Annotated in this window: 61 protein-coding genes and 1 riboswitch (2 of these 62 cut by a window edge); of the genes, 29 read left to right on the top strand and 32 right to left on the bottom strand. The window is 69.0% G+C overall.

Annotated elements, in window-relative coordinates; all coding sequences use genetic code 11:
- The 8 genes from ACZ6O0_RS08480 to ACZ6O0_RS08445 all read right to left on the bottom strand — a co-directional run.
- On the bottom strand, positions 1–306 hold the 5' portion of the coding sequence (locus ACZ6O0_RS08480) for a hypothetical protein (protein WP_465764195.1). Its footprint begins 144 nt before the window's first position; only the first 306 of its 450 coding nucleotides appear in the window; its start codon is at positions 304–306; its stop codon lies off the left edge, out of view.
- 138 nt (positions 307–444) lie between these two features.
- On the bottom strand, positions 445–873 hold the full coding sequence (locus tag ACZ6O0_RS08475) for a hypothetical protein (RefSeq protein ID WP_465764194.1): 429 nt from the start codon (positions 871–873) through the stop codon (positions 445–447).
- Positions 874–1145: 272 nt separating this feature from the next.
- The gene (locus ACZ6O0_RS08470; RefSeq protein ID WP_465764193.1) at positions 1146–1583 is read right to left on the bottom strand and encodes a hypothetical protein; all 438 of its coding nucleotides are present in this window, start codon (positions 1581–1583) and stop codon (positions 1146–1148) included.
- A gap of 10 nt (positions 1584–1593) precedes the next feature.
- Positions 1594–2001, bottom strand: a complete 408-nt coding sequence (locus tag ACZ6O0_RS08465) for an arsenate reductase ArsC (RefSeq protein ID WP_465764192.1) — start codon at positions 1999–2001, stop codon at positions 1594–1596.
- Complete coding sequence (locus tag ACZ6O0_RS08460; RefSeq protein ID WP_465764191.1) at positions 1998–2744, bottom strand: MIP/aquaporin family protein; 747 nt, start codon at positions 2742–2744, stop codon at positions 1998–2000. Before ACZ6O0_RS08460 ends, ACZ6O0_RS08465 begins: the two co-directional genes overlap by 4 nt.
- On the bottom strand, positions 2741–3412 hold the full coding sequence (locus ACZ6O0_RS08455; protein ID WP_465764190.1) for an arsenate reductase ArsC: 672 nt from the start codon (positions 3410–3412) through the stop codon (positions 2741–2743). Before ACZ6O0_RS08455 ends, ACZ6O0_RS08460 begins: the two co-directional genes overlap by 4 nt.
- Complete coding sequence (locus ACZ6O0_RS08450) at positions 3409–4110, bottom strand: arsenate reductase/protein-tyrosine-phosphatase family protein (protein WP_465764189.1); 702 nt, start codon at positions 4108–4110, stop codon at positions 3409–3411. Before ACZ6O0_RS08450 ends, ACZ6O0_RS08455 begins: the two co-directional genes overlap by 4 nt.
- 39 nt (positions 4111–4149) lie before the next feature.
- Complete coding sequence (locus tag ACZ6O0_RS08445) at positions 4150–4503, bottom strand: metalloregulator ArsR/SmtB family transcription factor (protein ID WP_465764188.1); 354 nt, start codon at positions 4501–4503, stop codon at positions 4150–4152.
- An 80-nt stretch (positions 4504–4583) separates the two neighbouring features.
- On the opposite strand from ACZ6O0_RS08445, the gene ACZ6O0_RS08440 reads away from it, so the two are divergent.
- Positions 4584–5978, top strand: a complete 1395-nt coding sequence (locus tag ACZ6O0_RS08440; RefSeq protein WP_465764187.1) for an FAD-dependent oxidoreductase — start codon at positions 4584–4586, stop codon at positions 5976–5978.
- Positions 5979–6062: 84 nt separating this feature from the next.
- Here ACZ6O0_RS08440 and ACZ6O0_RS08435 read toward each other — a convergent pair whose 3' ends face one another.
- Together ACZ6O0_RS08435 and ACZ6O0_RS08430 are read right to left on the bottom strand one after the other, a co-directional pair.
- A complete protein-coding gene (locus ACZ6O0_RS08435; RefSeq protein ID WP_465764186.1) occupies positions 6063–6530 on the bottom strand; it encodes a DUF5655 domain-containing protein in 468 nt (155 codons plus the stop codon).
- A gap of 99 nt (positions 6531–6629) precedes the next feature.
- Positions 6630–7655, bottom strand: coding sequence for a DUF6236 family protein (locus ACZ6O0_RS08430; RefSeq protein ID WP_465764185.1), 1026 nt, complete (start codon positions 7653–7655; stop codon positions 6630–6632).
- Positions 7656–8003: 348 nt separating this feature from the next.
- On the opposite strand from ACZ6O0_RS08430, the gene ACZ6O0_RS08425 reads away from it, so the two are divergent.
- Positions 8004–8759 (top strand): DinB family protein, encoded by a 756-nt coding sequence (locus ACZ6O0_RS08425; RefSeq protein WP_465764184.1) that lies wholly within the window; start codon positions 8004–8006, stop codon positions 8757–8759.
- 193 nt (positions 8760–8952) lie between these two features.
- Here the strand turns inward: ACZ6O0_RS08425 and ACZ6O0_RS08420 are convergent, their stop codons facing one another.
- A complete protein-coding gene (locus tag ACZ6O0_RS08420; protein ID WP_465764183.1) occupies positions 8953–9588 on the bottom strand; it encodes a TetR/AcrR family transcriptional regulator in 636 nt (211 codons plus the stop codon).
- Positions 9589–9689: 101 nt separating this feature from the next.
- Between ACZ6O0_RS08420 and ACZ6O0_RS08415 the strand changes: the two genes are divergently transcribed.
- The 9 genes from ACZ6O0_RS08415 to ACZ6O0_RS08375 all read left to right on the top strand — a co-directional run bounded on the left by ACZ6O0_RS08415 (position 9690) and on the right by ACZ6O0_RS08375 (position 20334).
- The gene (locus ACZ6O0_RS08415) at positions 9690–11129 is read left to right on the top strand and encodes a DHA2 family efflux MFS transporter permease subunit (protein WP_465764182.1); all 1440 of its coding nucleotides are present in this window, start codon (positions 9690–9692) and stop codon (positions 11127–11129) included.
- A complete protein-coding gene (locus tag ACZ6O0_RS08410; RefSeq protein WP_465764181.1) occupies positions 11114–12598 on the top strand; it encodes an FAD-dependent monooxygenase in 1485 nt (494 codons plus the stop codon). The genes ACZ6O0_RS08415 and ACZ6O0_RS08410 overlap by 16 nt, the downstream gene beginning before the upstream one ends.
- 88 nt (positions 12599–12686) lie before the next feature.
- Positions 12687–13292: a dihydrofolate reductase family protein gene (locus ACZ6O0_RS08405; protein WP_465764180.1), complete on the top strand. Its 606-nt coding sequence runs from the start codon at positions 12687–12689 to the stop codon at positions 13290–13292.
- Positions 13289–14209: an NAD-dependent epimerase/dehydratase family protein gene (locus ACZ6O0_RS08400; RefSeq protein WP_465764179.1), complete on the top strand. Its 921-nt coding sequence runs from the start codon at positions 13289–13291 to the stop codon at positions 14207–14209. Before ACZ6O0_RS08405 ends, ACZ6O0_RS08400 begins: the two co-directional genes overlap by 4 nt.
- A gap of 23 nt (positions 14210–14232) precedes the next feature.
- Positions 14233–14616 (top strand): TIGR03618 family F420-dependent PPOX class oxidoreductase, encoded by a 384-nt coding sequence (locus ACZ6O0_RS08395; RefSeq protein ID WP_465764178.1) that lies wholly within the window; start codon positions 14233–14235, stop codon positions 14614–14616.
- A gap of 73 nt (positions 14617–14689) precedes the next feature.
- A riboswitch (SAM riboswitch) is annotated at positions 14690–14802 on the top strand.
- A gap of 12 nt (positions 14803–14814) precedes the next feature.
- Complete coding sequence (locus ACZ6O0_RS08390; RefSeq protein ID WP_465764177.1) at positions 14815–15366, top strand: GNAT family N-acetyltransferase; 552 nt, start codon at positions 14815–14817, stop codon at positions 15364–15366.
- A 6-nt stretch (positions 15367–15372) separates the two neighbouring features.
- Positions 15373–15627, top strand: a complete 255-nt coding sequence (locus tag ACZ6O0_RS08385) for a dihydrofolate reductase family protein (protein ID WP_465765570.1) — start codon at positions 15373–15375, stop codon at positions 15625–15627.
- Between the two features lie 56 nt (positions 15628–15683).
- Complete coding sequence (locus ACZ6O0_RS08380; RefSeq protein WP_465764176.1) at positions 15684–18842, top strand: BTAD domain-containing putative transcriptional regulator; 3159 nt, start codon at positions 15684–15686, stop codon at positions 18840–18842.
- An 85-nt stretch (positions 18843–18927) separates the two neighbouring features.
- On the top strand, positions 18928–20334 hold the full coding sequence (locus ACZ6O0_RS08375; protein ID WP_465764175.1) for an FAD-binding oxidoreductase: 1407 nt from the start codon (positions 18928–18930) through the stop codon (positions 20332–20334).
- A gap of 3 nt (positions 20335–20337) precedes the next feature.
- On the opposite strand, the gene ACZ6O0_RS08370 is transcribed toward ACZ6O0_RS08375, so the two are convergent.
- The 3 genes from ACZ6O0_RS08370 to ACZ6O0_RS08360 form a co-directional block, all read right to left on the bottom strand.
- Positions 20338–21540 (bottom strand): alpha/beta fold hydrolase, encoded by a 1203-nt coding sequence (locus ACZ6O0_RS08370; protein ID WP_465764174.1) that lies wholly within the window; start codon positions 21538–21540, stop codon positions 20338–20340.
- Positions 21541–21632: 92 nt separating this feature from the next.
- Positions 21633–21869 carry a hypothetical protein gene (locus ACZ6O0_RS08365; RefSeq protein ID WP_465764173.1) on the bottom strand — a complete coding sequence of 79 codons (237 nt, stop codon included), beginning with the start codon at positions 21867–21869 and terminating at the stop codon, positions 21633–21635.
- Positions 21870–22066: 197 nt separating this feature from the next.
- The gene (locus ACZ6O0_RS08360; protein WP_465764172.1) at positions 22067–22933 is read right to left on the bottom strand and encodes an HIRAN domain-containing protein; all 867 of its coding nucleotides are present in this window, start codon (positions 22931–22933) and stop codon (positions 22067–22069) included.
- 230 nt (positions 22934–23163) lie between these two features.
- Between ACZ6O0_RS08360 and ilvA the strand changes: the two genes are divergently transcribed.
- Complete coding sequence (gene ilvA, locus ACZ6O0_RS08355; RefSeq protein WP_465764171.1) at positions 23164–24456, top strand: threonine ammonia-lyase IlvA; 1293 nt, start codon at positions 23164–23166, stop codon at positions 24454–24456.
- 22 nt (positions 24457–24478) lie between these two features.
- Here the strand turns inward: ilvA and ACZ6O0_RS08350 are convergent, their stop codons facing one another.
- From ACZ6O0_RS08350 to ACZ6O0_RS08320, 7 genes are all read right to left on the bottom strand, one after another.
- Positions 24479–24871, bottom strand: a complete 393-nt coding sequence (locus ACZ6O0_RS08350; protein ID WP_465764170.1) for a hypothetical protein — start codon at positions 24869–24871, stop codon at positions 24479–24481.
- A 111-nt stretch (positions 24872–24982) separates the two neighbouring features.
- On the bottom strand, positions 24983–25225 hold the full coding sequence (locus tag ACZ6O0_RS08345) for a helix-turn-helix domain-containing protein (protein WP_360369602.1): 243 nt from the start codon (positions 25223–25225) through the stop codon (positions 24983–24985).
- Positions 25226–25230: 5 nt separating this feature from the next.
- Positions 25231–26691 carry a rhamnulokinase gene (locus ACZ6O0_RS08340; protein ID WP_465764169.1) on the bottom strand — a complete coding sequence of 487 codons (1461 nt, stop codon included), beginning with the start codon at positions 26689–26691 and terminating at the stop codon, positions 25231–25233.
- Positions 26688–28112 carry an arabinose isomerase gene (locus ACZ6O0_RS08335; protein WP_465764168.1) on the bottom strand — a complete coding sequence of 475 codons (1425 nt, stop codon included), beginning with the start codon at positions 28110–28112 and terminating at the stop codon, positions 26688–26690. Before ACZ6O0_RS08335 ends, ACZ6O0_RS08340 begins: the two co-directional genes overlap by 4 nt.
- A gap of 7 nt (positions 28113–28119) precedes the next feature.
- Complete coding sequence (locus tag ACZ6O0_RS08330) at positions 28120–30189, bottom strand: bifunctional aldolase/short-chain dehydrogenase (RefSeq protein ID WP_465764167.1); 2070 nt, start codon at positions 30187–30189, stop codon at positions 28120–28122.
- A gap of 6 nt (positions 30190–30195) precedes the next feature.
- Entirely contained in the window at positions 30196–31359 is a 1164-nt protein-coding gene (gene rhaI / locus ACZ6O0_RS08325; protein WP_465764166.1) for an L-rhamnose isomerase, read from the bottom strand.
- Positions 31360–31361: 2 nt separating this feature from the next.
- Positions 31362–31703, bottom strand: a complete 342-nt coding sequence (locus ACZ6O0_RS08320; RefSeq protein WP_465764165.1) for an L-rhamnose mutarotase — start codon at positions 31701–31703, stop codon at positions 31362–31364.
- 354 nt (positions 31704–32057) lie between these two features.
- Here ACZ6O0_RS08320 and ACZ6O0_RS08315 point away from each other — a divergent pair, with 354 nt between their 5' ends.
- Together ACZ6O0_RS08315 and ACZ6O0_RS08310 are read left to right on the top strand one after the other, a co-directional pair.
- On the top strand, positions 32058–33152 hold the full coding sequence (locus tag ACZ6O0_RS08315; protein WP_465764164.1) for a LacI family DNA-binding transcriptional regulator: 1095 nt from the start codon (positions 32058–32060) through the stop codon (positions 33150–33152).
- Between the two features lie 51 nt (positions 33153–33203).
- The gene (locus ACZ6O0_RS08310) at positions 33204–34286 is read left to right on the top strand and encodes a lysylphosphatidylglycerol synthase transmembrane domain-containing protein (RefSeq protein ID WP_465764163.1); all 1083 of its coding nucleotides are present in this window, start codon (positions 33204–33206) and stop codon (positions 34284–34286) included.
- A 3-nt stretch (positions 34287–34289) separates the two neighbouring features.
- Here ACZ6O0_RS08310 and ACZ6O0_RS08305 read toward each other — a convergent pair whose 3' ends face one another.
- A complete protein-coding gene (locus ACZ6O0_RS08305) occupies positions 34290–34988 on the bottom strand; it encodes a TetR/AcrR family transcriptional regulator (RefSeq protein WP_465764162.1) in 699 nt (232 codons plus the stop codon).
- Positions 34989–35066: 78 nt separating this feature from the next.
- On the opposite strand from ACZ6O0_RS08305, the gene ACZ6O0_RS08300 reads away from it, so the two are divergent.
- Genes ACZ6O0_RS08300 through ACZ6O0_RS08285 form a run of 4 tightly spaced genes read left to right on the top strand, consistent with a single transcriptional unit; the run spans position 35067 to position 37784 of the window.
- Positions 35067–35870 (top strand): alpha/beta fold hydrolase, encoded by an 804-nt coding sequence (locus tag ACZ6O0_RS08300; RefSeq protein WP_465764161.1) that lies wholly within the window; start codon positions 35067–35069, stop codon positions 35868–35870.
- Positions 35871–35874: 4 nt separating this feature from the next.
- Entirely contained in the window at positions 35875–36204 is a 330-nt protein-coding gene (locus tag ACZ6O0_RS08295; RefSeq protein WP_465764160.1) for a dihydrofolate reductase family protein, read from the top strand.
- Positions 36205–36233: 29 nt separating this feature from the next.
- Positions 36234–37178, top strand: coding sequence for an aldo/keto reductase (locus tag ACZ6O0_RS08290; protein WP_465764159.1), 945 nt, complete (start codon positions 36234–36236; stop codon positions 37176–37178).
- Between the two features lie 54 nt (positions 37179–37232).
- Complete coding sequence (locus ACZ6O0_RS08285) at positions 37233–37784, top strand: DUF4240 domain-containing protein (RefSeq protein ID WP_465764158.1); 552 nt, start codon at positions 37233–37235, stop codon at positions 37782–37784.
- Here the strand turns inward: ACZ6O0_RS08285 and ACZ6O0_RS08280 are convergent.
- Genes ACZ6O0_RS08280 through ACZ6O0_RS08270 form a run of 3 tightly spaced genes read right to left on the bottom strand, consistent with a single transcriptional unit; the run spans position 37781 to position 40080 of the window.
- On the bottom strand, positions 37781–38455 hold the full coding sequence (locus ACZ6O0_RS08280; RefSeq protein ID WP_465764157.1) for a hypothetical protein: 675 nt from the start codon (positions 38453–38455) through the stop codon (positions 37781–37783). The genes ACZ6O0_RS08285 and ACZ6O0_RS08280 overlap by 4 nt on opposite strands.
- A gap of 27 nt (positions 38456–38482) precedes the next feature.
- A complete protein-coding gene (locus ACZ6O0_RS08275; protein ID WP_465764156.1) occupies positions 38483–39730 on the bottom strand; it encodes an RNA polymerase sigma factor in 1248 nt (415 codons plus the stop codon).
- Positions 39727–40080: a YciI family protein gene (locus ACZ6O0_RS08270; RefSeq protein ID WP_465765569.1), complete on the bottom strand. Its 354-nt coding sequence runs from the start codon at positions 40078–40080 to the stop codon at positions 39727–39729. The genes ACZ6O0_RS08275 and ACZ6O0_RS08270 overlap by 4 nt, the downstream gene beginning before the upstream one ends.
- 179 nt (positions 40081–40259) lie before the next feature.
- On the opposite strand from ACZ6O0_RS08270, the gene ACZ6O0_RS08265 reads away from it, so the two are divergent.
- The 3 genes from ACZ6O0_RS08265 (at position 40260) to ACZ6O0_RS08255 (ending at position 42333) form a co-directional block, all read left to right on the top strand.
- A complete protein-coding gene (locus ACZ6O0_RS08265; RefSeq protein ID WP_465764155.1) occupies positions 40260–41660 on the top strand; it encodes an MFS transporter in 1401 nt (466 codons plus the stop codon).
- Between the two features lie 99 nt (positions 41661–41759).
- Positions 41760–41915, top strand: coding sequence for a DUF6131 family protein (locus ACZ6O0_RS08260; RefSeq protein WP_465681055.1), 156 nt, complete (start codon positions 41760–41762; stop codon positions 41913–41915).
- Positions 41916–41991: 76 nt separating this feature from the next.
- Positions 41992–42333, top strand: a complete 342-nt coding sequence (locus tag ACZ6O0_RS08255; protein ID WP_465764154.1) for a YciI family protein — start codon at positions 41992–41994, stop codon at positions 42331–42333.
- Here the strand turns inward: ACZ6O0_RS08255 and ACZ6O0_RS08250 are convergent.
- Both ACZ6O0_RS08250 and ACZ6O0_RS08245 read right to left on the bottom strand, forming a co-directional pair.
- Positions 42325–43101: an enoyl-CoA hydratase/isomerase family protein gene (locus tag ACZ6O0_RS08250; protein WP_465764153.1), complete on the bottom strand. Its 777-nt coding sequence runs from the start codon at positions 43099–43101 to the stop codon at positions 42325–42327. The genes ACZ6O0_RS08255 and ACZ6O0_RS08250 overlap by 9 nt on opposite strands.
- 57 nt (positions 43102–43158) lie before the next feature.
- The gene (locus ACZ6O0_RS08245; protein WP_465764152.1) at positions 43159–43680 is read right to left on the bottom strand and encodes an ester cyclase; all 522 of its coding nucleotides are present in this window, start codon (positions 43678–43680) and stop codon (positions 43159–43161) included.
- A 56-nt stretch (positions 43681–43736) separates the two neighbouring features.
- Between ACZ6O0_RS08245 and ACZ6O0_RS08240 the strand changes: the two genes are divergently transcribed.
- Positions 43737–44384 carry a TetR/AcrR family transcriptional regulator gene (locus ACZ6O0_RS08240; RefSeq protein ID WP_465764151.1) on the top strand — a complete coding sequence of 216 codons (648 nt, stop codon included), beginning with the start codon at positions 43737–43739 and terminating at the stop codon, positions 44382–44384.
- Between the two features lie 232 nt (positions 44385–44616).
- A complete protein-coding gene (locus ACZ6O0_RS08235) occupies positions 44617–45510 on the top strand; it encodes a VldE C-terminal domain-containing protein (protein ID WP_465764150.1) in 894 nt (297 codons plus the stop codon).
- Positions 45511–45571: 61 nt separating this feature from the next.
- Here ACZ6O0_RS08235 and ACZ6O0_RS08230 read toward each other — a convergent pair whose 3' ends face one another.
- On the bottom strand, positions 45572–46852 hold the full coding sequence (locus ACZ6O0_RS08230) for an FAD-binding oxidoreductase (protein ID WP_465764149.1): 1281 nt from the start codon (positions 46850–46852) through the stop codon (positions 45572–45574).
- Between the two features lie 86 nt (positions 46853–46938).
- Between ACZ6O0_RS08230 and ACZ6O0_RS08225 the strand changes: the two genes are divergently transcribed.
- Positions 46939–47700 (top strand): phosphotransferase family protein, encoded by a 762-nt coding sequence (locus tag ACZ6O0_RS08225; protein WP_465764148.1) that lies wholly within the window; start codon positions 46939–46941, stop codon positions 47698–47700.
- Here ACZ6O0_RS08225 and sigJ read toward each other — a convergent pair.
- The gene (gene sigJ, locus ACZ6O0_RS08220; RefSeq protein WP_465764147.1) at positions 47675–48565 is read right to left on the bottom strand and encodes an RNA polymerase sigma factor SigJ; all 891 of its coding nucleotides are present in this window, start codon (positions 48563–48565) and stop codon (positions 47675–47677) included. The genes ACZ6O0_RS08225 and sigJ overlap by 26 nt on opposite strands.
- 76 nt (positions 48566–48641) lie before the next feature.
- On the opposite strand from sigJ, the gene ACZ6O0_RS08215 reads away from it, so the two are divergent.
- From ACZ6O0_RS08215 to ACZ6O0_RS08195, 5 genes are all read left to right on the top strand, one after another.
- A complete protein-coding gene (locus ACZ6O0_RS08215) occupies positions 48642–49427 on the top strand; it encodes a glycoside hydrolase family 16 protein (protein ID WP_465764146.1) in 786 nt (261 codons plus the stop codon).
- A 148-nt stretch (positions 49428–49575) separates the two neighbouring features.
- Positions 49576–50622 (top strand): anthranilate phosphoribosyltransferase, encoded by a 1047-nt coding sequence (gene trpD, locus ACZ6O0_RS08210; protein WP_465764145.1) that lies wholly within the window; start codon positions 49576–49578, stop codon positions 50620–50622.
- A complete protein-coding gene (locus tag ACZ6O0_RS08205; RefSeq protein WP_465764144.1) occupies positions 50622–51407 on the top strand; it encodes an RNA polymerase subunit sigma-70 in 786 nt (261 codons plus the stop codon). The genes trpD and ACZ6O0_RS08205 overlap by 1 nt, the downstream gene beginning before the upstream one ends.
- Positions 51408–51465: 58 nt before the next feature.
- Positions 51466–51867: a YybH family protein gene (locus ACZ6O0_RS08200; protein WP_465764143.1), complete on the top strand. Its 402-nt coding sequence runs from the start codon at positions 51466–51468 to the stop codon at positions 51865–51867.
- A 24-nt stretch (positions 51868–51891) separates the two neighbouring features.
- Positions 51892–52419 carry a GNAT family N-acetyltransferase gene (locus ACZ6O0_RS08195; RefSeq protein ID WP_465764142.1) on the top strand — a complete coding sequence of 176 codons (528 nt, stop codon included), beginning with the start codon at positions 51892–51894 and terminating at the stop codon, positions 52417–52419.
- On the opposite strand, the gene ACZ6O0_RS08190 is transcribed toward ACZ6O0_RS08195, so the two are convergent.
- The 3 genes from ACZ6O0_RS08190 to ACZ6O0_RS08180 form a co-directional block, all read right to left on the bottom strand.
- On the bottom strand, positions 52367–53146 hold the full coding sequence (locus ACZ6O0_RS08190; protein WP_465764141.1) for an alpha/beta fold hydrolase: 780 nt from the start codon (positions 53144–53146) through the stop codon (positions 52367–52369). The genes ACZ6O0_RS08195 and ACZ6O0_RS08190 overlap by 53 nt on opposite strands.
- Positions 53147–53234: 88 nt before the next feature.
- Positions 53235–53996: a class I SAM-dependent methyltransferase gene (locus ACZ6O0_RS08185; protein WP_465764140.1), complete on the bottom strand. Its 762-nt coding sequence runs from the start codon at positions 53994–53996 to the stop codon at positions 53235–53237.
- 188 nt (positions 53997–54184) lie between these two features.
- On the bottom strand, positions 54185–54384 hold the end of the coding sequence (locus tag ACZ6O0_RS08180; protein WP_465764139.1) for a dihydrofolate reductase family protein. 364 nt of this gene lie beyond the right edge of the window; the window shows 200 of its 564 coding nt (coding positions 365–564); its start codon lies beyond the right edge, outside the window — the gene reads right to left on this strand; it ends in the stop codon at positions 54185–54187.

The raw sequence follows: 54384 nt of genomic DNA, 5'->3' as shown, positions 1-54384 counted from the left end.
GGCGGCCACCAGCTCGGCCCTGCTGTAGATCGCCTCGCGGATGGCCACCGGCACCGGCTGACTCGCCACGACTTGCTGCAGCTCAGCCGGCGGATCACCTTTCCAATAGACCACGACGGTCTTGTGGTCATCGAGAATCCGAACGCGGCCCGCGTTGGTGTCGGGGTTCTCGGTGAGCCACCGCATCACTGCATCAGCCGCATCCTCTTCGGCCGTTGGCTGAACTTCCCCCGGGACCAGGCCTTCAGGATCCCTCGGAACCTTGCCACCCGCCTCCGGGTGCGAGCTGGCATCGCTATCACTCATCGACGGCTCCTCCCGGAACGGACGGTTCACAGCCTCCCGCTGGTCCCACTATTGCTGAACCTGGCTCTGATGGATCCCCTGGGTTTGGCAGCTATCAGGGGACGAGCAGGTGCGGAGGTCGTGCCGGATGACCTGCTGCTAGGCGCAGTCCAGCAGAAAGATGACCCTCGAGACGAGATCTGGGGTGTCGGCGTCGACCCAGATCTGAAGTGGGTAGTTCCCCTCCGGGAGTACGAGTTCGGTCATGTCATTGGCCTGCTCGTTACCAACCAGGACTCCATGGATGCCGATGCTCAGAACGGTTTCGTGGATGCATCGCAACCCGTCCGGAGTGCCCCCAGACCACACCTCCACCCGTACCTGGCGCGGCCCATCGGCGCCGATGTCGCCTCGGGTGGCCACTGCGATTCCCGGATAGGGAGGGTGGTCGGGGTCGATCAGTGATTCCGCGCGGAACGCGACCCACTCCTGTCCGTCGTCCCACTCCGGATAGTCCTGCCAAGTGGCATCGAGGATGGCGACCTGTGCGTAGAGAGGGGTCACGTCGATCCGGAGCGGCACGTCCACCGCCCGACCGTACCCGGGGGAGGCATGACATGCCCTAGGCGATGGGCGTTGGCGGTCACTCGCGGGGTCCAGTGGGGAGCGTCCCGAAGCGTGAAAGCCCCGTCCTCACGGCCGATCGGCAGCACTTCCAAACTGGCTACGCGCCAACAGGCTTGCCAACAGCGGATCTGGGCGGGCCCGGACGCCGGTGGATTGATGGGGCCGTCTCGCGAAACCAACATCGGGACTCTCGGGGAATCAGCTGAGGGCCGCCGATGGTTCGTGCGCCGGGGTCATCGGGTGATGTCGCCGGGGAGGAAGGCCCTCCACCATGGTGTTGCCAGCCAGCGTTCGTAGCGCGCTGACTGGTCGGCTACGGTGCCGACTCGGTGTGCGGGGGCGTAGTCCAGCATGAGGGCTCGATGGTGGATTCCGAGGAGGGTTCGTCGGGTCAGGAGGTAGACGATGTCGTTGCTCCACGCCCGGCCCTTGCGCATGTGGGCGTCGGTCCTCGCACCCGCGCAGCACAGTTTGTAGCCGAGTCGATCGGTCTGGCGGCGGAGGTCGACGAACGCGTTCCACAGGCCCTCCGCGGCACCGGTCCAGGTCGCACCATCGGGGGCCGTCAGGACCAGGGTCCAATGCGCGTCCTGAACCATGCGCTGCTCCAGGGAGCACACCGTTTCGATTCCGTCGATCGACACGGTGATCTGCTCTACGACGCGATACACGATCGTGGTGCTACTGCTGCGTGGGCTGGAGTTCGGTGATGAGTTTCTCGATTCGGGTGCGGATGTCGTCGCGGACCTCTCGGACGATCTCGATGGGTTGGCCCGCGGGGTCGGTGAGTTGCCAGTCTTCGTAGCGTTTGCCGGGGAAGATCGGGCAGGCGTCGCCGCAGCCCATGGTGATGACGACGTCGCTGTCCTTGACGGTCTCGGTGGCGAGCAGTTGCGGAGTGGCGCCGGTGATGTCGATGCCGACCTCGCGCATCGCCTCGACGGCGACGGGGTTGATCTGGTTGGCGGGTTCGGATCCGGCGGACCGGACCTCGACGGTGTCGCCGGCGAGATGGCGTAGCCAGCCGGCGGCCATCTGGGATCGGCCGGCGTTGTGGACGCAGACGAACAAGACGGTGGGCTTACTCACGAGGGCGCTCCGGTGGTGTCGGTGTGTGGGGTGACGATGTCGTCGGCGGTGCGGCCCGCGTCGGAGTACAGCAAGGCCACGAGCCCCGCTCCGACAACGCCGCCGAACAGCTGGAAGATGATGAACGCCGGAACCGAGCTCGGCGCGATACCGGCGAAGGTGTCGCTGAACGCGCGGCCGATAGTGACAGCCGGGTTGGCGAACGAAGTCGACGAGGTGAACCAGTACGCCGACCCGATGTACGCGCCGACTGCGGCCGGCGCGAGGTTGGCACGGCCGGTCCACGCGAGCGCGAAGATCAGCAGGATCAGACCCGCGGTCGCCACGATTTCGGCCAGCCACAGGTGACCGGCCGAGCGATGGGTCGTCGACCAGGTCGCGGCCGGCTCGCCGTACATGAGGTTCGCGAGTACGGCGCCCGCGATCGCCCCGCCGATCTGCGCGGGAAGGTACGCCGCGAGATCGCGGGACGTGAGCCCCGAGCCCGTGGCACGTCCCAGCCACCAGTCGACCAGGGACACGACGGGGTTGAAATGTGCGCCCGAGACCGGGCCGATGGCCAGGATCAGTACGGCGAGGCCGAGCGCGGTGGCGAAGGCGTTCTCCAGCAACTGCAAGCCGACATCACCGCGAGACAGCGACGCTGCCGCGATACCGGAGCCAACCACGACCGCGACCAGGAGTCCGGTGCCGAGTGCTTCGGCCGTCGCGCGTCGCCACAGCGGAGCTACTGGGCCACTCACGCGCGCTCCGAGGCAGCGGGTACGGCGAGTTCGTCGAGCAGCCCGCGGACGCGGCGTTCGATCTCGTCGCGGATCGGCCGGATCGCGGTGACTTCGAGGCCATCGGGATCGTCGAGATCCCAGTTCTCGTAGCGAGTGCCGGGGAAGATCGGGCACGCGTCACCGCAGCCCATGGTGATCACGACATCAGCGGCGCGCACGACCTCATCGGTCCACGGCTTCGGATACTCGCCGGAGATGTCGATCCCGCGTTCGGCCATCGCCCCGACGGCGGCCGCGTTCACCTCGATGCCTGGCTCGGAACCGCCGGACCACGCGACGGCGTTGTCGCCGGCGAGATGCTGGAAGAATCCCAGCGCCATCTGGGACCGGCCGGCGTTGTGGACGCACAAGAACAGGACGACCGGGCGGCCGTCGTCGTGGTGACCTTCGACCCGCGCGAGCGCGGTCAGGCGCTGCCGGGCGAACCGTTCGGCCAGCAGGGGCAGGAAGTTCGGGATGGTGCTGCCGGTGGCGAACTGGTCGTAGCTGGAGTGCAGGAAACGCTCGATCGTCTCAGGCCCGTAGATTCCTGCGAACTCGTCGCGGAGCCGGGCGGTGGCGGTGTGGAGCGCGAGGTTCTGGTCGATGGAGAGATTCTCGCGGTGGTAGCCGGTGAGCTCGGTCATGGTCGGCTCCTGGTGGGCTTGGTCGGTTCGTTCGTGAGGGCGGGTGCGAGACGGTCGATGCGACCGGCGATCTCGTGGTAGGCGGCTTCGAAGGCTGTGTCCGTACCGGCGGATGCGGGGTCCGGGACGGACCAGTGCAGCCGCGGTCGTACGTCGGGATGCAGGTGCTCGTACGCGTTGTCACACACCGCGATGACCAGGTCATCGGGCTGGACGACGTCCTCCACACGCGCCGTACGCCAGGTGTCCGGGTTCAGTCCGTGTTTGCGTGCGACGCGGACGGCGCGAGGGTGGACCCGCGCGGCAGGCTCGGTGCCGGCGGACAGCGCGGGGACGTGGCTGCGCCGCGACCAGACCGCCGCGGCCAGCTGCGAGCGGGCCGAGTTCTGCGTGCACACGAACACCACTCGCGGCGCCGAGAGCGCGGGCGCGGCGATCGTCGTCAAGGCATCGGGGACGAGTCGCACGTACGTACGGCGTCGGTCGCCCTCGGATCGAGTTCGCACCACTACGCCGGCGTCCTCGAGGACTTTCAGGTGGTGGGCGACCAGGTTGGTCGGCATCTCGAGCATGGCCCCGAGCTCGCCCGGTGCCACGTCACCGGCGATCAGAGTGTCGACGATCGCCAGGCGCGCCGGGTCGCCGAGCGCGGCGTGGATCCGGGCTCGCTCAGCCAGTGTAGATCGCTCAGCGTTCATTGACTCAATGATCACTGAGCTAATTCAGGAAGTCAAAGGCTAGGTCGCCGCGGGCACCGCCAGGAGGTTCGAGATCCACTGCATGCGCTCGCGGATCGGCCAGTAGTAGACCCAGGTCCCGCGCCGCTCACAGTCGACCAGACCCGCCTCCCGCAGCACCTTCAGGTGATGCGAGATCGTCGGACCGGACACGTCGAACTGCGGCGTGATGTCGCAGACGCACATCTCGTCGCCGGCCGAGGCGATGATCGACAGCAGTCGCAGCCGCACCGGGTCGGCGAGCGCCTTGAACGCGGCCGCACCCTCGGTCGCCTGCTCAGCGTCGAGCGCCGCGGACGAGATCGGCGCGCAGCAACCGCCCGAGGTGATGAGCTCGATCTGCTGTTTAGACATGGATCTATCTTGACTTCTATCTAATCAAGAGGCAAGCTGGGCGCTGATTAGATGAACTTCTAGATAGTGGGGATGAGGACATGACCGAAGCTCCGGTGGTGGTGATCGGCGCCGGCCCGATCGGCTTGGCGGCGGCTGCGCATCTGGCCGAGCGCGGGATCGAGTTCACGGTCCTGGAGGCCGGGCCGGGCGTGGCGGCGGCGATCGACGAGTGGCGGCACGTGAAGCTGTTCAGCCCGTGGCGCTACGACATCGACTCCGCGGCACGACGGCTGCTGGACCGCGCCGGCGGCTGGACCGAACCCGAGCCGGGCACGCTGCCCACCGGCGGCGACCTGATCGACGACTACCTCGAACCACTCACCAAGACCACCGAGCTGTCCGGCCGGATCCAGTACGACGCCGAGGTCGTCGCGGTCACCCGGGTCGGGTTCGACCGGATCCGCACCGCGGGCCGCGAAGCCGCGCCGTTCCTGGTCCGGCTGGCCGACGGGTCCGAGTTGCTGGCGTCGTCGGTGATCGACGCGGCCGGCACCTGGCGGCGTCCGAATGTTCTCGGCGGCTCGGGCATCCCGGCCCGTGGCGAGGCTGTCGCAGCCGACCACATCGCGGACGCGCTGCCCGACGTACTCGGCCGGGACCGTGACCGCTTCGCGGGCCGCCGTACGGCGGTTGTCGGCGCCGGCCACTCCGCTTCGACCACCTTGCTGGAACTGGGCGAACTCGCCGAAGAGGTCCCCGGTACCGAGGTGTTGTGGGTCGTTCGAGGCACCGACCAGGCGCGCACGTACGGCGGCGGTGACGCCGACGAACTGCCCGCACGCGGGGCACTCGGCATGCGGTTGAAGAAGCTGGTTCAGTCCGGCCGGGTGGAACTGGTGAGTGGGTTCCGGACCGAGGAACTGGCGCCGACCGCGGACGGCCGGGTAGAGCTGGTGGCCGGTGAACGGCGCGTGGTTGTCGACACGGTCGTCAACTCGACCGGGTTCCGCCCGGACCACGACATGGTCGGCGAGCTGCGCCTCGACCTGGACCCGATCCTCGGATCGACGCGCGCACTCGCGCCACTGATCGACCCGAACAAGCACTCGTGCGGCACGGTTCCGCCGCACGGCGTCGACGAGCTCGCGCACCCCGAGCCCGGGTACTACGCGGTCGGGGCGAAGTCCTACGGTCGCGCGCCGACGTTCTTGCTGGCGACCGGTTACGAACAGGCCCGATCCGTCGTGGCGGCGCTGGCCGGCGATTGGGAAGCCGCGCGTGACGTCCAGCTGGACCTGCCGGAGACCGGCGTGTGTTCGTCGAACCTGGCGTACGGCGACAGCGCCGAGGAGTCCGGCGGTTGCTGCGGTCCCGCGCCGCAAGCCGTCGAGATCTCCGCACCGGCCGGGCGCGGCCTGGCGACCGGGATCAGCGGTGGCCTGCTGACCGTCATCGACGACACGCCGACCAAGCAGTCAGGCTGCTGCAGCTGATGACCCTCTGCGGCCGGCACTTCACCTGCCGGCCGCAGAGGTCATTCCCGCCGCGAGGACGCTTGCCAGCCGGTCCGCGCAGGGTTACCGCCGGGGTGTGGATTGTTGGCCTGTCTGCAATCCCACGGTGTCGTGCGCCTCTCTTAGCCAGGCCCTGAGTTCGTCGTCCAGGTCGGACTGTGAGCGGACGAGGACGGAGTGAGCGCGCCATCTTGGGCCGTAGTCGGTCCTCTTGAGGATTCGCGGGCTGTCGAGCCATCGGTGTAAGGAGAAGGTGGCGAGGAAGCCGTCCTTGCGTGGCGACAGACCGGCGAAGCGGACCCTCGCGACGCAGACGAGTCGGGTCTTCTGGGGGATGACTTGGACGTCGCCCAGCGACTGCAGCATGGACACGTATGTTCTCGCCAGCTCGAGCACAGACGGCTCGGCCGTCGCGAACAGCGCTTCGAGCGTGAACTGCCCGCAGGAGTGCCAGAGGTTCCTGCTGACCAACCTGGCGCCGCACTCCGGGCAAATCCAGAGCGGCCGCTGCCCTCCTGCGGATTGCTCCACTGCCCTGCACCTCCAAGCAGGTGCGACCCAACACCTCCGATTATCCGACCGAACCGCCGACCCGGAACGGGCGCGCTCTCAATCCCTCTGCTACCGCGATCAACTAGGAAGTGCTTGCCGCAGCGCGGCTTCTGCGCCGAGTTCGCGTTCGGCGGCGATCAGGAAAGCGAGCGGGGAGTCTTCCTGCTCACGGCGCGCCTGCCGATAGCCCGATAGCAACGGCGCGGCACTCAACGCGACCGCGACTGGCGCCAACGCCACCGCGGCCGGCAGACCGACTGCCGTCGCCACCGCACCTGCCGCTAGTCCCGGCAGAGTTGCACCTGCGCCGGCCAGGTCCAACTTCAGCGTCAACGCGCGCAAGGCGGTGCGGATGCCGGACCGCTTCATCGCAGTGCGGAGGCTGTCGACGTGCTCGCGAGTACGCGTTTCGTACACGTCCTGCAGGTGACGCGCGAGCTCGCGCTCGTCCACGATGCTCGTCATTCCCGCCAGCTGCCGCTCGATCGAAGACAAGTGGTCGCGAAACGCGAGGATCTCGCGCCGGTGTTGCCGGCGGAAGTCCAGCAGCGTCTCGATCGGCAGTTGGTCCAAGTTGACCGGGCGGAGGCCTGCCTGCAGCGCGATGTGCAGATAGCGCGCCTCTACATGTTGCACGGTAGGTGCGACCCCTGGCCGAGCCTTCCTGCCGGACAACACCTGGTCGATCTGGTCGAGATCCAGCGCACCGGCGGCTCGATGGGCGGCGATGTCGTCGGTGCACGCGACGTACCCGCACGTTCGCGCGATCTCGCCGGTCAGAGCCGTGAGGTACACCGACGCGAGCTGCGGGTGCATCCCGAGCCATCTCTCAGGTCCGCCGTTCTGTGTCTCGACAGCGAGCCCTTGCCGCAGGAGCAGCTCAGCCATCCCATAGGTCATCTTGCTGTCGCATGCGCCGGCGTAGATCCAGGTCAGGCGCGCATCCGCAGACGCGGGTGCGGCCTGCGGCGTCGATCGTGCGGGTGCGACGAGGCGGTCGCGAGCGTCGGGACCGTAGCGACGCCGCAGCTGTTCCATCGATTCCTGGTCGAGCCATGAGATCGCGTCGTACACCCTCATGAGCGATTCGTCGTCGGGGGTCACGGGGTCGACGAAGTCTTCCTGCTGGTTCGCGAGGATGGCTCGTTCGACCGGACCGGCCGCAGCGACGGACGCCTCTACCCCTCTGGGTCGGATCAGTGCGACCCGATCCCACGACAGGAGTGATTCCTTGAGCCATCGTTCGTCTCCGAACGTGGCATAGGGGTAGTACAGAGCTGAATATGGGAGGCGCGGCTGTCCGATCATGGTTCCCCCTTGTGCTTTGCTCGCACATCGTCGCGCACACCAGAAGCGCCCACCAAGAGGCTGCGGCGCGCATCTGCGGGTGGGCCGTTTCTGTCGGAGGGGGGTGTTAGCTTGCGGGAACTGGGTGGGCGACGAGGAGAGGTCATGGCAACTTTTGGGCGGTCTGACGAGCTGCGGGGTGCGAAGTTCGTTGATGTGGATCTGCGGGGTTCCCGGTTTGTCGAGAGTGATCTGTCCGAGGTTGTGATGCGTGGGGTCGAGGTGCGGGCGGCGGATATCGACGCGCCTTGGCTCTCTGACGGGGAGACGTTCTTCCGGATCAACGGTGTCGACGTGATTCCGTTTGTGGAGGCTGAGCTCGATCGTCGTTTTCCTGGGCGGTCCGAGCGGCGGGCGGGGGACCCGGAGGGGCTGCGGGCGGCTTGGGGTGCGCTCGAACGCACTTGGGCTGCCACGCTCGAACGCGTTGCTGGGATGCCGGATGGCACGGTTGATGTGTCGGTGGATGGCGAGTGGACGTTCGCGCAGACGTTGCGGCACCTGGTGCACGCCACGGACGTGTGGCTGGGCAAGGCGGTTCTGGAGAACGAGGAGCCGTTCCATCCGCTCGGTCAGGCGGACCGCAGCGCCGAGGACGATGCCGATGTGCCGGACGTCGCGCCGGTCAAACCGTCGTACGCCGAGGTGCTCGAGGTGCGCGCGGGTCGGGTCGGGATGGTGCGCGACTTCCTCGCCACGGTCACACCTGAGGTGCTGGCCGAGGAGCGCCGCAATCCCCACAACCCCGAGTATCCGGAGACCGTTCTCTCCTGCCTGCACGTGATCCTCGAGGAGGAGTGGGAGCACCACCGGTACGCCGTACGCGACCTCGCCACCATCGAGGCAAAACCCGACGCCTGAGCCGGCTGCCCGAGCCGGGTGCCAGCACCGGGCGGGAGTCGGAGCGCGCGCGAGAGTGGGGCCGGCGCGAGATGAGGGGCCTGGCGCGAGGGAGTCGGCCCGGGCGAGAGCAGGACTCGGGCGTCGACGTGAGTCGGTGCGCCCCGGGCAACCGGCAGTGACCTGGTGGGCCTTCCCAGCCCAGGCCTTCGCGTCAGCGGGTGGCGTAGTGGGATAGGGCGGGTTCTAGGTGTTTGAAGGCTTGGTGGGCCTTGGCGGCTAGTTCGGTTGTTGTGGCGGGGCGGGATTTGCCTTCTAGGGTCATGTGTAGGGCTTGGCGGAAGAGGACTCGGTGGACTGCGGCTAGTTGGGCTGCGGCGAGGGCCACGGTGATGTCGTCGGCGGGGGTGCCGGTTTCGGTGGCGAGGGTGTCGGCGATGGCGGCCTCGCGTTGTTCGTCGATCTCGCGGAGCCGGGCCATCAGAGCCGGACTGCCGGTGATCATTCTGACGAAACCTTCACCGGCCAGGCCGACTGATGCGTCCCGGCGTTCGAGTGCCTCGAAGTACGCGCGGTGCAGGGCGGCCAGCGCTGATTCGCCGGTCGCGCGGGTGGCGATCGCTTCGGCGGCGTGGGAGACGAGCTCGGCGTGGTGGTCGAAGACCAGGTCTTCCTTGCGCGGGAAGTAGTTGGTGACGGTCATCTTGGCCACGCCGGCCGCCGTCGCGACCTCGGCGATCGTCACCTCGTCGAACCCGCGCTCCAGAAACAACCGCGTCGCCATGTCCGAGATCTGCTGCCTGGCCAGCTGTTTCTTCCGCTCCCGCAGTCCGGACCCACGCACGTTCATGGTCCACAGCCTAGCGTATTTATGTCCAACCCATATTTGGGTTTGACATAAAATTAGGTTGAACCTATGGTTCTCAGCGGACCTAGGAACGGAGGTGCGGCATGTCAGTGGACACAGGCCAACGGGCGCTGACGCGGGGCGGACTGGTTCCGCTCGACCCGGCACTGCTGCGGTTGGGCGGGGTCCTCAGCCTGGCCGCAGTACTGGCCGGGCTGGACGCGACGATCGTGAGCGTCGGCCTCAACTCGATCGCGAATGATCTCGGTGGACCGTTGTCCACACTGCAGTGGGTCGCCACCGGGTACCTGCTGGCGATCTCGACCGTCATGCCGCTCTCGGGGTGGCTGGCCGATCGGTTCGGCGGCCGCCTGATGTGGATGGCGTCGGTCGCGGTGTTCGTGGCCGGATCGGTTCTGTGCGGCTTCGCCTGGTCGGTGCCCGCGTTGATCGCGTTCCGGCTGGTCCAGGGCATCGGCGGCGGGATGATGCAGCCGATCGGGCAAGGGATCCTGGCGCAGGCGGCCGGTCCCGATCAGCTCGGCAGGATCGTCGGCGTACTGGTTATCCCGGTGCTCTTCGCGCCGGTCGTGGGTCCGGTCGTCGGTGGAGTGATCGTGCAGGACTTCGACTGGCGCTGGATGTTCTTCGTGAACGTGCCGGTCGGGCTCCTCACTCTGCTGATGGCCGTGCGGGTGGTCCCGAAGGATCGGCCGCGAGCGGCGAGTCCCGAGCGGCTCGACTGGCTCGGGCTGAGCCTGCTGTCACCGGGTCTGGCCGCGGTGATCTTCGGCCTGTCCGCGGTCGGCGATCACGGGGCCGTGTCTCTGCGGGCGATCGTGCCGCTGATCGCGAGCGTCGTACTGCTCGTCGCGTACGGCGTGCACGCGCTGGGCACGAAGAAGACGCCACTGATCGACCTGCGGCTGTTCGCCCGTCGTGGGTTCGCCGCTGCCACCACGAATTCGTTCCTTCTAGGCGCCACGGTTTATGGCTCCATGCTCGTGTTGCCGCTCTACTTCCAGCAGGTCGAGCACCGGAGCGCCATCGAGGCCGGCTTCTCCGTCGCACCGCAGGCTTTGGGCGCGGCGGCCATCTCGTACGTCGCCGGCCGGCTGACCGATCGCATCAGCGCGCGTGGGGTGATCCTCGTCGGCATAGCCCTCAGCCTGATCGGCACCGTACCGCTGGTGTTCCTCGGCTCCGGTCTCCCGAGCTCGATCATGCTGGTCGCGTTGGCCGTCCGGGGTGCCGGGATCGGCGCGACGATGGCGCCGGGCATGGCGACGGCGTACGGCAGCGTCGAGCGGCACCAGGTTCCCCGGGCCGCGAGCGCCTTCAACGTGATGAACCGGGTCGGCGGCTCGATCGGTACCGCCGTACTCATCCTCGTCCTGCAGGGCCAACTGGCCCACCACACCAGCAATCCGGCCACGGCGTACGGCGCCACCTTCGCGTGGGCGCTGGGGCTGTCGGCCTTGCCACTCGTGCCCGCACTGGCGTTTCCCGCCAAGAACAAGGAGATCCCATGTCCTACGAAGTAATCGTGGTCGGCGCCGGCCCGGTCGGGCTGACGCTCGCGATCGAGCTCAAGCTCGCCGGCCTCCAGCCCGTCGTGCTGGAACGTCTGGCAGAACCCGCTCCCCAACGGAAGTCCCGAGGCGTCGGTCCGCTGGCGTTCGAGGCGCTCCAACGCCGCGGACTCGGGCCGGCCCTGGAGGCCTGCCAGCCGGAGCGGCGGGACGAGAAGAAGCGGGACCACGGCAGTGCGAAGAACCACTTCGCGTGGATCCACAAGATCGATCCGGAGCGGCAGGAGGAACCTGATCGTACCGGGCGGCTGATCTGGCAGCCGGATCTCGAGCGCATCCTCGCCGACCATGTTGTTGCTCTCGGCATCGACGTACGGCGGGAGTGCACGGTGACCGGCCTCGATCAGACTGACGGGGGTGTCTCGATCACGGTCGAGACACCTGGTGGCGAGCGGCGGCTCGAAGCGGCGTACGTCGTGGGGTGCGACGGGGGCCATAGTGCGGTCCGCAGGTTGGCCGGGTTCGACTTCCCGGGGACGCCGCCGATCATGACGGCGCGGCAGGCCCAGGTGCAGATCGTTGACCCGGGCAAACTTCCGCCGTCCGGCCGGCTCGATGGCGGGATGCTGATCCATGGGCCGGGCGTGCTGGGGACCTTCGATTTCGTGGAGGGACCCGACGTACCGCGAGGGCCGGTCACGACTGAGGAGCTGGAGGCGAGCGTACGGCGGGTTGCCGGCGTCGACGTGGAGATCACCGAGGTCAGCGACGCGCTCCGCTTCACCGACAACGCTCGTCAGGTCACGACGTACCGGCTCGGTCGGATCTTCCTTGCGGGGGACGCCGCGCATGTGCACTCGCCCAATGGTGGGCAGGGGCTGAATCTCGGGCTGGCCGATGCGGTCAATCTCGGGTGGAAGTTGGCGGCGGACGTACGAGGCGTGGCTCCGGAGGGGCTCCTGGACAGCTACAGCGAGGAGCGGCATCCGGCCGGGGTCGCCGTACTGGAGAACACGCGTGCTCAGTCGGCGCTCATGCTTCCTGGGCCGCACACCGATGCGTTGCGGGACATCGTGTCGGAGCTGATGGACATTCGCGAGGTCAATCAGTACTTCGGGCGGCTGTTGGGAGGTCTTGGGACCCGCTATGCGTTCTCGTATGCCAAGCCTGATGATCACCAGCTGATCGGGTGCTACTGCCCTGATCTCGCCTTTGTCACTGCGGATGGCGTCTCGCGACTCAGCCAGTTCACGACGGGCGGTCGCGCCGTACTGGTCGGTGATCCTGCAGTCGGGGAGGCGGCGGCTGGTTGGCGGGATCGGGTCGAGATCGTCGCTGTCGATTCCATCGAGGACGAGCGGTTGTCGGCAGTGCTCGTCCGTCCCGACGGCGTCATCGCGTGGGCCTGCTACCCGGGTGAAGTCCCAGACACTGCGCTACTGCAGACAGCCCTCGCCACCTGGCTGGGTGCCCCTGCCTGACCACGGGGGATCTGCTCGATTCGTTCAAGACGTGGGGGTGGGGGGCTCATAGATTCGGGGTGGTGAGGGGTCGTGAGCGAGGAGAGATATGACCAAGGTGTTCAGTGCGCACGCTGTGTCGGTTGATGGATTTATCAGTGGTCGCACGCCTGAGGGTGTCGAGGAGTTCGGGCGTGGGCTGGGTGACGCGGGGATGTTGTTCGACTGGTACTTCGACGGGGACACGCCGAGCCGGGTGTTCGATGGGTTCACGTTGAGCGAGCCGAGTGCGAGGTTCTTCGACATCATCGCGGCGCGGGTGGGGGCGACCGTTTCGGGGCGTACGACGTACGAGCACTCCGGGCACTGGGGCGGCGGTGGTCCGCATCCGACGGCGCCGCTGTTCGTACTCAGTCACCGGCCCGCGCCGGAGATCGGCGAGCGGCAGACGCTCGTCACCACCGGCATCGAGGACGCGGTCGCGGCGGCTCGCGCGGTTGCCGGTGACAAGGATGTTGCGCTGATGGGCGGCGGCGTACTGACGTCCGCACTCGAAGCGGATCTCGTCGACGAGGTGATCCTGCACCAGGTGCCGGTGCTGCTCGGCGGCGGTCGGAGCTTCTTCCAGGACCTCCCGAAGCACGTGCGGCTCCGGCTGGCGGAGGCCATCCCCGCGCCCGGCGTGACTCACCTGCACTACGAGGTCGTCCGATGATCCTGGTGACCGGCGGGCTGGGGATGATCGGCGCCCACACCGCCCGCGCGCTCGTCGACCTGGGACATGAGGTCGTCGTGACCACGCACCGCCGTACCGATGTTCCGTCGTTCCTCGCCGGCCGGGTCACCGTGGAATCCCTCGACGTCACCGACCGGGACGCGTTCCTCGCGTTCGCCGATCGACACGAGATCAGCGACATCGTCCATCTCGCCGGCTCCATTCCCGACGAGGATCCCGTCCGCTTCTTCCGCACGGACCTGACCGGTCTGCTCAATGCGCTCGACGCCGCGCGCACCTGGGGCGTGCGAAGGTTCGCCGCCGCCAGCAGCCTCGGTGCGTACGTCGGGCGCACCGAGATCCCGTGGCACGAGGAGCTCGCGCTGCCGACCGCGGAGCTGCCGCACCTGATCATCGCGTTCAAGAAGGCCGTCGAGCCGCTCACCACGCACAGCCTCCAGGGCAGTGGTGTCCAACCGGTGGTGCTCCGGATCGGGACCATCTGGGGACCGCTCGTCGATCCGGAGACGCCGTTCTTCCACATCCCGCCGTACATCAGCGCCGTACTCCGCGGCGAGAAGCCGGAGCCGCTGTACGCCGACGACGGCGGCGACTCCTGCTACGCACCGGACGCCGGACGCGCGATCGCGCTCCTCACGACCACGGAGACCCTGCGGCACGACACCTACAACGTGTCCAGCGGACGGCCGTACACGAACCGCGAGTTCGCCGAGGCGCTGCAGGCGATCACGCCCGGTCTGCAGCTCGACCTGCTGCCCGGGCGAGAGGCCGGGCCTGGCGCCGATCCCTATCTCGACATCACCCGGCTGACCCGAGACACCGGCTTCGAGCCGGACTTCGACGTCGCCAAGGCGGTCGCCGACTATGTCGCGTGGCGCGCCGGTAACCCCCGCTGACCGCTTCCCGGAAGGAGCACCACATGCTCGACCCCGCCGTACGCCGCGTCCTCGACAGCACCTCGATCGCCCACCTCGCCACCGTCCTCCCCGACGGTTCACCCCACACCACGCCCGTGTACGTCGGCGCCCGCGGCGACCAGGTCGTCTTCTTCACCGGACCCGGCATGCGCAAAGCCCGCAACCTCCGCCGCGACCCACGACTCGCACTGTCCATCGCCCCCGTCGACAACCCCTTCGAACCCGTCGTCATCCGCGGCCGAGTCGTCGAATGGCTCGAGGGCGACGAGGCCTGGGAGATCGTCGACCAACTAGCCACCAAGTACACCGGCGTCCCCTACCCCCGAGACCACGAACGCGTAGTAGCCGTCATCGACCCCACCCACCAATCAGTCGGCGTCGGCTGAGACCTCAGTCCTCGTGGTGGCGGTGGTGAGAAATGATCTTGGTGGCGCCGGCCGGCTGCTACGGTTTCGGCGTGGTCATGAGTGCCAGCGGATAGCCCCGGCTTGCTGGTCGGCAACCCTCCTCGTGGGTGGGGTGCCCCGGGTGAGGACCTGGTTCGGCACAGGAGTGCCGGGCAAGCCGCGAGTGGGAGGTTCGGGATGGAGTTTCGTTCGGCCACCGCACAGGACGCCGAGAAGGTCGCGTTGCTGCACGCCGACAGCTGGCGCCGGCACTACCGGGGTGCGTACGCGGACTCGTTCCTGGATGGGGACATCGACACCGACCGACGCGCGGTCTGGTCAGCGCGGTTGGCAGCGCCGAGCAACGCCGCCACCATCCTCGCCGAGGACGACGGCCTGCTGGCGGGCTTCGTCCACGCCGAGTTCGACAAGGACCCGCGATGGGGCAGCCTTGTCGACAATCTGCATGTCGACTATCGCCAGCGTCGTACCGGTATCGGCACTCAGCTTCTGGCGCGGGCCGCCCGAGCCGTCATCGACCAGGCGACCAGCAACGCGATGTACCTGTGGGTGCTGCAGCAGAACACCGACGGGCAGCACTTCTACCGAGCGGCCGGAGGCACCCGGGTGGAAACGGCCACCGTGCCGCCACCCGGCGGAGACCCGACCCGCCTCAACGGCACGCCCAAGTGCCTGCGCATGTCCTGGCCCGACGCGTCCCAACTGGCCGGCTCAGTGAAAGCGGATTGAAGCCGACTGGACGAGCACATTCGCCGGTTGAAGGAGTCCACCGGCGGCGGCCTGGTGGTGTTCGGCGGAGTACAGACCGTACGCGCGCTCGTCACCGCGGATCTCGTCGACGAGTACTGGCTCAAGCTCAACCCCGCGGTCGTCGGCCGTGGCGGATCGAAGTTCTCCGACGTGGTCGATCGCAGGACGCTGACCCTGCGCAGTGCGAGGTCCTTCCCCTCCGGGACCGTCGCCTTGGTCTACTCGGCGCACGCCGGCTGAACCAGGAAGGTGGTTGCGACGTAGGGAACTGTGTCTACGCTCGTCGGGGGAGGGCGATGGTGCGGATCCGGCTGCTCGGGGGTTTCGGGGTCGATCGAGGGGGACAACCCGTCGATGGCCAGGTCTGGCGTCTGCGGAAGGCGCGGACGCTGGTCAAGATGCTGGCGTTGACGCGGGATCAGCGGCTGCATCGCGACGTACTGCTCGAGGAACTGTGGCCCGACCGGCCGCCGATGTCCGCGGTCAACAATCTCCATCAGGCACTGCACGTCGCCCGTCGCGCGCTCGCGGGCGAGGCGCCGAGCAACGGTCTGCTCGAACTGCGCGACGACTTCGTGGTTCTGCTCGCGGACGGTCTCGTCGAGGTCGACGTACGGACGTTCGAACGGCTGGCCGCGACGGCGCGGACCAGCGGTGACCTGGGCGACCTCCGGACCGCGGTAGCGGCGTACGGCGGAGACCTGCTCCCCGAGGACCGCTTCGAGGACTGGGCCGACCGTCCACGCTCGGAACTGCGAGCGACCTTCTGCGACCTCCTCGTGGACCTCGCGGAGGCGACCGAGAACGACGTCGAGGCGCTCGATGCGCTCCAACGGGCGCTCGCCATCGACTCGCTCCACGAGCGTGCCGTCCGCGACCTGATGCGGCGTCACGCGGCGATGGGCCGATCATCGGAGGCGTTGGCGCAGTACGAACGCCTCCGCACGGACCTGCGTACGACGTACGGCACCGACCCGGACCCGGAGACGCAACGCGTCTACCGCGACCTCCTGACCGGAGAGGCACCGATCCGGCCCCGCCACAACCTCGCCCCGGTGCTGACGAGCTTCGTCGGACGCGAGCGCGAGATCGCCGACGTACACCGCCTCCTGGAGCGCGGCCGGCTGGTGACGCTCACCGGGGTCGGCGGCGCGGGCAAGACGCGGCTGGCGGAGGAGGCCGCTCGGCGGCTGCTCGACTCGTACGCCGATGGCATCTGGATCGCCGACCTGGTCCCGGTGGCGGATCCGCGGCTCGTCCCCGACACGGTCGCGGCCGCACTGGGACTGGACCCGGCAGCGGGCTCGGATTCGTTGCGCACACTGATCACCCGCCTGGCGCCCCGAAAACTCCTCCTTGTACTGGACAGCTGCGAACACCTGCTCGCGGCCTGTGCCGGCCTCGCGAGCGCAGTACTGCGAAACTGCCCCGGCGTCACCGTGCTCGCGACGAGCCGCGAGCCGCTGCACACGCCGGGCGAGGTGACCTTCCGGGTGCCCTCACTCGAGCTTCCGGAGCCGGAGGATGCCAGTGACCTGAGCCGGCTCGGGACGCTGGCTTCGGTACGGCTCTTCGTCGACCGGGCCCAGGACGTCCGGCCCGGCTTCGTGCTCGATGCGGACAACGCGGCGCCGGTGGTGGAGATCTGTCGTCGTCTCGACGGCATTCCCCTCGCCCTGGAACTGGCCGCCGCCCGCGCATCGCACCTCGAGCCGGCGGAGATCGCGGAGCGGTTGAGCCAGGCGCTTCCGCTGCTCGGCCGGCACGGTGAGATCACTCGGCATGCGACGTTGCGGGCCGCGCTCGAGTGGAGCCACGCCTTGCTGTCGGACGACGAGCAGATCCTGCTGCGGCGGCTCGCCGTCTTCGCCGGGAGCTTCTCGTTGCCATCGGCCGAGGAGGTGTGCGCGGACGATCGGATACCCGCCGCGGACGTGCTGGACGGCCTCGGTCGCCTGGTCGACAAGTCCTTGTTGCTGGTCGACCACGACGGTCCTCGTTCCCGCTATCGCCTGCTGGAGACCATCCGGCAGTTCGCGCGCGAGCGACTCGTCGCCGCGCATGAGGTCGAACCGCTGGAGACAGCGCACTTCGAGCACTTCCTGGACCTGGCCTGCGCCCAGGATCCGGAACGCGCCAGCGTCGTCGTCGAACGCCCGCAGTCGCTCGACCTCGACCACGACAACCTCCGCGCCGCCCTCGCGTGGGCGGTGCGTCACGATCACCAGCGGGCATTGCTGCTGGGGGTGAACCTCTCGCAGTACTGGCTGGCGCGGGGTCATTTCGCCGAAGGCGCCGGCTGGCTCGAACGCATTCTCGACGTGGCCGTCGTACCGTCCCGGGATCGGGTGCGGGCGATCTTCGCACTGGCGGTCCTGGACGCGCGGAGTGGTCTGAGCGATCGGCTCCCAGGTCTTGGAGACCAAGGTGTCGCGGTCGCCGAGCAGTCAGATGATCCGACCGACATCGTGTCCGCCCGGGTCCTGCGCGGCACTCTTCTCCTCGGGAGCGGGGATCTCAACGAGATCGAGCAGACCGCAACGGAAGCGCTCGCGCAGGCCGATTCGCTGGGAGCCGCACCCGTCGCCGCTGCCGCCCAGCAATTGGCCGCGATGGCCGCGTTGTTCCGGGAAGACGTGGAACCCGCACAGCAACGATTCGCCGAGTGCCTCGAGCGGCTGAGCGTGATCGACTCGACCGTCGGCCCGTTCTTCCCCGCCGTGACGGTGTGTCTGCCGCTCGCTCCCGTCGACGGCTCGATGGTGCCGGTGTTCGAGGAGACCTTCCTGCTCGGCCGTCGGGTCGGCGCCGTCCTCGGCCGTGGCTATGCCTTGTCGGCCTTCGCCGACGCCCACCGACTGGCGGGCGATCTGGCCGGAGCGCTGGACGCCGTACGGCGATCTGTCGAGGTGTTCGCCGGTGTCGATGACGCGGCGGGTCTCGGCCACGCCCTCAACCACCTGGGATGCATCGAGCGCGACCAGGGACTGTTCGGGCCGGCCGAGGAACATCTCCGCGAGGCGCTGCGGATCCGGGAGCAACTCGGCGATCGCCGTGGCGAGAACCTGACGCTGGCCAACCTCGGGCTGCTGTCCGCGGCGGCCGGCGACCCCGCGGACGGCCGGCGGCTCACCCGCATCGCCCTCGACCGCGGCGAGGCGGTCGACGATGTGCCCGGCGCGGCGGGCGCACTGCTGAACCTCGTCGTCGTCGAACTTTTCGCCGGTCAACGGCAGCCCGCCCGGAGGCTGGCCGAACAGGCGGTGGAGGCCTTCCGGCCACAGGGTTATCTGCGCCTGGAGGCGTGGGCCCGGCTCCTCGCCGCCGAACTCGCGCGGGACGACGGTGACACCGAGACACTGTCCCGGCACGGCCGGGTGGCGGCCGAGATCTTCGCCCGGCTGGGCTGCCGGATCGGTACGGCGCGGGTCGCCGCCCTGCCGACAGCACGCTAAGTCACGCTAAGCCATTGCGAAGGCAGTCTTCCTAATGTCGTTCGTGTCCAGGGAGACCCCTGGGTACGACGACTCGGGAGTAGAGATGACAACGACGCAAGCGCGGCAGGACACGCTCGGGGAGGCCACGCTCGGTGAGCTCGCCGAGGGACTTCGTGGCGAGCTGGTCCGCCCGGCCGACCCTTCGTACGACGAAGCGCGGTCGATCTGGAACGCCGCGCATGACAAGAGGCCCGCGCTCATCGTGCGATGCCGCGGGGTGGCCGACGTCATCCGGGCGGTGGAGTTCGCCCGGAGCGAGGGGTTGACGCTGGCTGTGCGGGGCGGCGGTCACAGCATCCCCGGTTTCTCGACGACGGACGGCGGCCTGGTGATCGACCTGTCGCCGATGAACGCGGTGCGGATCGACCCCGACAGGCGCCGCATCGTGGCGCAGGGCGGCTGCACCTGGGGAGATGTCGACGCCGAAGCGCAGGCGTTCGGGCTGGCGGTCACCGGCGGACTGGTGTCCACGACCGGCGTCGCGGGCTTCACGCTCGGCGGCGGGATCGGCTGGCTCGTCCGCAAGGCCGGACTCGCGTGCGACAACCTCATCGGTGCCGACATCGTCACCGCGGACGGCCGGTACCTGCACACGAGTGAGGACGAGAACCCGGAGCTGCTCTGGGCGCTGCGGGGTGGCGGCGGCAACTTCGGTGTCGTCACGTCGTTCGAGTTCAAGGCCCACGAGGTCGGGCCGACGGTGTTCGCCGGACTCGTCTTCTACCCGGGCGACCGGGCGGCCGACGTACTCCGCGGCTTCGGTACGGCGGCAGCCGGCGCGCCGGACGAGTTGTCGCTGGCGATCAACCTGACGACCGCGCCACCGTTGCCGTTCCTGCCGGAGGAGGTGCACGGCAAGCCCATCGTCGCCGTACTCGGCATGTGGTCCGGGCGGCACGAGGAGGGCGACGCGGCGACCAAGCCGTTCCGCGAGCTCGCGCCGGTGGTGGCCGACCTGTTCGGCCCGATGCCGTACACCGCGATGCAGACGCTGCTCGATCCGCTGTTCCCGCGCGGCATGCGGAACTACTTCCGCTCGGCGTTCTTCAGCGACCTCGGGCAGTCGACCGTCGACGCGCTCGTCTCGGCGCACGCGCAGGTACCCAACGGCGTGTCCGAGCTCCACGTCCACCACCTCGGTGGCGCGATGGGCCGCGTCCCGGCCGACGCCACCGCGTTCGGCACCCGCGACCACGAGTTCATCCTGAACGTGGTCGCCCGTACCCCGGACGCGGAAGGCTACGACGAGGCAGTCCAGTGGGCCCGCACCTCCGGCGCCGCACTGGGCCCGAACGCCGCGTCCTACGTGAACTTCACCGGCGAGACGAACGAGGACATCGTCCGGGCGTCGTACCCGACGGCGACCTACGACCGCCTCGTCGCGGTGAAGAACACGTACGACCCCACCAACCTGTTCCACCTCAACCAGAACATCCCACCCACCAAGTAGCAGTCAGCAGGTTGTGGTGATGGGTTGGTTGGTGAAGCGGGACCTGGTCCAGGTGAGGATGTCGGGCATGGCGCCGTCGTCGATGCCTTGGATCCAGGGGTAGGTGTCGTGCTCCAGACCGGGGTAGGTCCGGTAGTCCAGCCGGGTGCCTAGGTGGCAGAGGGAGGCCGCGACCTGGTTGGTGACGGTCACGGGGACGACGGTGTCCGCTTCGCCTTGGAGGAGCAGGACCGGGCCGCCGAGGGGTCGGTGTCCGGTGGAGTTCGTCCGCAGGTACTGGGTGAAGGCGGGATCGGTCGAGTACGCCGGTCTGACCAATTGCGATCCGGTCAGATCGGCGTACGCCGCGGATGCCGCGCCGAGGCAACCGATCGCGGTGATGCCGATCCGGGAGTACGCCGTGGACGTGAGGAGCCGGTCGGGCCGGATCCGGGGATCGCTGTTGTGGGCACCCTGCGCCAGCAACGCCGCGAAGGCACCGTAGCCAGGAGTGTTCGCCACATGATCGGCGAGCGCGGTCAGGTCAGCGGCCGGGGACGTGACGACAGTGCCGAGGTACCCGGGTTGCGGTACGACGCGCTGCCGCTCGGCCACCGCCAGCGCAGCCCCACCACCTTGCGAGTGACCCCACAGGACCCACCGGGGCGAGAGATCGTGCCGCACGAGACGAGCCGCGCGCTGCGCGAAGATCACGTCGTTGGACTCGGCCGTCTTGTTCACGATCTCCGGCCGTCCGTCCGTACCAAGACCCGCATAGTCCGGCGCCACCACGGCGAACCCCTGGTCGACGAACCGCATCATCTGGTTCCCGTGATACAGATCGCGCATCAACGACGGCGCGCAGTCCCGCCCGATCCCACTCGCGCCATGAGCGTCCACCACGACAGGCCATCCACCAACCGGCGCCTTCCCCGCTGGTACGACGACAACGGCCGACGCGGCCACATCCCGACCATCCGACGTCCGTGAGTGATACAGCATCCGGGTCGCCGCGATCGTGTAGTCGCTCGTCGCCTCCTGCCGGATCACAGCCCCAGCAGGTGCCCAAGGCAACGGAGTTGGCGGGTCGTAGAAGGAAGTCCGCGGTACGGCGTTCTGCCGTTGCAGATCCAGTTGGCACTGCACGTCGCAGTCGGCCGCCTGGGCGGGTAAGGCCAGGCCGGCAACGGCTGTAGCCGCCGCGACCAGGGTGATGAGATACCGCACGTCGATTCTCCAGAGTGCTCAGCCCGCCCCCAACGGGCGGTCCACGCACCCAGGACACGCAGCACCCGCGCCGCTGTGACGTGACCTACCTCTCAGGCGCGCAGGGCCGCCTCGATCGAGTCGACCAGCAGCTGCTCGTCACCCGCCCGCCACTGATGCGCGGCCGGGCAGCACCACTGCGGGGGCTCCTGCGGTACGACGCATCCCGCGAGCACGACACGACCGGCCGCGGCCGCCTCCTGGGCCTGCGCTGTGGGCAGCCCGTAGAGGATCGGCACTCCAGGACCCCCACAGGTCGGACACGTCGGTGCGACGACTTCAGTTGCCATGCAGCCAACGTACGTCAATCCACCAGCGCCGTCGCGGCCTCATGGGTCCGCGCGGTCCAGACCCCGGAGGACGCGGTCGGCCTCCGGAGCCTTCGAGGAACCGGCGTGTGTCAGCAGGTGACCTGCAGGGTGGTCAAGTAGCTCCGCAGTGCCCACCCAGGGGGCCGTGATGTCCCCGGTGAGTACTGCGCAGCCGCCTAGTTGGCCTCTTTCGTGGCCCAGTAATGCCATTGGGGGGACGCGACCGGGGAGCGGGTCAGGCCGTCCGGCCAGGTGGCCGGGAGGTCGTGACTTCGCGCCGCGTACAGGATCACCTCCGATGCGATGCGGTCGCCGCGGACGGCGACGCGTGCGGCGGTCTCGGCACGCATGTCGGTCAGGTAGTGGATGGCGGGCAGGAACTCCGCACTCAGCCGTGGGCTGAGCCGGCCGACCGGTTCGTCGTCCAGCCGGATCTCGACCACGATCCGGTGCCGGTCCTGGATGCCGTCCTCCTCCTCGATCGCATGCATGGTGGCGTACGCCCAGCACTCGCCTTCCGCCCGGAAGAACGGCGCCAGGACGTCGGGATGGACCTCACTGCCCGGTACGACGATGCCGCTGCCGGGCGGTAGCAGGTGATAGCTGCCGGGTGGTGGCAGGTTCACCGGGACGAGCATGTGCGGCTGGCCGAGGGCCACCGCCACGCTGGCGTGGAACTCGGTGCCCTGGTCGCCCTTGCCGTCCCAGTCGGCCGGCTCCCACTCACTCACCCACAGGTGGCACGGCACCTGCGGTTGCAGGCCTTGCGCCACCAGCTCTGACAGCACCGGGTGGTACCGGTGCGCGTCGTCCCTCGGCAGATAGCCGACAACCTTCCCCTGCACCCGTACGGCGATCGATCGGGGGTCGAAACGGTTGTGCGGTTCCGGGACCAGGTCCGCGTCGGTGTCCAGGTCTGCACCGCGCGCCGGGATGGGGTCGGGGAACAGGCTTCGGATCGCCTGCTCGTGCGGAGCCTCCCGCACGACTTCCTGACCGCACCACAAGGCGTCGCCCCACAGACTGAACGGAATCAGTTCCATCCTGCCCTCCAGTCCTTCTGACCGGCTTTACTCGGCTCATCCCGTCCAGACCCCTGGCCGTTACACCGAGTGAGCGTATGAAAACTAGAATCCCCATCGAAGAGCCGTTTCACGCATAGTGCAAGAGGCTGATGCGCAAAGGTCGCCCGCCCGTCCGTACTGTGGACGCGAATTGTCTTGTGCAGCGAGCGAATCGGCGAAGATCGTGCAAATGCACGGGAAGGAAGCTCATGCAGGGCAGTAGTTCAGTCGCTCGATCGACCACCAGCACAGGCCGTCCGGCCGTTGACGCGGAAGCGATCGAGGCCGCGGTCAAGCGACTCGACAGCGTCGCCGTGCGGACACCGTTGCAGCGCAACCTCCGCCTCTCCGAGCGCACCGGAGCGCAGGTCTGGCTGAAGCGCGAGGACCTGCAGATCGGCCGTTCGTACAAGCTGCGCGGGGCGTACAACCTGATCGCGCAGCTCGACGACGCGGCGAAGGCGGCCGGGGTCGTGTGCGCGAGTGCCGGCAACCACGGTCAGGGCCTGGCGTATTCGTGCCACATTCTCGGTGTCCAGGGCAAGGTGTACGTCCCGCGTACGACGCCACGCCAGAAGCGGGACCGGATCGCGGCGCTCGGCGGCAAGCAGATCCAGGTGATCGTCACCGGCGACACGTACGACGACGCGGCCGCGGCGGCCCACGCGGAAGGCGCGGCGACCGGGGCCACGATGGTTCCGGCGTTCGACGACCCGAGAACCGTTGCAGGCCAAGGGACTGTGGCCGTCGAGCTCGTCGAGCAACTCGGTCAGGCCCCCGACGTACTGGTGGTTCCGGTGGGTGGTGGTGGGCTGGTCGCGGGGGTCGCGACGTGGCTGACCCAGCGGCATCCCGGCGTACGGATCGTCGGTGTCGAGCCGGCCGGAGCGGCGAGCATGGCCGCGGCGTTGGAGGCCGGCGAGCCGGTGACGTTGCCGCACCTGGACAGCTTCGTGGACGGCGCCGCCGTACGGCGGGTCGGCGAAGTGACCCTGCCGTTGGTCCAGCGGGCCGGTGTCGAGATGGTTTCGGTGCCCGAGGGACTCGTCTGCTCGGAGATGCTCGAGCTCTACCAGACCGACGGCCTGATCGCGGAGCCCGCGGGCGCCTTGTCAACAGGTGCCTTGGGCAACGGTCTGGCCGTGCGGCCGGGTGAGACGGTCGTCTGTCTGCTGTCCGGCGGGAACAACGACGTCAGCCGGTACGGCGAGATCCTCGAACGATCGCTCGTCCACGAAGGGCTCAAGCACTACTTCCTGGTGACGTTCCCGCAGGAGCCCGGCGCCCTCCGCCAGTTCCTCGACGAGGCCCTCGGCCCCGACGACGACATCACCCTCTTCGAATACGTCAAACGCAACAACCGCGAGACCGGCGTAGCCCTGGTCGGCATAGAAATCAGCCGCCCCGGCGACCTGGCAGGCCTGCAGGCCCGCATGGACGCCGCCCCCCTCGACATCGAACGCATCAACCCCAACTCACCGGAGTTCCGCTACCTCATCTGACGAACCGATCCCTACCTCATCGTCAGTTCTGCGTAGGCCTGGAATGCCGCGAATCCTGCGGATGCGTCCCATCCGCCCAGTCCCGCTCCCGATCGTCAACCAGGTCAGCTGCCTGAGCACGATGATCCTCCGACTCCGCACGCGCATGCTGCGCAGCCTCGTTCCGCTCAGCCGCGCCGGCCGCGAGACGCCGTGCCTCGGCCGCCTTCTCGTCGGCGATCGCCTGCGCCTTCCGCGAGCGCGCCTCGACCTCATCCGCCACGGCCTGCTGCCGCTCCGCATGAGCCGCCGACGCGCGGGCGTGCTGCTCGTGCTCGTACGCCGCCTGTCGCTCCCGCTCGGCCCGGCGCTGCGACGTCCGCGACGCGGCCCCGGCGATCAGCGCCACCAAGATCACCAGCACTGCAAGCGCCACAACAATCCACACAATGGTCATTCCGTCCATCGCCCCTCCAAGGCTCGATGTCCAGAACACCCGGTACCCGGACCTGCCCGGGCCTAACGCCGGGCCGGTCCGGGGCCGCGGTCAGACCAAGCCGCGGCGAGCGGCCCAGACGATGGCTTCGATGGCGGTGGAGAAGCCGAGGCGGTCGCAGACCAGGCGGGTGCGGCGGCGGACGGTGCGTTCGGAGAGGTCGAGGCGGCGGGCCACCGCGTCGACCGGGAGACCGGTGGCGAGGAGGCGGAGGAGTTGCAGGTCGTCGTGGCTGATCTCGCGAGGTGGGACCCGGCGAGCCAGCGGGCGGAGTTCCTGGGGGAGGACGGTCATACGGATCACCTTGTTCCGAACACCCGGGACTCGGCGGCGTCCCAGTCGGCCGGTTTGCCCTGCGGCTCGTAGCGCCGCAGGTGATGGGTGGACCGGACCAGCGCGCGCATCGCGCCCAGGTCCGGCAAAGGCTCGCCCAACGCGCGAGCCTGAACCAGAACGTTGCCCAGCGCCGAGGCCTCGACCGGCCCGGCCAGCACAGGCAATCCACAAGCGTCGGCGGTCAGCTGGCAGAGCAGCTCGTTCTGCGAGCCCCCGCCGATGACGTGCAGTACGTCGACCGCCCGGTCCGCGATGCTCTGCGCCGACCGCAACGTCCGGCGGTACGCGAGCGCGAGACTCTCCAGTACACACCGCACCGCGGCGGCCCGCGACCGCGGCGGCTCCTGCCCGCTCGCCCGGCAGTGCTCGTCGATCCGCCGCGGCATGTTGCCGGGGGCAAGGAACTCCGGCGCGTCCGGATCGATCAGTACGGCGAACGCCGGCGCGCCGGCCGCCTCCCGCAACAGCCGCGGCAGGTCGTCGTCCCCCCAGACCCGCTGGCACTCCTGCAGGATCCACAACCCCATCACGTTCCGCAGGAACCTGGTCCGCCCGTCCACCCCACCCTCATTGGTGAAGTTGGCCGCCCGAGCCTCCTCCGCCAGCACCGGCGCATCCAGCTCCAGCCCCACCAGCGACCAGGTCCCGGACGAGATGTAGGCAAACCGCTCATCCCCCGCAGGCACAGCAACAACAGACGAAGCAGTGTCATGCGACCCCACCGCAACCACCGGCGTCGCACGATCCAACCCGGTCTCCTCGGCAACGTCAGGCAGCAGAGTCCCCACCACATCACCCGGTTCCCGCAACACCGGCAGCAATTCCCGGGGGATCCCCACCCGTGCGACCAACGGGTCGCTCCACGTCCGGGTCCGGACGTCGTAGAGCTGAGTGGTGGAAGCGTTCGTCCGCTCAACCCCGACCTCTCCGGTCAGCCAGTAGCCGAGCAGGTCCGGGATCATGAGCAGCACCTCCGCCCGGTCGAGCGGCCCTCCCCCACCCCCGCGCCCGCCCGCGGTTTCTGCGGCTAGCTGGTAGACGGTGTTGAAGGGGAGCTGTTGCAGCCCGGTGATGGCGTACAGATCTTCTGCGGAGACGGTCTCCAGGACCTTCTCCATCACGCCGTCGGTGCGGGAGTCTCGGTAGTGGACCGGGTTGCCCAACAGGCGGCCGGACCCGTCCAGCAAGCCGTAGTCGACGGCCCAGGAGTCTATGCCGATGCCGTCGACCGGGCCGGCCGTGCGGAGGCCGCCGAGGAGGGAGCGGTAGAGGTGCAGGATGTCCCAGTGGAGTGTGCCGGAGACGCGCACCGGGCCGTTCCAGAAGCGGTTGACCTCGGACAGCTCCAGCACCCCGGCGCCGACCGTACCGAGCATGACGCGTCCGCTGGACGCGCCCAGGTCCACCGCGGCGACGCGTTTCATGGGGAGACGACGGTCAGGTCGAGGTGGAGGAGGTCGGCGACCGCGGCCAGGTCCTTCGCGCGATGACCGGTGCCGAGGGCCCAGTGATGCGCGACCCCGGAGCCCGACCACGCGTCGGTCCACTCACCCGGGTCACACCCGAAGTCGACCCGCGACGTCGTGTTCCCGATCTGCAGCAACGGCCCCGGTACGACGGTGCCCTCGGACGCGATCAGGTTGAACGAGCCGTCCCGGCGCTGACCGAGACCGCAGGCCGTCACCGGCCCGTGCTTCACGTCGAACTCGACGGACACCCCCCAGCCGCGCTTGCCGTGATACACCCCGAGCCCACGCAGCAACGGCTTGGCCGAGCTGATCGCCAGGTGCGCCGGCCCGTCGTGGCCCATCTCGACCACGTTGTCGTTGAAGTTCAGCGCCTGCAGCTCGGTGAACGACCCGCCCGCACCCAGCCGGTCCATTACCAGCATCGCCAGCGAGGTCCGCAGCTCGTACTCACCGGCCGCCGGAATACCCCTTGCCGTCAGCAACGAGGCACCCAGGATCATCCCGGCCGCGACCCGCTCGTGCGTCTCTCCGTCGAGTCCACGGTGGTAATAGGCCAAGGAATCAAGGGAGAAGTCCTCGACCAGCCGGTCGAGCGCGACCGACACCGTGGCACCCCACCGGAAGTCGTCCTCGTTGACGGAGTCGTCGAGGGTGAAGATGTCCTGCGCGAGCTTCATCCGCTCGTCCGTCTCGGCCGAGGTGACCTTCTCGACCCGGACCCGCAGATCGTCGATCTCGAGGATCTCCACATGACCGCCGAGCTGCGACGAGACCAGCGTCGGGTCGGTGATCACGTCCATCATCCCCGGGTACAGATGCCCGAGAAGGCCGTGCCGCCCGTGCCGGAACGCCGCCCGTACGCCGGCCGCCCGGATCCACCGATCGATCCGCGCCCACGCCCGCTCGTCCTCGAGGTACCCGGACACCGACCGGAAGTCGATGCCGCACCGCTCGAAGGCGTTGGCCATCTCCGGCAATGGGCAGGCGCCGCAGTAGGCCAGCCAAGCACCCGTGTCGAACGTCGCGTGATCCATCGCCTCGGTCGGCTGCAGATTCAGCAACAGCACCGGCGCACCACTGCGCTGAGCGACCGGGACCAGCATCGACGCGGTCATGTACGTCGTCAGGAAGCCGACGATCAGATCGCAGTCCGCCACCCGAAGCTTCTCCGCCGCCACAGCGCCTTCCTGCGCGTCGGAGATGAATCCGACGTCGACGACCTCGCAGTCCAGCGCGGAGAAGCGCTCGGACACCCGTCGCGCGGATGCCTGCAGCTGCGGCAGCAGGTCAGGGAACTGCGGCCAGTACGCGCCCAGCCCACCCGCGACCAGCCCGATCCTGGTCTTGCGCGGATTGATCCGCTCCAACTCGGTCATCAGACTCCTAACGCAGGAAGGCGGCAGCGACGCCGGCGTCGACGGGAACATGCAGACCGGTCGTGTGCGTCAGCTCCCCACCGGCCAGCGCGAACACAGCGGCCGCGACGTGCTCCGGCAGCACCTCCCGCTTCAGCAACGTTCGCTGCGCGTAGTACGCGCCCAGCTCCGACTCGGGTACGCCGTACACCGCCGCACGCTGCGCTCCCCAGCCCTTGGCGAAGATCCCGGAACCCCGTACGACGCCGTCCGGGTTGACGCCGTTGACCCGGACACCGTGTTCACCGAGCTCGGCCGCGAGCAGCCGGACCTGGTGGGCCTGGTCCGCCTTGGCCGCGCCGTACGCGACGTTGTTCGGACCGGCGAAGACCGAGTTCTTGCTGGAGATGTAGATGATGTCGCCGCCCAGGCCCTGATCGATCAGTACCTTCGCGGCCGCCCGGGAGACGAGGAACGAGCCCTTCGCCATCACGTCGTGCTGCAGGTCCCAGTCGCGTTCGGTGGTCTCCAGCAACGACTTGGAGATCGACAACCCGGCGTTGTTGACAACCAGATCGACGCCACCGAAAGCGAGTACGCCCTCCCGCAGCGCCGCCTCCACGGCCTCGGCCGACGACACGTCGGCGCCGACGGCAACGGCCACGTCGGACGACCCGATCTCCTTCGCCACCGCCTCGGCCGCGGCCAGATCCAGGTCCGCCACGACGACACACGCACCCTCGGCCGCCAGTCGCTGAGCGATCGCCTTCCCGATGCCCGACCCACCACCGGTCACGAACGCGACCCGGGTGGCCAGCGGCTTCGCCTTCGGCATCCGCTGCAGCTTGGCCTCTTCCAGCGCCCAGTACTCGATCCGGAACTTCTCCCGCTCGTCGATCGGCGCGTACGTCGAGACCGCCTCGGCCCCACGCATCACGTTGATCGCGTTCACGTAGAACTCGCCGGCCACCCGAGCGGTCTGCTTGTCCTTCCCGAAGCTGAACATGCCGACACCCGGCACCAGCACGATCGCCGGATCCGCACCGCGCATCGCCGGGCTGTCCGCCTCGGCGTGCCGGTGGTAGTAGGCCGCGTAATCCTCGCGGTACTGCGCATGCAGCTCACGGAGCCGGCGGACCGCCTCGTCGAGCGGGGCAGTCGGAGGAAGGTCGAGCACCAGTGGCCGCACCTTCGTGCGGAGGAAGTGGTCGGGGCACGAGGTACCCAGCGCCGCCAGGGCGGTCAGCTTCTCCCGGGACGTGAATTCGAGGACGGCCTCCGAGTCGGTGAAGTGTCCGACCTGGGGCTTGTCCGTGGACGCGAGCCCGCGGATCACCGGAGCCAACTCCGCGGCGCGGGCCTGGCGGGCGTCATCTGGCAAGGCCTCGAACCCGGGCACCACAGCACCGAAGGGCTCCGCGGATCCACGCTCCGCCAGGAAGCGTTCCGCCGTACGGATGATCTCCAGCGAGTTGGCCTCGCACTCCGCCGAGGTGTCACCCCAGGCCGTGATGCCGTGCCCACCGAGAATGCAGCCGATCGCGGAAGGGTTCTCCCGCTTGACCGCCGCGATGTCGAGGCCGAGCTGGAACCCGGGCCGCCGCCACGGCACCCAGACCACGCGGTCGCCGAAGCACTCCGCGGTCAGCTTCTCCCCGTCGGCCGCGGTCGCCAGCGCGATCCCGGAGTCCGGGTGCAGGTGGTCGACGTGGGGAGCGTCGACCAGGCCGTGCATCGCGGTGTCGATCGACGGTGCCGCACCGCCCTTACCGTGCAGGCAGTAGTCGAACGCGGCGACCATTTCGTCCTCCCGGTCGACGCCCGGGTAGACGTCGACCAGCGAGTTCAGCCGGTCCAGCCGAAGAACGGCGAGTCCGGCCGGCGTCAGCGTTCCGAGGTCGCCGCCGGACCCCTTCACCCAGACCAGGTCGACGGGTTGCTGCGTCACCGGGTCGGTCGCCGTACCCTTCGCCGACGTGTTCCCGCCGGCGTAGTTGGTGTTGCGCGGATCGGCACCCAGTCTGTTGCTACGCGCAACGAGTTCGGCTGCAGTGCCTGACCGGGGCGGTGGGGTGGGCGAAGAGTCAGAAACGGTCATGGTTGCTCAGGCTCCCCATCCGGCCTGCTGGCCGTCGGCTCGGTCTTTCACGATCTGTTCGTAGTAGCCGCTGCGCTTGTACGCCGCGACCGGGTTCGGATCGAGGCCCTGCGACTCGCGCAGGTCGGCGAGCAGCGGGCGGACGTCGGTGTTGTAGGCATCCATCAGCGCCGCGTTCGCCTCCAGCACGTCACCCGAGGCCTGGGCCGCCCGCAGCGCGTCCCGGTCGACCAGCAGCGCCTTCGCGGTGGCCTCCTGGACGTTCATCACCGAGCGGATGATGGCCGGGATCTTCACCTCGATGTTGTGGCACTGGTCGAGCATGAAGGCGATCCCGCGGTCCGGGTCGAGCGCGTCGCCGCGAACGATCTCGTTCATGATCCGGAACAGCTGGAACGGGTCCGCCGCCCCGACCATCAGGTCGTCGTCGGCGTAGAACCGGCTGTTGAAGTCGAACGCGCCGAGCTTCTTCACCCGGAGCAGGAACGCGACGATGAACTCGATGTTCGTCCCCGGCGCGTGGTGCCCGGTGTCGATACACACCGTTGCCTTCGGCCCCAGTTCGAGACAGTGTGCGTACGACGTACCCCAGTCCGGCACGTCCGTGGTGTAGAAGGCCGGCTCGAACAGCTTGTACTCCAGCAGCATCCGCTGGTCATCGCCGAGCCGGTCGTACACCTCCTTCAGCGCGGTCGCGAGCCGGTCCTGCCGGTCCTGGATGTCGTCCTGGCCCGGGTAGTTGGTGCCGTCGGAGAACCACAGCTTCAGATCCCGGGACCCGGTCGCGTCCATGATGTCGACACACTCGAGCAGGTGGTCGGTCGCCTTCCGCCGGACCGCCGGATCGGGGTTGGTGACGCTACCGAGCTTGTAGTCGTCGTCCTGGAACACGTTGCTGTTGATCGCGCCCAGCCGGACGCCCTGCTCCTTCGCGTACGCCGCCAGCGCCGCGTAGTCGTCCACCTTGTCCCACGGGATGTGCAGCGCGACGCTCGGCGCGACCCCGGTGTACTTGTGCACGACGGCGGCGTCGGCGATCTTCTCCTCCGGTGAGCGCGGCACACCAGGCTGACTGAACACCTTGAACCGGGTGCCGGAGTTCCCGAACGCCCACGAGGGCAACTCGATCTCCTGGCGGCTCAGGGCGGCCTTCACGGCTTCGGTCGTCATGTTCAGTCCTCTTTCAGGTGGAAGATTTCGGGCAGCAGCAGGAACGACTCGTCCGGCGGGCGGCCGTCTTCTGTGCCGTCTCCTTGGCGAGTGAAGAACTCGGTCATCTCCGCCTGCCAGCGGGTGTTGACCTCGGTCGCGGCCATCGCTTTCTGCGCCGCCTCCAGGTCCTCGGCCTCGACGTACCCGATCAGCAGGCCGTCGTCACGGAGGAAGAGCGAGTAGTTGTGCCAGCCGGAGTCGCGTAACGCGGCCTGCATCTCCGGCCAGACGTTCCGGTGGCGCTCGACGTACTCCTCCAGACGGTCGGGCCGGACCTGGAGGCAGAAGCAGTAGCGATTCACAGCGGTCCTCAGAAGTTGAACTGGTCGATGTCGGCGGTCGACACGCCGACGCGGGCGAACCGGTGGGCGGCCTGGCGGACCATCGCGGCCCGGTCGCAGGTGTTGAAACGACCCAGCGGCCGGGCGCGGCAGCGGCGAGCCGTCGGTCATCGTCACCTCCAACTCGGGGCGCAGAGTCGCTGAAAGGTTTCAAGAGGATTGCACGAACGTAAGGGTGGGCGCCGCCGGCCGTCAAGGGGTCGCCCACCTCCTGGCGTCCGATCCCGGACGGTGACTGCGGGAAACCGGCCGAAACCAGGTACGCTTCGCCCGCTAACACGTTTCAAACCCGGACCATGACGCGGGGAGGTGCTCATGCCACCGGACAGCGCGCCCGAGCAGGCAGCCGGAGCCTCCCCACGGCCGCCGTCAGGACGGCGCCGGAAGGCGAAACGGCACGCCGCCGGGGTCAAGGCAGTGGCGGCGGCCGCGGGAGTGTCGCTGGGGACGGTCTCGAACGTGCTGAACCGGCCCGAGGTGGTCAGTCCGCTGACGCGGGCGAAGGTCGAGGCGGCGATGGCCTCGCTCGGGTTCGTGCGGAACGAGTCGGCCCGCCAGCTCCGGGCCGGCAGCAGCCGGATCCTCGCCTACCTGATGCTCGACGCCGGCAACCCGTTCTTCACCGACGTCGCGAAGGGTGTCGAGGACGCGGCCCGCGCGGCCGGACTCTCGGTCTTCCTCTGCAACAGCAACGAGGACGCCGACCGCGAGGCCGACTACCTGGACCTGCTCGAGCAGCAGCGCGTGCAGGGCATCCTGATCACCCCGATCGACCAGAACTCCTCCCGCCTGCGCAAACTCCCGTCCCGCGGGACGCCGGTCGTCGTGGTGGACCGCTCCATCGACGACACCGAGCACTGCTCGGTCGCGGTGAACGACATCCTCGGCGGCGAGCTCGCCATCGCCCACCTGCTCGAGCTCGGCCACGAACGGATCGCGTACGTCGGCGGCCCGAACACGATCGGCCAGGTCATCGACCGCCGCGATGGCGCCCGCCGCGCCCTCCGCAAGGCCGGCAAGCCGCCGGAGAACCTGATCGAAATCACCACCGGCGCCCTCACCGTCGCCGAAGGCAGGGGCGCGGGGCAACGACTCGCCGGCCTCCCAGCGGCCCGCCGCCCGACCGCGGCGTTCTGCGCCAACGACCTCCTGGCGCTCGGCTTGCTGCAGCAGTGTGTGAGCCTCGGCCTGCGCGTTCCCGAGGACCTCGCCATCGTCGGGTACGACGACATCGAGTTCGCCGAGGCCGCCGCCGTACCGCTGACCTCGGTCCGTCAGCCCCGGCAGCTCCTCGGCCGCACCGCGGCGGAGCTCTTGCTCGACGAGTCCTCCAACCCGGACCACGAGCACCAGCGGGTGACGTTCACCCCCGAACTCGTCGTCCGGACCTCGACCCGGGGCACCCTCTGAGCTGGTCGCGCTATGGTGGCGAGGCGATTGGTCCACTGGGCGAGGTGAGACATGCGCGTCGCTGGCGGGGGTCTGGTGCGGCGATGGGGCGGCCGGGCTGTCGGCCTGGCGATCACCGGCGTCGGCCTGTACATCGTGGCGCCGAGCATCCTGTCCCTCTTCGGAGCCTGGCCACGCCTGGCTGACGTGGATCCCTGGTGGTTCCCGGTCCTCGTCGTCCTCGAGGCCTGCAGCTTCGCGGCACTGTGGTGGCTCGCCAAACTGGCCATGGCCCAGCACGCCGGGGACCAGGAGCCGCGACCGATCCATGCGGGTTGGGGCACGATCGCGACGGCGCAACTGGCCGGGAACGCCGCCAGCAAAGTCGTCCCCGGCGGCGCGGCCACCGGTGGTGTCCTCCAAGCCAGGCTCTTGATCCAGGCCGGCCAGCCGGCGGCAGTCGTCGCGTCCGCTCTCACCGCAATGGGCCTGATCACCACCGGCGTGCTCTTGCTGTTGCCCGTCCTGACGGTGCCCGCCGTGCTGATCGGCCCGCCGCCCGCTCGGCAGCTGGAGCTCGGCCTCCTGGTCTCGCTGATCATGGCGATCGTCATCGTCGGTCTCGGACTCACCGCACTCACCTGGAAACGGTTCGTGGTGCTGGTCGGTCGTGGGACCGGTCGTGTCCTCCATGTCGTGAAGCGCAGCGTGACTGCCGAGAGCTGCGCCGCGCTGCTGGTCACGCAGCGAGACCGGGTGGCCGCCGCGTTCGAGGGCCACTGGTGGGCTGCGGCGTTCGCGGCGGCGGCGAACCGCATGTTCGACTACGCCGCGCTCGTGGCCGCGCTGGCGGCGCTCGATGCGCACGCCCGCCCGTCGATGGTGCTCCTGGCGTATGTCGTCGCCCAGGCCCTCGCGATGATCCCGATCACGCCGGGTGGTCTCGGCTTCGTCGACGCCGGCCTCACCGCACTGCTGGTCCTCATCGGAGTCAGCGCGGACACCGCACTCATCGGGACGCTCCTGTATCGGCTCGTCTCCTTCTGGCTGCCGATCCCGGTCGGCCTCCTGGCCTGGGCGGGCTGGCGGATCCACCGCCATGTCACCGATCCGTCGAGAACAGAGGCACCCCCTTCCGCCGAGGAAGACGCCTAGCGGTCAGGCGCCGTACGCGGCGAGGAACACCTCGGTCGCCTGGTCGGCGAGCTTGTCCAGCTCACCCGGCTTCGGCCGTTGCCGGGTCCCCGCGAACATCGCCCGGTTCATCGGTTTGTACATCACCAGCCCCGCGAACTGGTACGCCGCCAGCGTCGGATCGCCCAGCTCCCGCAGCAGACCGCGCTCGGTCAACCGGGTCAGCGCGGCCCCGAGCGCCTCGAGTGACCGCTCGAAGCCGCTCGTGAACCAGGCTCCGCACACCTCCGGGAACCGGTCCGCTTCCGCGATCACGAGCCGGCGCAACTGCAGCACACTGTCGGCGGTGAGGCTGTCGAGCAGCCGGCGGGCCAGCGCCCGCAGGGCTTCACGCGCGTCGGTGGCGCCCTCGAGCGTGTCGACGTACGCCTGCAGCAGGCCGTCCATCAGCTGGTCGCTGGTGCCGAGGACGATCTCGGCGAACAGGCGCTCCTTGTTCTCGAACTGCTTGTAGACCGTCTGCTTGGAGACGCCGGCCTTGGCGGCGACCTCGTCCATGCTCGCGCCGAGGTACCCATGCTGGAGGAAGACCTCGGTCGCGGCGGCCAGGATCGCGCGGCGCTTGCGCGGCGTCCGCCCCTCGCCCTCGATGGCGACGGCCTGCTCCGGCTGCCAGACGGCGGCCCGCTGTCGATCCTCCACGACGTCCTCCTCGGTGGTCACCGAAATCATACTAGACAGTCCAGTTCTTCTCTGAGTACTGTACGGTCTAGTTCCGAACGACGCGACAGGAGAACGACGATGAGTACTGTGAAATCCGCCGACGGCACGACGATCGCCTTCGAGGCGTGGGGCACCGGCCGGCCGCTGATCCTGGTCGACGGCGCCACCGCCCACCGCGCGGTCAACCCGTCGAACGCCGAGGTGGCGAAGCTGCTGAGTGACGAGTTCCGGGTCTACGCGTACGACCGGCGCGGCCGTGGTGAGAGCTCGGACACCGCGCCGTACGCGATCCAGCGGGAGATCGAGGACCTGGCCGCGCTGATCGAGGACGCCGGGCAGCCGGCCATCGTGTTCGGCTGGTCCTCCGGCTCACTGCTGGCCCTGGACGCGGCGGCCGCCGGGCTGCCGATCAGCGCGCTGGCGCTGTTCGAGCCGCCGGTCGTGGTCGACGACTCGCGCCCGCCGCTGCCATCCGACTACGTCGAGCAGCTCGACGCGTACGTGGCGGCCGGACGCCGGGACAAGGCAGCCGAGCTGTTCATGACCGCGGCGGCCAACATGCCGGCCGAGTTCGTCGACGGGATCCGGCAGAGCCCGTACTGGGCGCCGGTCGAGGAGATCGCGCACACCATCTCGTACGACGGCCGGATCATGGGTACGACGATGTCGGGCAACCCGCTGCCGGCCGACCGGTGGGCCGCGGTCGACGTCCCGGTCCTGGTCATGCACGGCGACGGCACCGCGCCGTTCCTGATCAGCGGCGCGCAGGCCGTCGCCGAGTTGCTGCCGACCGCGACGCTGAAGCCCGTGACTGGTGCGAACCACAACGTCGAGCCGCCCGTGCTCGCGCCGGTCCTGCGGCAGTTCGCTCACGAGGGCTGACGCGATGGGGACGATCGTGCTGACCACGTTCAGCTCGCTGGACGGCGTCGTACAGGCTCCGGGCGGGGAGGACTTCAAGTACGCGAACTGGACGTTCGAGTTCGACCGGGGCGAGGACGGGGAGAAGCAGGTCCCAGGCAGCATCCGGCTGGTGCAGGGACTGCTGGCGGCGGATCTGGTGGACGAGATCCGGTTGATGACGTTCCCGGTCATCCTCGGGACCGGGCGGCGGCTGTTCGGCGAGACGCCCGAGAAGACGCGCTGGAAGCTGACGCGGTCGGAGACCTTCGGTGAGGGCGTTCCGGTGACGGTGTATCGGCGGGACTTGACCTAGACAGCGCTCTAGCACGTTGGGTGTTCGTCATGACGAACATCGCGCTGGGCGCCATGGAGTACGGGACGCGGATCGGCGAGAAGGAGTCGTTCGCCCTGCTGGACGCGTACGTCGACGCCGGCGGTGAATGGATCGACACGGCGAACTGCTACGCGTTCTGGCAGGATCCGAGCGGCCATGGCGGGCAGAGCGAGGAACTGCTCGGCCGGTGGCTCGCTCGGCGGCCGGGGGTGCGTAACCGGGTGAAGCTCGCGACGAAGGTCGGCTGTGAACCACTCTGGCCCGGCAGCTACCCCGAGCATGTGGAAGGTCTGAGCGCTCAGGCGATCGACGCGGCGCTGGAAACCTCGCTCCGGCGACTCGGTGTGGACCACATCGACCTCTACTGGGCGCACCGCGACGACCGTTCGACCCCGCTGGAGGAAACCGCGGCTGCCTTCGGCAAGCACGCGGCCGCCGGCACCATCGGCCGCATCGGCCTGTCCAACTACGCCCTGTGGCGGTACGAGCGGATGCGCGGTCTGGCCACCGAGCTGGGCGTCATGGCCCCGAGCGCCCTCCAGCTCCGCTACTCCTACCTGCAACCGCGCCCCCTCGTCCGCGACCACGCCCACGACCACCGCTTCGGCTGGATCACCGACGAGGTCCTCGACTACGCCGCCACCAACCCCGGCCAGCAACTCTTCGCCTACAGCCCGCTGATGTCCGGCGCCTACGAGAACCGCCCCGACCGCCCCGTCCCCGAAGCCTTCACCCACCCCGGCACCACCCGCCGCCTGGAAGCCCTCACCGCCGTCTCCACCGACCTCGGCATCACCCCCTCCGAGACAGTCATCGCCTGGCTCACCACCGGCACCCCCGCCATCACCCCCATCATCGGCATCACCACCCCTACCTACCTCCGAACCGCCCTCCACGGCGCCCAACTCCGGCTCAGCCCCGAGCACCGCGCCCGACTCGACGACGTCTGGTAAATCACCTGCGACGATCGCTCCCCTTTGCACCGGGGGTGGTGAGACGCTTTGGGGGTGGACAGGGATGGTTTCTGGGGACTGGTCGAGGATGCGCGTGGTGGGGTGGACGACACCGTCGCGGATCCGGATGGGGTTGCGGACGCGCTGACCAAGGGGCTGGGCGGGCTGGAGGCCGCGGAGATCGCGGGGTTCGGGGTCGAGCTCGCGCGGTTGCAGGTCGAGTCCTACCGGTGGGACCTGTGGGCGGCGGCGTACCTGATCAACTCGGGGGCCTCGGAGGATGGGTTCGACTCGTTCCGGGGCTGGCTGATCGCGCAGGGACGGGAGGTGTGGGAGGCCGCGCTGGCCGAGCCGGACTCGCTCGCGGACGTGGTCGACGAGGACCGGCCGGAGGGCTTCGAGGGGTTCGACGGCGAAGGCCTGCTGCACGTCGGCAGTCATGCGTACAAGAACCTGACCGGCGACGAGGCGGCGTACTGGAAGGCCGTCGAGGCGGAGTCCCCGGACACCCCGGCGCTGCCGGCCGGTAAGGAGATCGACTTCGACGACGAGGACGAGCTGGAGACGCACCTGCCCCGGCTGGCCGCGCTCTACCTGGAAACCTAGGCCGGCTCGCCGCTGAGGCGCTCGATGGCGGCGCGGAGCCGGCGGCGCCAGCTGGGCTGACCCGCGTCCTCGTCGGCCGCGGCCAGGCTGACCAGGTGCTGCGCCATCTCGAACCCCTCCGCCGCCGGTTCCAGGTCGGTGAGCGGTACGGCGGTCTGCGGCTCGTCGTGGTCGAACTCGAGCTCGATCCGCCGGCTGGTCCACCCGAACCCGTCCGGCACCAGCAGCTCGGGCACCAGCGCCTCATGGCTGAGCGACGTGAGCTCCCGGTCCCCGTTCCCGATGCTGAAGATCGTCGTACCGCGCCGTCGTACGTCGCTGATCCGCTCGAGCAACGTCTCCGCCGGATTCTCCTCGGCCACCACCAGCAGCGACTCACCTCGGCCCGCGTCCCGCAGCCGGTCCAGTCCGATCGCCAGGTGCGGCGGTGCGTCCGGTGGTGGCGCCCAGCGGACCAGCGACGGGCGGATGTCCTCGATCCCGGCCCGGTGCAGTTCGTCGTCCAAGTGCGCGGTCAGATGCCACGGCTCGTCGTCGGCCGGCCCGAACAGCATCAGTCCGCCGTTGCGAGTGGTGAACCGCCGCAGTGAGTGCGCGAACTCTGTCGTCCGGCTACCCAGCTCGGTGCCGGTCAGCATCTCGCGGAGGAGCGAGGCCCTGGTCAGATCCACGGCTCCAACCTAAGGGGCAGCGCGACCTCAGCCCAACCGGTCAGCCTTGGATTGCAGGTAGTTGCGCTCCGGGACACTCGTCGTACGGCGTGCCGCCAGCAGGAAGCTCTCGCGCGCGGCGGCCTTCTCACCGGACATCTCCAGCAGGTGCGCACGGACCGCCTCCAGCCGGTGGTGGCCGGTCATGCGGTCGTCGGAGTCGAGTGGCTCGAGGACGGCGAGCCCCTCCTTCGGACCGACCGCCATAGCGACTGCCACCGCGTGGTTGAGCTTCACCATCGGGTTGTCGACCAGCTGCTCGAGTACGTCGAACAGCGCGACGATCTGCCGCCAGTCCGTGTCCTCGGCCCGCTCCGCGGTGTCATGCACCGCGGCGATCGCGGCCTGCACCTGGTACGGCCCCAGCTGCGTCCGGGACAGCGCATCCGTCACCAGCGCTTCGCCCTCGACGATCGCGGCCTTGCTCCACAGTGAGCGGTCCTGATCCGCCAACGGGACCAGTGCGCCGTCCGCACCGGTCCGAGCCGGCCGACGCGCGTCGGTGAGCAGCATGAGGGCCAGTAGCCCGGCCACCTCGCCATCGTCCGGCAGCAGCTTGCGCACGCCCCGCACCAGCCGGATCGCCTCGGTGGTGAGCTCCGCGCTGTGCAACGACGTACCCGACGAGGCGGTGTAGCCCTCGTTGAAGATCAGGTAGAGGACGTGCAGTACGGCGCCCATCCGCTCGTCCCGCTCCGCCTCGGGCGGCAGCTCGAACGTACTGCCCGCCTGTTTGATACTGCGCTTCGCCCGGCTGATCCGCTGCGCCATGGTTGCCTCCGGCACCAAGAACGCGGCGGCGATCTGCGCCGTGGTGAGACCGCCGACCGCACGCAGCGTCAGCGCGATCTGCGAGGCCGGCGACAACGCCGGGTGGCAGCACAGGAACAGCAGAGTCAGCGTGTCGTCCCGGCCGCCCGGATCGTCGATCTCCGGGCCCGAGGCAACGAACTCCTCCGGTGCGGCGAGCTGGGCCGCGTTCTCCTCGCGCCGCCGCCGGGCCGACTCGCTGCGCAGCAGATCGGTCAGCCGGCGCGACCCGACCCGGATCAGCCAACCACGTGGGTTGTCCGGCACCCCCTCGGCCGGCCATTGCTGCGCGGCCGCGAGCAGCGCCTCCTGAACCGCCTCTTCGGCCAGGTCGAAGTGCCCGTAGTGCCGGACCAGCGCACTCAGGACCTGCGGCGCCTGCTCGCGGAGCAGCAGCTCGAAGCTCGGCGGCTCGACGTCGCTCACATCTCCAGCCCGGACGTGTCCATCACCGGTCGCACCTCCACCGCGACGTACTCCGCATCCGGCATCCGGGCGGCGTACCCGATCGCCTGGTCGATGTCGTCGCACTCAACCAGGTAGAACCCGGCCAAGTGTTCCTTGGCCTCAGCGTAGGGTCCGTCCGTGGTCGTCGTGGTGTCGTCACGCACCTGCACGGTCCGAGTGGTGATGGGGTCCGCCAGCCCGGCCGCACTGACCAGAAGGCCCTGCTCGGTCAGCTCACGCGACAGTGACTCGTGCGCCCGGGCCAGACCCTCGCGTTGCTCGGCGGACAGGCTCGCCCAGCTCTCGGCGTTGCTGTAGATCAGCAGCATGTACTTCACAGGCACCATCCTGTCCCTCGCGGAGGTCGCTGTGACCCCCTCTCACCCGGTACGTCGAAACACCGGTGCCCGACTTCGACAACGCCGGATGTCGAAGTAGGCGCGGCCGGCCCGACGTCTCCACCGGATGACGCCCAGCCGGGGTGTCCGCGCCGTACTGGAGATGTCAGATGGTTTCCGAATCGAAGCGCTGGTTCGCACTGGCGCTGCTCTGCCTGACCGGGTTCATGATCATTCTGGACGCGTCGATCGTGCTGGTCGCCGTCCCGTCGATAGAGCGTGAGCTGACCTTCTCGACCGGTGGGGTGCAGTGGGTGCCCAGCGGCTACGCGCTGATGTTCGGCGGCCTGCTGCTGCTCGGCGGGCGCATCTCCGACCTGCTCGGCCGGCGGCGGGTGTTCATCACCGGACTGCTGCTGTTCGCCGGGTCCTCGCTGCTCTGCGGGTTCGCGTGGAGCGGTGACGCGTTGGTCCTCGCGCGAGGGCTGCAGGGCGCGGCCGCCGCCGTACTGGCGCCGAGTGCGCTGTCGATCGTGATGACCACGTTCCCCGCGGGTCCGGACCGCAACAAGGCGCTCGGGATCTGGGGAGCGACCAGTGGGGTCGGCGGTACGGCGGGATCCCTCGTCGGAGGGCCTGTCACCGACGGACTCGGCTGGCAGTGGATCTTCTTCATCAACGTGCCGGTCTGCCTGCTGGTCGTCGTACTCGCTCCCGCACTGCTGATGGACAGCCGTGGACCGGGCCGACGCGGGTTCGACGTGGCCGGTGCGGTCACAGTGACCGCTGCGCTCATCGCGCTCGTGTACGCCGTCATCGAGGCACCGGAGTCGCCCGTCGGGCGGACTCTGGTGCTGGTGCTGTTGTCGGCGGCACTCTTCGGACTGTTCGTGCTCGTGGAGAACAGATCGGCCGCACCGCTCGTACCACTCCGGATCTTCCGCTCCCGGGCGCTTGTCGGAGGCAACCTCATCACGATCGCCTGGGGGATGTCGGCGTTCGGACTGAACTTCATCTACACGCAGTACGCCCAACTGGCCTTGGGCGTGTCCGCGGTCCGCTACGGCCTGATGTCCGCCGTACTCGCGGCCGCGGCGGTGGTCGGGTCCATGGTCGGCCAGCACCTCGTCACGCGCGTGGGCACGCGCCGGGTGGCGTTCGTCTCACTCTTGCTCGCGGGCGTCGGCACTACCGCAATGGCTCGGCTGACTGTGGACTCCGGGTACTTCGAGCTCGCCTTCTGGGGTCTGACGATCTTCGGCGCCGGACTGGGCGCCGGCACGGTCGCCGGGTCCATCGCCTCCCTCAGCGACGTGTCCGGCGCGGACTCCGGCGTCGCCTCCGGACTGCAGAACGCCAGCTTCCAGATCGGTGGCGCAGTAGGCATCGCAGCCCTCTCCGCAGTAGCCACGGCCAGTACGACGGGCGCCACGCCGACCGCTCTGACCCACGGCTACCGGATCGCGTTCGTGGCGGTGTGGTTCTTCCTCGCGGTCGGTCTCGCCGGATGCGGACTTCTGCTCGGACGCAAGGGTTCGGTGCAGCACCAGCTGGAGGCGGTGGCGCCCTGACTTCAAACGCTCGTTGGACGTTTGCCGTCGCGACGGCGTAGGGCACTGGACCCTCGTGGCCGCCACCTTTTCGCCGGCGGCCCTCGAGAAGGAGGCTTCATGATCATCCTCGGTGTGATCCTGCTGATTTTGGGGTTCTTGCTGAGTGTTCCGATCCTGTGGACGATCGGGATCATCCTGGTCGTCATCGGAGCGGTGCTGTTCCTGCTCGGATCGGCCGGCCGGGCCGTCGGCGGACGCAGACACTGGTACTGATCCGTCAGGTCATCCGGAACCCCGCGGGCCCTTGCGGCCGCGGGGTTCTGTCCGTGCGGGTCGCTACGGTGTGCCCATGAAGTACGTCGTGATGATCTTCCGCAGCATCGATCGCACCTGGACCGACGAGGACCAGCAGGCGCTCGGCCGACTCATGCGGCTCGAGAGCGAGCTCGCCGCGAGCGGCGAGCTGGTCAGTTCGGAAGGGCTGCTTCCACCGGAGGAGGGCCGGATCGTGCAGATCCGCGAAGGTGCGCAAGTGGTCACCGACGGGCCGTTCGGCGAGGCTAAGGAGCAGCTCGCCGGCTTCTTCCTGATCGACGTGCCGGAGGACGAGCAGGCCCAGGCGATCGCGGCCCGGGTCTCGGCCGCGGCCGGCGACCGCGTCGAGCTCCGCGGCACGCTGATCTCAGCCTGAGTGCCAGGGGAACGTGGCTGAGCGCTTCTCGGTGAACGCCGCGATCCCCTCCGCCAGCTCACCACTCGCGATGGTCTCGCGATAGCGCCGTACCGCCTGGGCGTCGGCATCCTCGCCGGCCGGCAAGGCGTTCACGGTCTCCTTGGCCGAGCGGATCGTCAGCTGTGATCGCGACACCATCGTCGCCGCGAAGGCCGCCGCCTCGGTGTCCGGATCGTCGACGACCCGATCCACCAGGCCTTTCAGCTCGGCCTGTTCGGCGGTCAGCAGCTCACCGCTGAAGAGCAGGTACTTCGTCGTCGCCGGACCGACCAGATCGAGCAGCACCTTGATCGCGGCCGGCGGATAGACCACGCCGATCCGGGCCGGCGTCACCCCGAACGTCGCGTCCCGCGCGGCGATCCGGAAGTCGCAGTTCACCGCGATCTCCAGCCCGCCGCCGATGCAGTGTCCGCGCACCACCGCGATCGTCGGCTTCGGGAACTCCCGCAGCGCGGTCTGGGCCCGGAGGTTGAACGCCCGCAGCTCCGCCATCGGATCGGCGGGATCCTCCCCCGAGATCAGCTCACGGATGTCCGCTCCGGCGGAGAAGCTCGGCCCGGCACCGGTGACGAGCAGCACCTTCACCGCGTCGTCGGCCGCCAGCTCCGCGAGCAGCCCGGGCAGGGCCTCCCACATCGCACGGGTCAGCGCGTTCCGCTTCTCGACCCGATCGATCACCAGCCGGGCCACCGCCCCGCCCTCGATCCGGAATCCCAAGTCATCCACCTGGGCAGTCAACCAGCCGGCCACCCCTCCGCGCCGCCGACTGGATCACATCCGGACCTACGCGGCGCGCTTGACCCGGGACTTCGCGCGGGCCATCCGGAACAGGTAGCCCGGCGTCGGCGGGACCCAGCCGAGCTGCTTGGCCTGGCCGAGATCGTCGCGGTTGGCCCAGTGGTCGACGACCTTGCCGTCCTGCAGCCGGAACCAGTGCGACTGGGTGATGGCGAAGGTCTTGCCGGTCGGCGGGAAGACGGTGTCCACCGCGCCGGCCGGCGTGTAGACCGCGAACGGCGCCACGTGCCGCCCGCTCATCGTCGAGTTGATCGCCACCAAGTTGCCATCGGCAACCACATGGTGGATCTCGTAGGCCAGCCCCTCGAACGCGGTCCGCAGCCAGAGCGCGGTCGCGTGGTAGCCGGCCGGTCCACCGATCCGGCAGTCCGGCGGCTCGACCTGGTCCTCCCGGTTCACCGCGTCCGGGTGGATCAGCGCGTCGAAGTCGGCCCGGTCGCCGTCGGCCATGATCCGGATCGCGCGGACGGCGAGCTCACTCGCCGACACGCCAGCGGTGGTGTCCATGGTTCCCCCTGGAATTCGATACAGTTAGGCTGTACTCAAAAGCATGGGATCAGTGAATGGCAGAAGTCAAGAGGCAGTACGACGCCACCGGCCGGCGCGAGCGGGCCCGGCAACGGCGGCGGGACGTGGTGGTCGCGGCGCAGGAGCTGTTCGAGGCCGACGGTTTCCAGGCGACCACGATCAGTGCGGTCGCGCGCCGCGCCGGCGTCTCGGCCGAGAGCATCTACAAGGGGTTCGGCACCAAGGCCGCGCTGGCCAAGGCCGTGTTCGACTTCGTCATCGTCGGCGACGACGAGCCGGTCCCGATGGCGGAGCGCCCCGAGAGCCGGGCGATCCAGCAGGAGCCCGACGTACGCCGGAAGATCCAGTTGTACGTCGACGGCTTCGTCCACCGGCAGCAGCGGTCCGCGCGGGTGCAGATCCTGATCCGGGACGGCCGGCACAACGACGAGACCCTGCGCGAGACCTGGCAGACCCTGCTGGACGAGCGGCTGACCGGGATGACGATGTTCGGCCGGCACCTGCTCGAGACGGGCGAGCTGCGGCCCGGGATCACGCTCGAGGAAGTCGCCGACGTGCTGTGGACGTACATCTCGGTCGAGCTCTACGAGCTCCTCGTCCTGCTCCGCGGCTGGACCCCGGAGCGGTACGCCGCCCTGGTCGCGAGCGCGCTCACCGATGCCCTGATCCGACCAAGCGTTTGATCTCGGACCGGTCACATCCGAATAGCGGGCAGATCACGACTGGGACCCCGCTGTGGATGTTCGTAATGCGTTAAGACTCGGGGCCGATTCGAACCCGCGTGGCGATGTGTGCTTGACTCCTCCGGTCGATAACGTTTTGGTCTCGGCAGATTGGGTTCCATAAGTGACTGCAGGACGGCATAGACAGGCGCGGCACCGTCAACCGCGCCCCCAGGTGATCCGGCCAGGTGTCGTGAAGGTGGCGATTCCCGGCGCGGCAGTGGCCCTGGTGGTCACCGGTTCGGCGGCCGCTTTCCCCGACCAGCACGTCAAGTTCGACACCTCGATCGCCAGCTCGTCCCTGCAGCTGTCGCGCGAGACCCAGGTCAGCCGGGACGCTCTGCGCCCGCCGTTGGACGTCGCTCCCAGCCAGGCTCCGGCGGCCAAGCCGAAGACCACTCCCTCGGCCAAGCACCTGAAGAAGCAGGCGCCGATCCCGACGCCGACCCCCACCAAGACCCGCGCGGCCGCCAGCGCGACGCCGCCGAAGGCGGTGGGGACGAAGTACACCACCACCGACGTGAACCTCTGGTCCCTCCCGATCACCGGCGTGCTGCTGGACGTGCTGCCGAAGGGCACCAAGGTCTCGGTCACCGGCAAGATCGACGGCATCTGGGCCGAGGTCGTCAGCGACAACAAGTCCCGCTGGGTGAAGGCGGCGTACCTGTCGGCCACCAAGCCGGTCGCGAGCACCGCGGGCACCATCTCCCAGGCGGCCTGCAAGTCCGGCTCCTCGGTCGAGGACGGCCTGACCCAGGACGCGATCCGGGTCCACCGCGCGATCTGCGCCAAGTTCCCGGACATCACGTCGTACGGCGGTCTGCGGTCCGGTGACAGCGGCTCGGAGCACTCCAGCGGGCACGCGCTGGACATCATGGTCAGCGGTTCGGAGGGCCAGGAGGTCGCGGACTGGCTGCACGCGAACTACAAGAAGCTCGGCGTCAGCCAGCTGATCTGGCAGCAGCACATCTGGACCGTCCAGCGCAGCAGCGAAGGCTGGCGCGCGATGGAGGACCGCGGGAGCACGACCGCGAATCACTACGACCACGTGCACGTGACCGTCTACGGGAACTCCGGCACGGTCTGAGCGCTACCCGAGACGCCCTGAGCGATCCGGTCCCCTGCCCTCCTGGGGACCGGGTCGCTTGTCAGGGGCGGATGTTGGCGTTCAGGTGGAAGAAGTTCGCCGGGTCGTAGGCGCGCTTGACCTCACGCAGCCGCTGCAGGTCCCTGGCGTCGTACGCCGAGTCCGCGCGGCCCAGGTCACCGAGGAAGTTCACGAAGGTGCGGCCGGAGTCCGGCAGGACGCCGTGCATCTCCCGGTCCACGATCAGCGAGTACGACGCTCCGCGGTGACCGACCGGACCGGCGCCGGGACCCGGGTGGGCCATCGCACCGCCCCAGTGCCGGATCTCCACGGTCGGCGCGTCCTCGTCGTCGAAGCCGGTGACCACGTCGATCACCTCGTCGGTCAGGGTGTCGAGGAAGTCGAGGTGCCGGGCGGGCGTGCCGCCCATCGCGGCGTCGGCGTACTCGATCGTCGTCAGCTCGCCGGCCAGCCGGGGACCGGCGACCTCGAACAGTGGCTTCAGCAGGTGCTCGGCCAACTCCGCGGCACCGGCGTACATGACCTTGATCGCGACGGCGCGCTGCTCGGTGCCGGGGACACGGGTGAGGACGACGGCGGTGCTCAGCTCGTTGGGGATGGTGGTGGTCCAGTCGCGGTAGCGGCGCAGGATCGCGGCCGCGCGGTCGATGCCGTAGTACACGATGCCGGCGTGGACGGTGCGGACCGGGTACAGCCGGAACTCGAGCGAGGTGACGATGCCGAAGTTGCCGGTGCCGCCGCGGATCGCCCAGAACAGGTCCGGATGGTGCTCGGCGCTCGCCGTGTCAGCCCGGCCGTCCGCGGTGACGACCTCGGCACGGACCACGCTGTCGGCCGCGAACCCGTACCTGCGGGCCAGCCAGCCCACTCCGCCGCCGAGTGTGTAGCCGGTGACGCCGACGTCGCGGTGTGAGCCGGACAGCGGCGCCAGCCCGAACTGCCCGGCCGCGTCCAGCACCGCACCCCAGCGCGCGCCCGGCGCGACCTTGGCGATCCGGCGCTCCGGGTCGATCAGCACCGACGTCATCGGCGTGGTCTTCAGCAGGATCCCGCCGTCGGCCGGCACGCGGGTCCCGTGACCCGTGGCCTGCACCGCCAGCGGTACGCCGTACTCGCGTGCCGTCCGCACCGCCGCCTGGACGTCGGACCGGGTGGCGGCCTCGGCGACCACCAGCGGCCGGGAGTCGAGCGTGGGGATGAGGGACTTGCGCTGTACGTCGTACTCCGCCTCACCGGGCTGCCGGATGGCGCCGTTGAACCCGGCACCCAGCAACCCCGCCACCACGTCGCTCGCGACCGGTGCAACCGTCTGCGTCGTCATCCTGCCCCACTCCCTCGCCGTATCCGCTTCTGCCAATACGTCGAAGTGCGGCCCGGGTAATCGACACGCCCCGGCAAACTTTCTGCATGACCCACACCGTCGAGCTCGACGACGCCGTCCTCACCAAGCGCTACGCGTCGTGGTCACGCGCCGAGCCGGACCGCGAATGGGCGACCCTCGAACTGCTGGCCGTCGAGGCCCCTGGGCTGGCCCCGACCCCCTTGACGGCGGGCCCGGATCCACAACCGTGGTTGAAGATGACCGTCCTCCCCGGCCAACCGCTCAGCGGCTTGCTCGGGGTTGAGCAGCTCCTCGCGCTCGGCGACGCGCTCGCCGTGCTGTGGTCGATCGACCCCCACGACCTACCCGCGATCGACATCCACGCACTGATCGACCGGACCCTTGGATCGCTCACCATCCTGCGTACGGGCGCCGGGGTGATCGCCGATGCCGCATCAGCCGCCGGCGACTGGCTCGACGGCGCTGGCTCATGGGAACCACATCACCCGGTCGTCGCGCACGGTGATCCCAACCTCGCCAACTACCTTTGGGACGGTACCCGCGTGCGGATCGTCGACTTCGAGGACGCGGGACGTGGTGACCTCGCCCTCGAGCTGGCCAACCTCGTCGAGCACCTGTCCGGCCGCGAGACCGACTGGAGTCCCGTCGTACGCCGCTTCGCCGTCGATCCGGACCGTTTCCACGCGGCGCGCTGTCTGTGGGCGTCGTTCTGGCTCACACTGATCGGCCCCGGCGGACCGAGCGCAGACCGGAACCCGCCCGGGACGGCGGAGGCGCAGGCACGGCGGGTGCTGGGGTTGGTCAGGCCGACAGCGGGAGCTCCTTGAGCCGGTCGATGTCCGCGAGGATGTCGATCTGGGTGATCTTGCCGTCCACGACCGTGACCCCCATGACGCCCATCAGGCGGCCGTTGACGACGGTGATCGTCCCCGGCTCGCCGTTGACCGTCGCGAGCTCGGTGTACGGCGCCATCCGGGTGAAGAGCAGCGCCTGCTCGACCACCGCCCGGGCACCACGGACCAGCTTCGACACCGCGGGACCGGCGAACTCCGCGCTCGCCGCGCCAGCGTCGGCACGCAGTACGACGTCCGGATCGAGCAGCGCGAGCAACGCCTCGAAGTCACCACCGCGGGACGCGGCCATGAACGCTTCCACCACGGCCCGCTGCCGCCCGGTGTCACCATCACTCCGCGGCGCACCCTGCACCCGCCGCCGCGCCCGGCTGGCCAGCTGCCGCGTCGCAGCCGGCGTCTTGTCCACGATCGTCGCGATCTCGTCGAAGCTGACCCCGAACATGTCGTGCAGGACGAACGCCAGCCGCTCCGCCGGCGCCAGCGTCTCCAGCACGACGAGCAGCGCCAGACCGACCGCATCCGCCTGTAGCGCCTCGTCCTCCGGCCCGAGGCCACCGTCCTCGCGGCTGATGATCGGATCCGGGACGAACGTCTCCAGCGAGTCCTCCCGCCGCGACTTCCGGCTGCGCAGCATGTCCAGACACACCCGTGAGACCACAGTGGTCAGCCAGCCGGCCAGATTGCCGACTTCGCTCACGTCGGACCGGCTCAGCCGCAACCACGCCTCCTGGACGGCGTCCTCGGCCTCGGCCAGCGACCCGAGCATCCGGTACGCGACCGCACGCAGCTGCCCGCGATGCTGCTCGAACTGCCGCGCGAGCTGGTCGTGGTCGTCCACTGATGCCTCCATCACTTCCCTGACGGATCGGAGCACCATGATGTGACAGCGCCGCACCATCGCCCATGATGGGGTCATGCCTGCGACCCGCGGTGACATGGTGTTCGAGGACGACTTCGAAGCGTCGTCGCTCGACCGGTCCGCGTGGTCGCCGCACTATCTGCCGCACTGGAGCTCCCGTGCGGCGTCGGCTGCGACGTACCGGCTGGATGACTCCTGCCTCACGCTCAGCATCCCGCCGGAGCAGGGACTCTGGTGCGAGGGCGACCACAAACCGGACCTGCGGGTGTCCGGGATCCAGTCCGGCAACTACTCCGGTCCAGTGGGCAGCACGATCGGGCAGCAGCCGTATCGGGAGGGTCTCGTCGTCCGCGAGGCGCAGCAGGAGTTCTGGGGCTGGACTCCGAACGGCGGGTACGTCGAACTCCACGCACGGGCCGACATCAGTCCCCGCTCGATGGTGTCGCTGTGGATGGTCGGACTGGAGGAGCAGCCGGAGCAGTGCGGCGAGATCTGCGTGATGGAGGTCTTCGGCGACGCGATCGTTCCCGGTCAGTCCACGGCTGTCGGCATGGGCCTGAAGACCATCCGTGACCCGTCTGTCCCGCAGGACTTCGAGGCGGTGAAGCTCCCGCTGGACCTGGCCGACTTCCACACCTACTCCGTCCAGTGGGCTTCCGGCGAGGCCACGTTCTTCGTCGACGGCGCCCCGATCCGGAGTTGCTCGGGCGCGCCGACGTACCCCCTGCAGTTGATGCTCGCCGTCTTCGACTTCCCCGATGGGAGTGCCGGCGACCATGTGCCCACCTTCACCGTCGACTCCATCCGTGGATGGAACATTGCGGAGCAACTGGTCGCCTGACTAAGGTCATCGGTATGTTCCTGCGCGCGGGTCAGTGGTGGGCCGTCGACTAGACGGCCGCTTCCGCGCGTAACCACCCGGCCGTCTCCTGCGAGGCGGCCGTTGTGATGTCTCCTCGTAGGCGGCCCCGCACCCTCGAGGATTGCCGATGGCAACAACTCTCCGGACCTGGTCCGGGCTGATCTCCGCGCTCCTGGCCGGCTCCGACCTGACCGCGGCGGACACCGGCTGGGCGATGGACCAGCTCGTGCTGGGCGCCGCGTCACCGGCCCAGATCTCGGGTTTCCTGATCGCCCTGCGGGCCAAGGGCGAAACCGCCGACGAGCTGAACGGACTGGCTTCGGTACTGCGTTCGCACGCCACGCCGGTGCAGATCGACGGTCCGTTCGTGGACATCGTCGGCACGGGCGGCGACCGTACCGGTGCGGTGAACGTCTCCACCATGGCCGCGGTCGTGGCGGCGTCCACCGGAGTCACCGTGGTCAAGCACGGTGGCCGGGCCGCGTCCTCGTCCGCGGGCGGCTCTGCCGATCTGGTCGAGCATCTCGGCGTACCACTCGACCTGTCCGCGGCAGACGCCGCGAGGGTGGCTGCGGACGTCGGCCTCACCTATCTGTTCGCGCCACGCTTCAACCCGGCCTTGCACCAGGTCGCGGTGGTACGCCGCGAGCTGGCGGTCCCCACCGCCTTCAACGTGCTGGCACCGTTGCTCAACCCCGCCGACCCTCGGTGTCAGCTGGTCGGCGTTGCCAACCCCCGGATGCTCCCCGTGCTGGCCCATGCGCTCGCCCAGCAAGGGAAATCGGCTCTCGTGGCTCGAGGGGACGATGGCCTCGACAAGCTCACCACCACCGGGCTCTCTCGGCTGTGGGTGGTGTCGGGCGGCTCCGCTCGCGAGACCGTCTTCGACCCGCGCGCACTGGGACTGCGCCCGTCCTCACTGGCTGAGCTGCGAGGCGGGGACGCCGCGTTCAACGCCCGCCTGCTCCGCGGTCTGGTCGACGGTGAGCACGGGCCGGTGCGGGACGTCGTACTGCTGAACGCCGCGGCCGCCCTGGCCACACTGGACCTCGAGAACGGCCTGCTGCTCGAAGACCTGGCGGACTGTCTGGAGCGGTGCCGGCAAGCTGTGGACGATGGCAAAGCCGCGGAGACCCTGGAGCGCTGGGCCAATCACTCGTTAGCGTGCAGGTGATGCGAGAGCTACTGGAAGCCGCACGAGCCGGTGACGAGCACGCCTTTGGCCAACTGGTCGAGCCATGGCGTGGTGAGTTGCATGCTCACTGCTACCGAATGCTCGAACGGCGTGGGCGCCGGGAGCTGGAAGCGCTGGAACCCTTTCCGGCGGAGAGGATGGAGTGGACTGAGCAGCTGACTCCAGAGGCCCGTGTGTTGGCGCTGGAATCGGTGGAGCTGGCGTTTGTCGCATCGCTGCAGCATTTGTCCGCGCTCCAACGGGCAGTGCTGCTGTTGCGCGACGTACTGGCGTTTGCTGCTCGTGAAGTCGCCGAACTGCTGGATACGTCGGTTGCCGCGGTCAACAGTGCGCTGCAACGCGCGCGTGCCGTGGTGAGCTCAGTGCCGAGTCAGCAGGCCACGCTGCGGGAGCTGGGCGAGCCCGCTGAGCGTGAGCTGGTACGCCGGTACATGGCCGCCTGGGAAGCGGGTGACGTCGACGCGATCGTGGCGATGCTGGCCGAGGACGCGCGGTACTCGATGCCGCCGCTGCCGGAGTGGTTCTCGGGCCGCGCGGCGATCAGGGACTTCCTGGTCGGGGGGCCGCTGCGGGAGGAGTGGCGCTTCCGGCCGGCGCGGGCGAACGGTCAGCTCGCGTTCGGGACGTACCTCTGGGACGGCTCGCGATTCGTGCCCGGTGGACTCGATGTGGTCGTGCTGCGCGGGTCGGAGATCGCGGAGGTGGTCTCGTTCCTGGAGGCGGACTTCCCGTCCTTCGGGCTGCCGTCATCGCTGCCGCGATGAGTTTCGGTGCGGTGCCGGGGTTACAGGGGTGACAGTGCCTCTACAGGACGGACGAGAGATGACTGACGAGCAGGAGATCCGGACTCTGATCGAGAACTGGGTCAACGCCGTACACACCGGTGATCTGGCCACAGTGCTGGTCGATCACGCGCCGGACATCGTGATGTACGACGTACCTCCGCCGTACGACGGTGTGCGCGGGCTGGACGCTTACCGCGAGACATGGCCCGGGTTCTTCGAATGGCAACGCTCTGGGGCGTCCTTCGCGCTCGAGTCGCTGGACGTGACGGCTGGATCGGATGTGGCGTTCGCATTCGCGCTACTGCGCTGCGGCACGCCTGATGAGAACCCTGACGCACGTCTGCGGCTGACTATCGGCCTGCGCAAGGACAACGGGCGCTGGACCGTGACACACGAACACCACTCGTTCCCGCACGACAACGCACAACCCATGCCGTAGCCAGGGCGCACGTAGGCTCGTTGCATGCTGGTTCTCCGGCCGCTGGCCCCGTCGGACATCGCGATCTACTCGCGGTGGGGACAGGACCAGCGGTTCTGTGAACACGCCGGCTGGACCGTCGACCTGCCGCTGTCCGACCACGAGGCCCACTGGCGCCGGCTGGTCGCGGGTTCACAGCCGCAGCTCATCCGCCTCGCCGCGGTCCTGAACCACGAGGTCGTCGGGTACGTCGACCTGCACGGGGACGAACCGCGCCAGCGCGAGCTCGGCTACGTCGTCGGCCCGTCCAGCCGGTGGGGCCGGGGCCTCGGCACCGCGATCGCCCGCCTGGGCCTCGACCATGGCTTCGGCGACCTGGGCCTGGCGGAGATCACCGCCGAGGCGTTGGACGCCAACCAGGCGTCGATCCGCATCCTGATCGCCTTGGGCATGACTGAAACCGGCAGAGGCACCGACGAGCCCTTCGTCGGCGCTCCCTCGTTCTACCGGCAGTTCCTGATCACGAAGGCCGAGTGGGAACGTGGTCAGACATCCGCAGGATCGTCTGACTGACCAGAGCCGGGTTGCGGAGGCTCGGCAGATGGTCGACGCCAGACATCCACACGAACTCCGCGCCGGGGATGCGCGCCGAGGTCGCGCCGGCCACCGCAGCCATGATCGGACGGTCCTTGTCACCCACCATCACGACCGTCTGGGCCCGCACCTCGCTCAGGCGGTCGTAGACGGGCGCAGCCGGCTTCAGATAGTCGCCCTGGTCGAACCACGCCGGTACGGCGGCCTCGAGCTGAGCAACCGCGGCGGCGTCATCGCCCGCCGCACCCCACAACCGCAGTCCAAACCGCACCAGCCCGTCGACATCCCGGGCCGCCGCCAACGCGTCGTACTCCGCGTCTAGCTCCGGCTCGTCGGGCATGGGGAACCCCGGCACCCCCGGACACAACAGCAACAACCCATGCACTCGGGCGGGATCCTCGAGCGCGAAGCTCAGCGCCGTACCTCCACCCATCGAGCACCCGACCAACAGCACGCGCTCCAGCCCGAGCTGGTCCAGCACCGCCACCAGATCCTCGACCAACGAGAACTCTTCAGTCGGCGCCGCGGACCGCCCGTACCCGCGCACGTCGTACCGAACCACCCGCCGCCCATCCAGCACCGGCATCACCCGGTCCCACACCCGCGAGTCCCCCACCCCCGGATGCAGCAACACCACCGGCACCCCGTCCCCCGCCAGATGCTCAGCCCAAACCGCATCCACCCCAACCGAAATCCGCAGCTCCATCCCCCCACCCTCCCACCCCGAACGACCCGACCAACCGCCCAACCCCGAAGTTCAACGCGCGCCCACCTCGTTCGGCCGGGGCGTCGTGCTAGTGGTGGCGGCGGGCGAGGTGGGCGGTGATCTCGGCGTTGAGTTCCACGGTGTCGGGGAGGACCTGCAGGATTCGGCGGAAGACCTCATCTCGATCGGCGGGCGGGAGCATCACGTACGCCGAGACCGTCGAGAGTTGTCCGATGTAGTCGTGAGCGCTCATCGTCAGGCGCCGTTCGATCACCGACTGCCGGACATCGGTGAACCACTCCGACTGCTGGAGCTCCGTGCCGGGCCACTGCATCGGGCGATCCGCGGGCGTGCCGTCGGGCGACGGGACGCCGTCGTTCTCCAAGTACGGCGCACGTGCCGCGCGCACGGCCTCCTGGAGGTCCGGGTCGGCCAGCTGGATCGGTACACCGAACGAGGCGAACACTCCACCCGGTTGGACGAGTGCGGCCATGCGGGCCCACCGGCCTTCAGGGTTGGTCCAATGGAGCGCGGCAGCCGAATACACCAGCTCGTACGACGACTCCAGCGGCAAGTCCTCGAAGGCGGCTTGCACGGTGGTGACGTTCGCCGGCAGGTGTTTGCGCATCTCCGCGAGCATGGCCGCGTCAGGCTCGGTCGCCGTGACCGCGATCCCTCCCTGCGCGAACAGGCGCGTTGCCTTGCCCGTCCCGGCGCCGAACTCGAGGGCGGTCCGGATCGGCCCACCGGCGTACGTCATCACCAGATCGAGGACTTCCACAGGGTACCCGGGCCGGAACCGCTCGTACGTCTCCGCCACCGCCCCGAAGCTCAACGCCCGCGCAACCATGCCCGCATGCTGACACCTTCCACGCCCCACCGCTTGCCATTTTCCCCGCCGCCGAAGATAGGGCGGCATGTTTCCCCAGGTCAGAGGAACCTTCTGGACTGTCCCGATGCCAGGGAGTGTGCGCCGAGCCACTCGACCTTGCTCCGGGGCATCCTGCCTCCCTCAGACAAGCAGCAAAGGAATCGCGCTCAACGCCTCGTCTCGTACCTGGTCAGAACCACGCCGCCGGGAAACGTCCGCGTCTCCACCAGGTTCAGGTTCACCCAGCTGTCCAGCGCGGTGAAGAACGGTCTGCCGCCGCCCACCAGCACCGGATGGGTGACGATCTCGTACTCGTCGACCAGCCCGGCCCGCATGGCCGCCCCAGCGAGCGTGGCGCCACCGACCC

This window comes from Kribbella sp. NPDC048837 (assembly GCF_055586945.1).
The sequence above is the reverse complement of the archived record's forward strand: the minus strand, read 5'-3'. Positions and strand labels throughout refer to the sequence as shown.

Coding starts and splice junctions, on each gene's coding strand:
- ACZ6O0_RS08205 (WP_465764144.1), top strand. CDS start 50,622: ATGCGAGAGCTACTGGAAGCCGCACGAGCCGGTGACGAGCACGCCTTT.
- ACZ6O0_RS08185 (WP_465764140.1), bottom strand. CDS start 53,996: ATGGTTGCGCGGGCGTTGAGCTTCGGGGCGGTGGCGGAGACGTACGAG.
- ACZ6O0_RS08270 (WP_465765569.1), bottom strand. CDS start 40,080: ATGCTGCTGATCTACAGCAACGCCGAGAGCTGGGCGAGCCTGTCCGCC.
- ACZ6O0_RS08330 (WP_465764167.1), bottom strand. CDS start 30,189: ATGACCGTTTCTGACTCTTCGCCCACCCCACCGCCCCGGTCAGGCACT.
- ACZ6O0_RS08380 (WP_465764176.1), top strand. CDS start 15,684: ATGGTGCGGATCCGGCTGCTCGGGGGTTTCGGGGTCGATCGAGGGGGA.
- ACZ6O0_RS08415 (WP_465764182.1), top strand. CDS start 9,690: ATGTCAGTGGACACAGGCCAACGGGCGCTGACGCGGGGCGGACTGGTT.
- ACZ6O0_RS08365 (WP_465764173.1), bottom strand. CDS start 21,869: ATGGCAACTGAAGTCGTCGCACCGACGTGTCCGACCTGTGGGGGTCCT.
- ACZ6O0_RS08225 (WP_465764148.1), top strand. CDS start 46,939: ATGACCCACACCGTCGAGCTCGACGACGCCGTCCTCACCAAGCGCTAC.
- ACZ6O0_RS08310 (WP_465764163.1), top strand. CDS start 33,204: ATGCGCGTCGCTGGCGGGGGTCTGGTGCGGCGATGGGGCGGCCGGGCT.
- ACZ6O0_RS08255 (WP_465764154.1), top strand. CDS start 41,992: ATGAAGTACGTCGTGATGATCTTCCGCAGCATCGATCGCACCTGGACC.
- ACZ6O0_RS08340 (WP_465764169.1), bottom strand. CDS start 26,691: ATGAAACGCGTCGCCGCGGTGGACCTGGGCGCGTCCAGCGGACGCGTC.
- ACZ6O0_RS08295 (WP_465764160.1), top strand. CDS start 35,875: ATGGGGACGATCGTGCTGACCACGTTCAGCTCGCTGGACGGCGTCGTA.
- ACZ6O0_RS08300 (WP_465764161.1), top strand. CDS start 35,067: ATGAGTACTGTGAAATCCGCCGACGGCACGACGATCGCCTTCGAGGCG.
- ACZ6O0_RS08195 (WP_465764142.1), top strand. CDS start 51,892: ATGCTGGTTCTCCGGCCGCTGGCCCCGTCGGACATCGCGATCTACTCG.
- ACZ6O0_RS08390 (WP_465764177.1), top strand. CDS start 14,815: ATGGAGTTTCGTTCGGCCACCGCACAGGACGCCGAGAAGGTCGCGTTG.
- ACZ6O0_RS08410 (WP_465764181.1), top strand. CDS start 11,114: ATGTCCTACGAAGTAATCGTGGTCGGCGCCGGCCCGGTCGGGCTGACG.
- ACZ6O0_RS08335 (WP_465764168.1), bottom strand. CDS start 28,112: ATGACCGAGTTGGAGCGGATCAATCCGCGCAAGACCAGGATCGGGCTG.
- ACZ6O0_RS08345 (WP_360369602.1), bottom strand. CDS start 25,225: ATGACCGTCCTCCCCCAGGAACTCCGCCCGCTGGCTCGCCGGGTCCCA.
- ACZ6O0_RS08215 (WP_465764146.1), top strand. CDS start 48,642: ATGCCTGCGACCCGCGGTGACATGGTGTTCGAGGACGACTTCGAAGCG.
- ACZ6O0_RS08200 (WP_465764143.1), top strand. CDS start 51,466: ATGACTGACGAGCAGGAGATCCGGACTCTGATCGAGAACTGGGTCAAC.
- ACZ6O0_RS08400 (WP_465764179.1), top strand. CDS start 13,289: ATGATCCTGGTGACCGGCGGGCTGGGGATGATCGGCGCCCACACCGCC.
- ACZ6O0_RS08425 (WP_465764184.1), top strand. CDS start 8,004: ATGGCAACTTTTGGGCGGTCTGACGAGCTGCGGGGTGCGAAGTTCGTT.
- ACZ6O0_RS08395 (WP_465764178.1), top strand. CDS start 14,233: ATGCTCGACCCCGCCGTACGCCGCGTCCTCGACAGCACCTCGATCGCC.
- ACZ6O0_RS08290 (WP_465764159.1), top strand. CDS start 36,234: ATGACGAACATCGCGCTGGGCGCCATGGAGTACGGGACGCGGATCGGC.
- ACZ6O0_RS08230 (WP_465764149.1), bottom strand. CDS start 46,852: ATGACGACGCAGACGGTTGCACCGGTCGCGAGCGACGTGGTGGCGGGG.
- rhaI (WP_465764166.1), bottom strand. CDS start 31,359: ATGACGACCGAAGCCGTGAAGGCCGCCCTGAGCCGCCAGGAGATCGAG.
- ACZ6O0_RS08445 (WP_465764188.1), bottom strand. CDS start 4,503: ATGTCTAAACAGCAGATCGAGCTCATCACCTCGGGCGGTTGCTGCGCG.
- ACZ6O0_RS08440 (WP_465764187.1), top strand. CDS start 4,584: ATGACCGAAGCTCCGGTGGTGGTGATCGGCGCCGGCCCGATCGGCTTG.
- ACZ6O0_RS08360 (WP_465764172.1), bottom strand. CDS start 22,933: ATGGAACTGATTCCGTTCAGTCTGTGGGGCGACGCCTTGTGGTGCGGT.
- ACZ6O0_RS08405 (WP_465764180.1), top strand. CDS start 12,687: ATGACCAAGGTGTTCAGTGCGCACGCTGTGTCGGTTGATGGATTTATC.
- trpD (WP_465764145.1), top strand. CDS start 49,576: ATGGCAACAACTCTCCGGACCTGGTCCGGGCTGATCTCCGCGCTCCTG.
- ACZ6O0_RS08190 (WP_465764141.1), bottom strand. CDS start 53,146: ATGGAGCTGCGGATTTCGGTTGGGGTGGATGCGGTTTGGGCTGAGCAT.
- ilvA (WP_465764171.1), top strand. CDS start 23,164: ATGCAGGGCAGTAGTTCAGTCGCTCGATCGACCACCAGCACAGGCCGT.
- ACZ6O0_RS08265 (WP_465764155.1), top strand. CDS start 40,260: ATGGTTTCCGAATCGAAGCGCTGGTTCGCACTGGCGCTGCTCTGCCTG.
- ACZ6O0_RS08450 (WP_465764189.1), bottom strand. CDS start 4,110: ATGAACGCTGAGCGATCTACACTGGCTGAGCGAGCCCGGATCCACGCC.
- ACZ6O0_RS08240 (WP_465764151.1), top strand. CDS start 43,737: ATGGCAGAAGTCAAGAGGCAGTACGACGCCACCGGCCGGCGCGAGCGG.
- ACZ6O0_RS08315 (WP_465764164.1), top strand. CDS start 32,058: ATGCCACCGGACAGCGCGCCCGAGCAGGCAGCCGGAGCCTCCCCACGG.
- ACZ6O0_RS08375 (WP_465764175.1), top strand. CDS start 18,928: ATGACAACGACGCAAGCGCGGCAGGACACGCTCGGGGAGGCCACGCTC.
- ACZ6O0_RS08420 (WP_465764183.1), bottom strand. CDS start 9,588: ATGAACGTGCGTGGGTCCGGACTGCGGGAGCGGAAGAAACAGCTGGCC.
- ACZ6O0_RS08260 (WP_465681055.1), top strand. CDS start 41,760: ATGATCATCCTCGGTGTGATCCTGCTGATTTTGGGGTTCTTGCTGAGT.
- ACZ6O0_RS08245 (WP_465764152.1), bottom strand. CDS start 43,680: ATGGACACCACCGCTGGCGTGTCGGCGAGTGAGCTCGCCGTCCGCGCG.
- ACZ6O0_RS08455 (WP_465764190.1), bottom strand. CDS start 3,412: ATGACCGAGCTCACCGGCTACCACCGCGAGAATCTCTCCATCGACCAG.